Annotated in this window: 58 protein-coding genes (2 of these 58 running past the window's edge); 29 read left to right on the top strand and 29 right to left on the bottom strand. The window is 67.5% G+C overall.

Annotated features, from left to right (window positions below; genetic code table 11):
- The 7 genes in view from H3O04_RS01275 to H3O04_RS01245 are tightly spaced (at most 46 nt apart) and all read left to right on the top strand, a layout consistent with a single transcriptional unit that may run on beyond the window.
- On the top strand, window positions 1-226 hold the end of the coding sequence (locus H3O04_RS01275) for a class I SAM-dependent methyltransferase (protein WP_011549202.1). 437 nt of this gene lie to the left of the window's left edge; the window shows 226 of its 663 coding nt (coding positions 438-663); its start codon lies beyond the left edge, outside the window; its stop codon occupies window positions 224-226.
- 3 nt (window positions 227-229) lie between these two features.
- Complete coding sequence (locus H3O04_RS01270) at window positions 230-1,303, top strand: TauD/TfdA family dioxygenase (protein ID WP_012337016.1); 1,074 nt, start codon at window positions 230-232, stop codon at window positions 1,301-1,303.
- A gap of 11 nt (window positions 1,304-1,314) precedes the next feature.
- Window positions 1,315-2,328 carry an ATP-binding cassette domain-containing protein gene (locus H3O04_RS01265; protein ID WP_202586940.1) on the top strand — a complete coding sequence of 338 codons (1,014 nt, stop codon included), beginning with the start codon at window positions 1,315-1,317 and terminating at the stop codon, window positions 2,326-2,328.
- Window positions 2,321-3,400 carry an ABC transporter permease gene (locus tag H3O04_RS01260; RefSeq protein ID WP_202586939.1) on the top strand — a complete coding sequence of 360 codons (1,080 nt, stop codon included), beginning with the start codon at window positions 2,321-2,323 and terminating at the stop codon, window positions 3,398-3,400. Before H3O04_RS01265 ends, H3O04_RS01260 begins: the two co-directional genes overlap by 8 nt.
- Window positions 3,401-3,446: 46 nt before the next feature.
- On the top strand, window positions 3,447-3,989 hold the full coding sequence (locus H3O04_RS01255) for a hypothetical protein (protein WP_023476706.1): 543 nt from the start codon (window positions 3,447-3,449) through the stop codon (window positions 3,987-3,989).
- A 2-nt stretch (window positions 3,990-3,991) separates the two neighbouring features.
- Window positions 3,992-5,410, top strand: coding sequence for an FAD-binding oxidoreductase (locus tag H3O04_RS01250; RefSeq protein ID WP_202586938.1), 1,419 nt, complete (start codon window positions 3,992-3,994; stop codon window positions 5,408-5,410).
- The gene (locus H3O04_RS01245) at window positions 5,410-5,694 is read left to right on the top strand and encodes a hypothetical protein (protein ID WP_237666127.1); all 285 of its coding nucleotides are present in this window, start codon (window positions 5,410-5,412) and stop codon (window positions 5,692-5,694) included. The genes H3O04_RS01250 and H3O04_RS01245 overlap by 1 nt, the downstream gene beginning before the upstream one ends.
- A 25-nt stretch (window positions 5,695-5,719) precedes the next feature.
- On the opposite strand, the gene H3O04_RS01240 is transcribed toward H3O04_RS01245, so the two are convergent.
- From H3O04_RS01240 to H3O04_RS01225, 4 genes are all read right to left on the bottom strand, one after another.
- Entirely contained in the window at window positions 5,720-6,811 is a 1,092-nt protein-coding gene (locus H3O04_RS01240) for a lactonase family protein (protein WP_043887786.1), read from the bottom strand.
- 99 nt (window positions 6,812-6,910) lie between these two features.
- On the bottom strand, window positions 6,911-8,263 hold the full coding sequence (locus H3O04_RS01235) for a TRAP transporter large permease (protein WP_006481162.1): 1,353 nt from the start codon (window positions 8,261-8,263) through the stop codon (window positions 6,911-6,913).
- A 4-nt stretch (window positions 8,264-8,267) separates the two neighbouring features.
- Window positions 8,268-8,840: a TRAP transporter small permease gene (locus H3O04_RS01230; protein ID WP_006481161.1), complete on the bottom strand. Its 573-nt coding sequence runs from the start codon at window positions 8,838-8,840 to the stop codon at window positions 8,268-8,270.
- Window positions 8,837-9,823, bottom strand: a complete 987-nt coding sequence (locus tag H3O04_RS01225) for a TRAP transporter substrate-binding protein (protein ID WP_034175457.1) — start codon at window positions 9,821-9,823, stop codon at window positions 8,837-8,839. Before H3O04_RS01225 ends, H3O04_RS01230 begins: the two co-directional genes overlap by 4 nt.
- 565 nt (window positions 9,824-10,388) lie before the next feature.
- On the opposite strand from H3O04_RS01225, the gene H3O04_RS35950 reads away from it, so the two are divergent.
- Entirely contained in the window at window positions 10,389-10,583 is a 195-nt protein-coding gene (locus H3O04_RS35950; RefSeq protein WP_237666126.1) for a hypothetical protein, read from the top strand.
- A 35-nt stretch (window positions 10,584-10,618) separates the two neighbouring features.
- Here the strand turns inward: H3O04_RS35950 and H3O04_RS01220 are convergent, their stop codons facing one another.
- Complete coding sequence (locus tag H3O04_RS01220) at window positions 10,619-11,704, bottom strand: helix-turn-helix transcriptional regulator (protein WP_226135477.1); 1,086 nt, start codon at window positions 11,702-11,704, stop codon at window positions 10,619-10,621.
- A gap of 300 nt (window positions 11,705-12,004) precedes the next feature.
- On the bottom strand, window positions 12,005-12,256 hold the full coding sequence (locus tag H3O04_RS01215; protein WP_011549215.1) for a hypothetical protein: 252 nt from the start codon (window positions 12,254-12,256) through the stop codon (window positions 12,005-12,007).
- Between the two features lie 508 nt (window positions 12,257-12,764).
- Here H3O04_RS01215 and H3O04_RS01210 point away from each other — a divergent pair.
- Both H3O04_RS01210 and H3O04_RS01205 read left to right on the top strand, forming a co-directional pair.
- Complete coding sequence (locus H3O04_RS01210; protein WP_202586937.1) at window positions 12,765-13,823, top strand: NAD-dependent epimerase/dehydratase family protein; 1,059 nt, start codon at window positions 12,765-12,767, stop codon at window positions 13,821-13,823.
- A complete protein-coding gene (locus tag H3O04_RS01205) occupies window positions 13,820-14,809 on the top strand; it encodes an AraC family transcriptional regulator (RefSeq protein ID WP_202586936.1) in 990 nt (329 codons plus the stop codon). Before H3O04_RS01210 ends, H3O04_RS01205 begins: the two co-directional genes overlap by 4 nt.
- Window positions 14,810-14,851: 42 nt before the next feature.
- Here H3O04_RS01205 and H3O04_RS01200 read toward each other — a convergent pair whose 3' ends face one another.
- On the bottom strand, window positions 14,852-15,340 hold the full coding sequence (locus H3O04_RS01200) for a RidA family protein (RefSeq protein WP_175833274.1): 489 nt from the start codon (window positions 15,338-15,340) through the stop codon (window positions 14,852-14,854).
- Window positions 15,341-15,567: 227 nt separating this feature from the next.
- On the opposite strand from H3O04_RS01200, the gene H3O04_RS01195 reads away from it, so the two are divergent.
- Window positions 15,568-15,867 carry an H-NS histone family protein gene (locus H3O04_RS01195; protein ID WP_006481154.1) on the top strand — a complete coding sequence of 100 codons (300 nt, stop codon included), beginning with the start codon at window positions 15,568-15,570 and terminating at the stop codon, window positions 15,865-15,867.
- Between the two features lie 172 nt (window positions 15,868-16,039).
- On the opposite strand, the gene H3O04_RS01190 is transcribed toward H3O04_RS01195, so the two are convergent.
- A complete protein-coding gene (locus H3O04_RS01190) occupies window positions 16,040-16,372 on the bottom strand; it encodes a cupin domain-containing protein (RefSeq protein WP_202586935.1) in 333 nt (110 codons plus the stop codon).
- A gap of 434 nt (window positions 16,373-16,806) precedes the next feature.
- A complete protein-coding gene (locus H3O04_RS01185; protein WP_202586934.1) occupies window positions 16,807-17,730 on the bottom strand; it encodes a LysR family transcriptional regulator in 924 nt (307 codons plus the stop codon).
- A 66-nt stretch (window positions 17,731-17,796) separates the two neighbouring features.
- Between H3O04_RS01185 and H3O04_RS01180 the strand changes: the two genes are divergently transcribed.
- A complete protein-coding gene (locus H3O04_RS01180; RefSeq protein WP_053525852.1) occupies window positions 17,797-18,414 on the top strand; it encodes a LysE family translocator in 618 nt (205 codons plus the stop codon).
- A 78-nt stretch (window positions 18,415-18,492) separates the two neighbouring features.
- On the opposite strand, the gene H3O04_RS01175 is transcribed toward H3O04_RS01180, so the two are convergent.
- A complete protein-coding gene (locus tag H3O04_RS01175) occupies window positions 18,493-19,125 on the bottom strand; it encodes an FMN-dependent NADH-azoreductase (RefSeq protein ID WP_023476716.1) in 633 nt (210 codons plus the stop codon).
- A gap of 132 nt (window positions 19,126-19,257) precedes the next feature.
- Between H3O04_RS01175 and H3O04_RS01170 the strand changes: the two genes are divergently transcribed.
- Window positions 19,258-20,136 carry a LysR substrate-binding domain-containing protein gene (locus H3O04_RS01170; protein WP_202586933.1) on the top strand — a complete coding sequence of 293 codons (879 nt, stop codon included), beginning with the start codon at window positions 19,258-19,260 and terminating at the stop codon, window positions 20,134-20,136.
- A gap of 78 nt (window positions 20,137-20,214) precedes the next feature.
- On the opposite strand, the gene H3O04_RS01165 is transcribed toward H3O04_RS01170, so the two are convergent.
- The gene (locus tag H3O04_RS01165) at window positions 20,215-21,465 is read right to left on the bottom strand and encodes a saccharopine dehydrogenase family protein (RefSeq protein WP_202586932.1); all 1,251 of its coding nucleotides are present in this window, start codon (window positions 21,463-21,465) and stop codon (window positions 20,215-20,217) included.
- A gap of 43 nt (window positions 21,466-21,508) precedes the next feature.
- A complete protein-coding gene (locus tag H3O04_RS01160; protein WP_202586931.1) occupies window positions 21,509-22,426 on the bottom strand; it encodes an acetoacetate decarboxylase family protein in 918 nt (305 codons plus the stop codon).
- 250 nt (window positions 22,427-22,676) lie between these two features.
- On the opposite strand from H3O04_RS01160, the gene H3O04_RS01155 reads away from it, so the two are divergent.
- Window positions 22,677-23,084 (top strand): DUF3224 domain-containing protein, encoded by a 408-nt coding sequence (locus tag H3O04_RS01155; protein WP_200161177.1) that lies wholly within the window; start codon window positions 22,677-22,679, stop codon window positions 23,082-23,084.
- Window positions 23,085-23,093: 9 nt separating this feature from the next.
- On the opposite strand, the gene H3O04_RS01150 is transcribed toward H3O04_RS01155, so the two are convergent.
- The 4 genes from H3O04_RS01150 to H3O04_RS01135 all read right to left on the bottom strand — a co-directional run bounded on the left by H3O04_RS01150 (window position 23,094) and on the right by H3O04_RS01135 (window position 26,784).
- Window positions 23,094-24,659: a methyl-accepting chemotaxis protein gene (locus tag H3O04_RS01150; RefSeq protein WP_202586930.1), complete on the bottom strand. Its 1,566-nt coding sequence runs from the start codon at window positions 24,657-24,659 to the stop codon at window positions 23,094-23,096.
- 411 nt (window positions 24,660-25,070) lie between these two features.
- A complete protein-coding gene (locus tag H3O04_RS01145; RefSeq protein ID WP_027805987.1) occupies window positions 25,071-25,916 on the bottom strand; it encodes an MBL fold metallo-hydrolase in 846 nt (281 codons plus the stop codon).
- A gap of 18 nt (window positions 25,917-25,934) precedes the next feature.
- Entirely contained in the window at window positions 25,935-26,261 is a 327-nt protein-coding gene (locus tag H3O04_RS01140; RefSeq protein WP_202586929.1) for a hypothetical protein, read from the bottom strand.
- The gene (locus tag H3O04_RS01135; protein ID WP_202586928.1) at window positions 26,254-26,784 is read right to left on the bottom strand and encodes a sugar ABC transporter; all 531 of its coding nucleotides are present in this window, start codon (window positions 26,782-26,784) and stop codon (window positions 26,254-26,256) included. Before H3O04_RS01135 ends, H3O04_RS01140 begins: the two co-directional genes overlap by 8 nt.
- A 169-nt stretch (window positions 26,785-26,953) precedes the next feature.
- On the opposite strand from H3O04_RS01135, the gene H3O04_RS01130 reads away from it, so the two are divergent.
- Window positions 26,954-27,847, top strand: a complete 894-nt coding sequence (locus tag H3O04_RS01130; protein WP_202586927.1) for a LysR substrate-binding domain-containing protein — start codon at window positions 26,954-26,956, stop codon at window positions 27,845-27,847.
- A 49-nt stretch (window positions 27,848-27,896) separates the two neighbouring features.
- Window positions 27,897-28,805 (top strand): alpha/beta hydrolase, encoded by a 909-nt coding sequence (locus H3O04_RS01125; RefSeq protein ID WP_202586926.1) that lies wholly within the window; start codon window positions 27,897-27,899, stop codon window positions 28,803-28,805.
- Window positions 28,806-28,851: 46 nt separating this feature from the next.
- On the opposite strand, the gene H3O04_RS01120 is transcribed toward H3O04_RS01125, so the two are convergent.
- Window positions 28,852-29,757 carry a LysR family transcriptional regulator gene (locus H3O04_RS01120; RefSeq protein ID WP_202586925.1) on the bottom strand — a complete coding sequence of 302 codons (906 nt, stop codon included), beginning with the start codon at window positions 29,755-29,757 and terminating at the stop codon, window positions 28,852-28,854.
- Window positions 29,758-29,872: 115 nt separating this feature from the next.
- Here H3O04_RS01120 and H3O04_RS01115 point away from each other — a divergent pair, with 115 nt between their 5' ends.
- Window positions 29,873-30,463 carry a flavodoxin family protein gene (locus H3O04_RS01115; protein WP_202586924.1) on the top strand — a complete coding sequence of 197 codons (591 nt, stop codon included), beginning with the start codon at window positions 29,873-29,875 and terminating at the stop codon, window positions 30,461-30,463.
- Window positions 30,464-30,537: 74 nt separating this feature from the next.
- On the top strand, window positions 30,538-31,593 hold the full coding sequence (locus tag H3O04_RS01110) for an aldo/keto reductase (protein ID WP_202586923.1): 1,056 nt from the start codon (window positions 30,538-30,540) through the stop codon (window positions 31,591-31,593).
- 71 nt (window positions 31,594-31,664) lie between these two features.
- On the opposite strand, the gene H3O04_RS01105 is transcribed toward H3O04_RS01110, so the two are convergent.
- The 4 genes from H3O04_RS01105 to H3O04_RS01090 all read right to left on the bottom strand — a co-directional run bounded on the left by H3O04_RS01105 (window position 31,665) and on the right by H3O04_RS01090 (window position 33,332).
- Window positions 31,665-31,892, bottom strand: coding sequence for a tautomerase family protein (locus tag H3O04_RS01105; RefSeq protein ID WP_124476915.1), 228 nt, complete (start codon window positions 31,890-31,892; stop codon window positions 31,665-31,667).
- 42 nt (window positions 31,893-31,934) lie between these two features.
- On the bottom strand, window positions 31,935-32,624 hold the full coding sequence (locus H3O04_RS01100) for a carboxymuconolactone decarboxylase family protein (protein ID WP_404990000.1): 690 nt from the start codon (window positions 32,622-32,624) through the stop codon (window positions 31,935-31,937).
- A gap of 103 nt (window positions 32,625-32,727) precedes the next feature.
- A complete protein-coding gene (locus tag H3O04_RS01095; RefSeq protein ID WP_185642899.1) occupies window positions 32,728-32,925 on the bottom strand; it encodes a hypothetical protein in 198 nt (65 codons plus the stop codon).
- Window positions 32,922-33,332 carry a (R)-mandelonitrile lyase gene (locus H3O04_RS01090; protein WP_023476731.1) on the bottom strand — a complete coding sequence of 137 codons (411 nt, stop codon included), beginning with the start codon at window positions 33,330-33,332 and terminating at the stop codon, window positions 32,922-32,924. Before H3O04_RS01090 ends, H3O04_RS01095 begins: the two co-directional genes overlap by 4 nt.
- Before the next feature lie 130 nt (window positions 33,333-33,462).
- Here H3O04_RS01090 and H3O04_RS01085 point away from each other — a divergent pair, with 130 nt between their 5' ends.
- Window positions 33,463-34,371 carry a LysR family transcriptional regulator gene (locus tag H3O04_RS01085; RefSeq protein WP_202586921.1) on the top strand — a complete coding sequence of 303 codons (909 nt, stop codon included), beginning with the start codon at window positions 33,463-33,465 and terminating at the stop codon, window positions 34,369-34,371.
- 219 nt (window positions 34,372-34,590) lie between these two features.
- On the opposite strand, the gene H3O04_RS01080 is transcribed toward H3O04_RS01085, so the two are convergent.
- Window positions 34,591-35,274, bottom strand: coding sequence for a TetR/AcrR family transcriptional regulator (locus H3O04_RS01080; RefSeq protein WP_202586920.1), 684 nt, complete (start codon window positions 35,272-35,274; stop codon window positions 34,591-34,593).
- A 52-nt stretch (window positions 35,275-35,326) separates the two neighbouring features.
- Here H3O04_RS01080 and shc point away from each other — a divergent pair, with 52 nt between their 5' ends.
- Window positions 35,327-37,381: a squalene--hopene cyclase gene (shc, locus tag H3O04_RS01075; protein WP_202586919.1), complete on the top strand. Its 2,055-nt coding sequence runs from the start codon at window positions 35,327-35,329 to the stop codon at window positions 37,379-37,381.
- A gap of 84 nt (window positions 37,382-37,465) precedes the next feature.
- Here shc and H3O04_RS01070 read toward each other — a convergent pair whose 3' ends face one another.
- Window positions 37,466-38,380 carry a LysR family transcriptional regulator gene (locus tag H3O04_RS01070; RefSeq protein WP_202586918.1) on the bottom strand — a complete coding sequence of 305 codons (915 nt, stop codon included), beginning with the start codon at window positions 38,378-38,380 and terminating at the stop codon, window positions 37,466-37,468.
- A 149-nt stretch (window positions 38,381-38,529) separates the two neighbouring features.
- On the opposite strand from H3O04_RS01070, the gene H3O04_RS01065 reads away from it, so the two are divergent.
- Genes H3O04_RS01065 through H3O04_RS01050 form a run of 4 tightly spaced genes read left to right on the top strand, consistent with a single transcriptional unit; the run spans window position 38,530 to window position 42,202 of the window.
- Window positions 38,530-39,654 carry an NAD(P)/FAD-dependent oxidoreductase gene (locus tag H3O04_RS01065; protein ID WP_202586917.1) on the top strand — a complete coding sequence of 375 codons (1,125 nt, stop codon included), beginning with the start codon at window positions 38,530-38,532 and terminating at the stop codon, window positions 39,652-39,654.
- Window positions 39,647-39,946 (top strand): (2Fe-2S)-binding protein, encoded by a 300-nt coding sequence (locus H3O04_RS01060; protein WP_053525451.1) that lies wholly within the window; start codon window positions 39,647-39,649, stop codon window positions 39,944-39,946. The genes H3O04_RS01065 and H3O04_RS01060 overlap by 8 nt, the downstream gene beginning before the upstream one ends.
- Window positions 39,943-41,379 carry an FAD/NAD(P)-dependent oxidoreductase gene (locus H3O04_RS01055; RefSeq protein WP_202586916.1) on the top strand — a complete coding sequence of 479 codons (1,437 nt, stop codon included), beginning with the start codon at window positions 39,943-39,945 and terminating at the stop codon, window positions 41,377-41,379. The genes H3O04_RS01060 and H3O04_RS01055 overlap by 4 nt, the downstream gene beginning before the upstream one ends.
- Window positions 41,380-41,419: 40 nt before the next feature.
- Complete coding sequence (locus tag H3O04_RS01050) at window positions 41,420-42,202, top strand: ABC transporter substrate-binding protein (protein WP_054928563.1); 783 nt, start codon at window positions 41,420-41,422, stop codon at window positions 42,200-42,202.
- Between the two features lie 33 nt (window positions 42,203-42,235).
- Here the strand turns inward: H3O04_RS01050 and H3O04_RS01045 are convergent, their stop codons facing one another.
- Window positions 42,236-42,394, bottom strand: coding sequence for a hypothetical protein (locus H3O04_RS01045; protein ID WP_202586915.1), 159 nt, complete (start codon window positions 42,392-42,394; stop codon window positions 42,236-42,238).
- 101 nt (window positions 42,395-42,495) lie between these two features.
- Between H3O04_RS01045 and H3O04_RS01040 the strand changes: the two genes are divergently transcribed.
- Window positions 42,496-43,407, top strand: coding sequence for a LysR family transcriptional regulator (locus tag H3O04_RS01040; RefSeq protein WP_011549250.1), 912 nt, complete (start codon window positions 42,496-42,498; stop codon window positions 43,405-43,407).
- A 219-nt stretch (window positions 43,408-43,626) separates the two neighbouring features.
- Here H3O04_RS01040 and H3O04_RS01035 read toward each other — a convergent pair whose 3' ends face one another.
- Both H3O04_RS01035 and H3O04_RS01030 read right to left on the bottom strand, forming a co-directional pair.
- The gene (locus H3O04_RS01035; protein WP_202586914.1) at window positions 43,627-44,043 is read right to left on the bottom strand and encodes an SRPBCC family protein; all 417 of its coding nucleotides are present in this window, start codon (window positions 44,041-44,043) and stop codon (window positions 43,627-43,629) included.
- Between the two features lie 17 nt (window positions 44,044-44,060).
- Window positions 44,061-45,080, bottom strand: a complete 1,020-nt coding sequence (locus tag H3O04_RS01030) for an aldo/keto reductase (RefSeq protein ID WP_202586913.1) — start codon at window positions 45,078-45,080, stop codon at window positions 44,061-44,063.
- A gap of 334 nt (window positions 45,081-45,414) precedes the next feature.
- Between H3O04_RS01030 and H3O04_RS01025 the strand changes: the two genes are divergently transcribed.
- The 4 genes from H3O04_RS01025 (at window position 45,415) to H3O04_RS01010 (ending at window position 51,828) form a co-directional block, all read left to right on the top strand.
- Window positions 45,415-45,756, top strand: a complete 342-nt coding sequence (locus tag H3O04_RS01025) for a DUF4148 domain-containing protein (RefSeq protein WP_202586953.1) — start codon at window positions 45,415-45,417, stop codon at window positions 45,754-45,756.
- A 311-nt stretch (window positions 45,757-46,067) separates the two neighbouring features.
- Window positions 46,068-47,249, top strand: a complete 1,182-nt coding sequence (locus H3O04_RS01020) for an efflux RND transporter periplasmic adaptor subunit (protein WP_237666124.1) — start codon at window positions 46,068-46,070, stop codon at window positions 47,247-47,249.
- A complete protein-coding gene (locus tag H3O04_RS01015; protein WP_023476743.1) occupies window positions 47,246-50,437 on the top strand; it encodes an efflux RND transporter permease subunit in 3,192 nt (1,063 codons plus the stop codon). Before H3O04_RS01020 ends, H3O04_RS01015 begins: the two co-directional genes overlap by 4 nt.
- On the top strand, window positions 50,434-51,828 hold the full coding sequence (locus H3O04_RS01010) for an efflux transporter outer membrane subunit (protein WP_202586911.1): 1,395 nt from the start codon (window positions 50,434-50,436) through the stop codon (window positions 51,826-51,828). Before H3O04_RS01015 ends, H3O04_RS01010 begins: the two co-directional genes overlap by 4 nt.
- A 104-nt stretch (window positions 51,829-51,932) precedes the next feature.
- Here H3O04_RS01010 and H3O04_RS01005 read toward each other — a convergent pair whose 3' ends face one another.
- From H3O04_RS01005 to ampC, 3 genes are all read right to left on the bottom strand, one after another.
- The gene (locus tag H3O04_RS01005; protein WP_011549257.1) at window positions 51,933-52,835 is read right to left on the bottom strand and encodes a LysR substrate-binding domain-containing protein; all 903 of its coding nucleotides are present in this window, start codon (window positions 52,833-52,835) and stop codon (window positions 51,933-51,935) included.
- A 208-nt stretch (window positions 52,836-53,043) separates the two neighbouring features.
- Window positions 53,044-53,955 (bottom strand): NAD-dependent epimerase/dehydratase family protein, encoded by a 912-nt coding sequence (locus H3O04_RS01000; protein WP_202586910.1) that lies wholly within the window; start codon window positions 53,953-53,955, stop codon window positions 53,044-53,046.
- A gap of 343 nt (window positions 53,956-54,298) precedes the next feature.
- Window positions 54,299-54,531, bottom strand: partial view of a class C beta-lactamase gene (gene ampC, locus H3O04_RS00995; protein ID WP_202586909.1) — the final stretch only. It continues 937 nt past the right edge of the window; the window shows 233 of its 1,170 coding nt (coding positions 938-1,170); its start codon lies beyond the right edge, outside the window — the gene reads right to left on this strand; the stop codon is at window positions 54,299-54,301.

Here is a 54,531-nt window from a genome sequence, read left to right as displayed (position 1 = left end):
CGACATGCGCCGCGACGCGCCGCAGCACCTGCTCGACCGCTTCACCGAGATGCGCGCGGCCGCCGACTATCCGCCGACCCACGTCGAGGAAAAGATCACGCTCGACGAAGCGCATGCGCTCGTCGCCGAGGCCGGTCTGGCCGAAGTCGCGTCGATCTACAGCCCGAGCATGGGGCTCGGCGCGCTCGGCTTCGAAATCCTGCTGAAGAAACCGGCGCTGGCCTGAGCGATGACCGATCTCGCCTTCCTCGCCGCGCATGCGGCCGTGCGGCTCGGTGCCGACGACGTGCACTGCGCGCCGGTCGCGCCCGGCGCGACGCTGCCGCTGTGCGTGACGCCGCGCAGCGCCGAACTCGCGACGTCGCCGGAGATGTTCGTCGCATGGTACCGCTCGCGGCTCGACACGATCGACACGCTGCTCGACGCATGCGGCGCGCTGCTGTGGCGCGGATTCGCGGTGCCCGACACCGCCGCGTTCGGCCGCCTCGGCGCGCTGTATCCGGCGCACGCGAACGGCTATACGGCCGGCGCCGCGCCGCGCAAGCAGATCGACGGCCAGGTCTATGAATCGACCCGCATGCCGCCGCCGTTCAGGATCGGGCTGCATCAGGAGATGGCCTACATGCCCGCGTTTCCGCGCCTCGTCGCGTTCTACTGCCGGCAGCCGGCCGACGCGGGCGGCGAAACGCCGATCTGCGACATGCGGCGCGTGACCGCGCGCGTGCCGGCCGCGCTGCGTGAGCGGTTCGCCGAACGCGGCGTGATGTACCTGCGCAATTTCGCGGCGCCGGGCGACCGCGCGGACGGCCTCGCGGCGAACCCGAATCTGCCGTTCGCCGCGTACCACCGGCCGTGGGACGACGCATTCGGCACGACCGAGCGCGACGAGGTCGAGCGGCTGTGCGCGGAACGCGGCGTCGGCTGCCGCTGGCTCGACGACGGCAGCGTGACCGTATCGCACGTCGGCAGCGCGCTGCGCACGCATCCGCGCACCGGCGAGACGGTGTGGTTCAACCAGGCGAGCGCGCAGCACCCGAACCCGCGCTCGATGGGCGAGCTCAGCTATCGCTACCTGCAGCGCATGTACGGCGCGCGCGCCGCGTTCCCGTACGAGATCCGCTACGGCGACGGCGCACCGATGCCGTTCGACGATCTGGTGGCGATCTACGACGCGCTCGACGACGAGGAATGCGCGTTCCCGTGGCAGGCCGGCGACGTGCTCGTCGTCGACAACATGCTGGTCGCGCACGGCCGCAACCCGTACCGGGGCGCGCGCGACACGCAGGTCATGCTGTTCGACTGAGGATGCCGACGATGAGCGTTTCGTTTCTTGCGTCCGTGCGCGCGATGTTCGCCCCGCGCGCCGCGTTCGACCGGCCGCGGCGCGCGGGCACGCCGCCGCTGCCCGACGCACATGCGCCGGGCGCGGCGCTCGGCGCGCGCGCGATCGACGTCGCGGCCGGCGATTTCCGCTTCTCCGCGCGCCACGTGCGGTTCCGGCTCGGCGCGATCACCGCGATCATCGGGCCGAACGGCTCGGGCAAGACCACGCTGCTCGAAACGCTGCTCGGCTTCCGGCGCGGCGGCAGCGACGTGCGCGTGCTCGACGTGCCGGCCGAACGCTTCATGCGCGATTCGCGGTCGCTGCAGCGAATCGGCGCGCAATTGCAGAAGGTCGAGTATCCCGATCATCTGCGTGTATCCGAGATCGTCGCGCTGCACCGCGCGATGTACGCACACACCGATGCGGCGATCACCGACGCGCTCGGCATCGCCGACCTGCTCGACAAGCCGTGCCGCGCGCTGTCGAAGGGGCAGCGCCAGCGCGTGGACCTGTACGTCGCGCTCGCGCACCGGCCCGAACTGGCCGTGCTCGACGAGCCGTTCACGGGCCTCGACCGTCGCTATGCGGGCGTCGTGATCGACCTGCTGCGCCACCGCGCGAGCGGCACGAGCGTCGCGATGATCTGCCATTCCGAGGAGGAACTGAGCGTGGTCGACGATCTCGTCTGGGTGCGCGACGGCGGCGTGCGCTACCAGGGCGACCAGGACACGCTGCGCGCCGAGCTCGTCGGCGATGCGCGCGCGGTCCTGCATTGCCGCGACGCAGCCGATGCACGCGCGCTGCGCAAGCGGCTCGCGGCGCTGCCCGGCGTGACCGGCGTGCGCGTGTCGGCCGCGCACGTGGTCGAGGCGTTCGGCGATGCGACGCTGCATCCGAACGTGCACCGGATCGTCGGCGAACAAGGTATCCAGCATCTCGCGCTCGCGCCGAGCACGCCGGGCGACCTGCTGCGCCTGTGCACCGAGGGCCCGACCCATGACTAAGGTGTTCCTGATCCTCGTGCGCAACGAGCTGCTCGGCTATCTGCGCAGCCGCTCGTCGCTGTTCTGGACGCTCGTGTTTCCAGTGTTCCTGCTGAGCGTGATGCTGTTCGCGTTCGGCGGCTCGGGCTCGCTCGGCACGGCCGACATCGCGTTCGACGTGCCCGGCGGCGCGACGCCGTACAACCAGGCGTGCAAGGCGGAGATCGTCGCCAGCCTGTCGCACAGCGACACGGTGAAGGCGACCTTCGGCGGCCGCGGCACGCCGGCCGAGCGCGTGACCGTCGTGCTCGGCGCCGACGAGCGCACGCCGGCGACGATCCGCTACGACTTCAACGGCTCGCTCGCGGTGAAGGCGGCGTCGCGGGTCGTCGAGATCGCGCTCGCACGCTGCGCCGCGCAGCGGCTCGGACTGCCGGCCGCGCAGGCACGCTTCGAGAATGCCGCGCCCACGCGCCGCCCGTTCGACTATGGCGCGTTCTTCGCGACCGGCATCCTCGTGATGGCGTTCATGGCGATCGGCCTCAACTCGACGACCACCGCGATCGCGGCGCTGCGCGAGCGCAATACGTTCAAGCTGTACGTGTGCTTCCCGGTCTCGCGCGGCGTGTTCCTCGCCGCGCTGATCGTCGCGCGGATGGCGATGATGGCGCTGTCGGCGCTCGTGCTGCTGACGGTCGCGCGCGTCGCGTTCGGCATCGCACTGCCGATCGCGACGCCGGACGGGCTGCGCGCGTTGCCGATCGTGCTGCTCGGCGCGGCGATGGTGCTGAGCATCGGCGTGCTGCTGGCCAGCCGCACCCGCTCGCTCGCGGCCGCCGAACTCGCGTGCAACGTCACCTACTACCCGCTGCTGTTCTTCAGCGACCTGACGATCCCGATGCACGATGCGCCCGCGTGGCTGAAGGCCGGGCTCGCGTTCCTGCCGACCAACCAGTTCGCCGTCGCGCTGCGCGGCGCGCTGGTCGACGGCGCGCCGTACGCGCAGCTCGCGCCGCAACTGCTCGGCATGACCGCGTGCACCGCGCTGTTCCTGTTCGCCTCCGCGCGGCTGTTCCGCTGGCACGACGCTTGACGCATGACGCGTCGTCGCCACGCTGTTTCGACGAAGGAGAGACACGATGAAATCGAACCATCCCATAACCGACTACCTGCTGCACGCGAGCAACTTCCTGCCGGCGATCGTGTTCCTGTTCTACGGCCGGCTCGGCCCCGAACAGCCGGACCTGCGCTGGACCCACGCGTTCCTGATCGGCGGCGTGCTCGCGCTCGTGCACGGCGCGTGGCTGATGCGCCGCGCGGAGCGCAACAGCATCGCGCTCGGCGTCGACCTGTTTCTCGTGATCGGCGCGGTGCTCGCGCTCGTGTCGCCGACAGGTAGCCGTCTGTGGGGCGAGGAACTCGGGCCGGCGGCGATGCTCGTCTGCGTGCTGGTGGTCGGCATCGTGCATACCGCGTGGTCGGACGGCGGCTTCGTCGACGGCACGTTCGTCGACCACGCGCGTACACGGTCGCTGTCGCTCGTGCTGCTCGCCGTCACCGTCGTCGCGCTCGCGGTGTCGATCGCGATGCGCCACAGCCCGCTGTGGGGCGGCGTCGTGCCGCTGATCGCGCTGGTCGTCGTGCGCGGCCGGCTGCGCAAGCAGCTCGCGCGGGCCAGCTGACGATGAACGCGCTGCCCGCCCCCGCGGCATACGCCGCGCAACGGCACGCGCTCGCCGCGGCACTCGGCGACGGCTGGCTCGAAGGCGCGGCCTGCGAGCCGTATGCGACCGACGTCGTGCAGCACGGCGGCGTGCCGCTCGGCGTCGCGCGACCGGCTTCGACCGCCGACGTGCGTGCGCTGGCACGCGTCGCCGTCGCGCACCGGATCGCGCTCGTCGCCCAGGGCGCGCGCACCGGGCTCGTCGGCGCGGCCGTGCCCGATCGCAGCGGCACGCAATGCGTGGTGTCGTTCGAGCGGATGCGCACCGTTCGCGCGTTCGATCCGGCCAATCGCAGCATCACGGTCGAGGCCGGCGTACGGCTGTCCGACATCAACCGTCTGGCGGGCGAAGCGGGGCTCTGCGTGCCGATCGATCTCGGCAGCGATCCGGCCGCCGGCGGCCTCGTCGGCGCGAACGCGGGCGGCAGCCGCCTGATCAAGTACGGCGACGTGCGCCGTCACGTGCTCGGCGTCGAAGTGGTGCTTGCGGATGAAGCCGGCACCGTGATCGACGCGCTCGCGCCGCTGCGCAAGCGCAACGCGGGCTTCGACGTTGCGCAGTGCTTCATCGGCGCGAATGGCGCGAACGGCCTCGTCACCGCCGTGTCGTTCGCGCTCGCGCCGCTCGAACGGTCGTCGTGCGCGGCGTTCGTCGCGTTCGCGTCGTACGATGCGGCGCTCGCCGGCCTGCTCGCGTTCGAGCGCGCATTCGGCGAGTTGCTGTCGGCATTCGAGTTCATGTCGGCGGCGGCGGTCGGCTGTGTCGCCGCCGCGTTTCCGACATTGCGCGTGCCGTTCGAGACCGACGCTGCCGCGTGCTACGCGCTCGTCGAAATCGCGACCGGCATGCCGGGGCTCGATGCGTTGCTCGAGGAACGCACCGTCGCGACGCTCGACGCCCTGGCGAACGAACGCGTCGTGCTCGACGCGGCGTGCGCGCCGGCGGAACGGTTCTGGCGGATTCGCGACGCGCTGCCGGCCGCGGTCGCGCAGGACGGCCTGCCGCTGTCGTTCGACGTGTCGTTTCCGCGCGGCGCGCTGGCCGGATTCGTCGCCGCCGCCGAGCAGTGGCTCGCCGCCGCGCATCCGGCGCTGCGCTGTCATGCGTTCGGCCATTTCGGCGACGGCGGCTGCCATCTCGTCGTGTCGATTCCGCATGCCGAGGCAGCACGCTACGGCGCGCTACAGCAGGTGGCGCTGCGCGGCGCGCTGTACGACCGCGTCGTACAGGCAGGCGGCTGCTTCAGCGCGGAACACGGCGTCGGGCCGGTCAATATCGCGTACTACCGCAAGCATGTGCCGGCCGCGCACCGGCAACTCGCCGGCGCCGTCCAGCACGCGATCGATCCGCTCGGCCTGATCGGGCGGGTCCGTTACTGATGCACCGTTTCGACACCCCACGGAGAATTCGCATGATGTCGCCACGCCCGCCCAGCCCCGCCGTCACCGCCGAGCCGGACGACGATTCATCGCCGGCGGGCATTCCCGCGCTGCCTGACTCCGGCGCGATGATCAACGTGCGCGGCGTCGCGCATGTCATTGAATTGCCGCCGCGTGACCACGCACGGCCGGCGCTGTGGCGCGAGCTTGCGCACTGGCGCAACGATCGGTCGGCTGATGACGCATCGGGCGGCGACGCCGAACCGGACGCGCCGCGGGGTTAGGCGAACGTTCGCGCCGCACGCCGAATCAGTTCGTCCCGTCGTACGTGACGATCTCGATCCAGTTCGCGCCCTTGCCGACCGGATACTTGCCGATCGCGTCGAGATGCCCGGTGTGGCCGTCGATCCGGTACACGGCCAGCGTCGGCGACAGTTGCCCCGCCGCGAGCAGATACTTGCCCGACGGATCGATCGCAAAACCGCGCGGCTGCTGTTCGGTCGCGAACGTGCCGATCCGCACGAGCCTGCCCGATGTCGCGTCGACGCGATACCCGGCGAGCGTGCTCGACGTGCGCTCCGATGCGTACAGGAAACGCCCGTCCGGCGTCAGATGGAGATCGGCGCCCCATGGCTTGTCGCCGTGAAAATCGGGCGGCAGGATCGACACGGTCTGGATCGGCCGCGCATCGGCGCCGCCGTGCGACAGCGCGAGCACGTGCAGCTTGCCGTCGAGTTCGTCGATCAGGTACGCGAAGCGGCCGTTCGACGAGAACACGAAATGGCGCGGGCCCGACTTGTCGGGCAGCCGGTACGCGGGCGTCGTGTCGTCGGTCAGCATTCCCGTCGACGCATCGAACGGCAAGCGCAACCACGCATCCGCGCCGAGCACCGACGCGAACGCGTAGCGGCCGTCCGGCGACTGGCGGATCGCGTGCGCCATCGGGCCGGTCTTCACCGTCTGCCGCACGTCGCCCGCGACGCCGTCCGCGCCGATCCGGTTCACCGCGAGCAGGTTGCCGCCATACGACGCCGAGAACAGGTAGCGGCCCGACGCATCGGTCGACACGTACGCCATGCTGTCCGCGAGCGGCGCGCGGCCCAGCTCGATCAGCCGCCCGTCGAGCGGATTGATCGCGAAGCTGACGACGCGATACGGCGTCGAACGCAATGCCGCGTACAGGCGCCGATGATCGGGCGACAACGCCATCGGCATCACGGTGCCGTCGACCGGCACGGTTTCGATCGCGGTCAGCGCACCGTTCGCCGTGTCGACGCTGAACACCGAGATATCGCGGCTGTCGCTGTTCGACACGTACGCATACGTCGCCGCGTGCGCGAGCGAGGCCGCCATCGTCAACGCAGCAGCCGCCACGGCGCGCCGCAGGAGAGTCGTTTTCATCGAAGTGCCGTGAAGTGAAGAAAGGGAACCGCGCATGCAACCGCGGCGCCGGACCACCTCGGTCGTCCGGCGCCGCGACGGGCGAAACGCGCGACGCAATCAGAACACCGCGTGCCCGCTGATCAGGCTCGGCAGCCACGTCGAGAAGAACGGCATGTACGTGACGATGTTGATCGCACTGAAGATCGCGAGGTAGTACGGCCACGCCATCTTCGTCGTCTCGCCGATCGACACGTTGCCGATCGCGCAGCCGACGAACTGCACCGACCCGATCGGCGGGTGCACGAGGCCGAGCGAGCAGTTCAGCAGCAGCATGATCCCGAACTGCACCGGCCCGACGCCGCACGCCATCGCGATCGGCAGGAACAGCGGCGTCGTGATCAGGATGTGCGCGGCCATGTCGACGAACGTGCCGAGGAACACCTGGATGATGTTGATGTACAGCAGCATCAGCCACGGCGCCGCGGTCGACTGCTTCAGCAGCCCTTCGATCGCATCCGGAATCTCCAGGTACGACATCTGGAAGCGCAGCATGTTGGACACCGCGATCAGCAGCAGCACGACGCCCGTCGTGCGTGCCGCATGCGACAGCGCGCGGCGCAGCTTCTCGGCCGTCAGCGTCCGGTAGACCACCGCGGTCAGCACCAGCGAGTACACGACGGCGATCGCGGCCGCTTCGGTCGCGGTGGCGATGCCCTTCGCGACGCACACCAGGATGATCGCGATCACCATCAGCCCCGGCACCGCGCCGACGAAGCTGCGCAGCACCGCATACCAGCCGGGAAACCGCGGCAGCGCGGACGAGCCGTCCTCGCGGCGCGGATAGCCGTGACGCACGGCCTGCCAGTACGCGGCGGCGAGCACGAAGCCCATCACCCACAGCACCGGCAGGAGCCCCGAGAACAGCAGGTCGCCGATCGACACGCCGCTCACCGGCTGGCCGTGCAGCATCCCGGTGATGCCCTGCGCGGCGAACGCGTAGATGATCATGTTGGTCGACGTCGGCATCAGCGCGCCGGCGAGCGACGCATGCGTCGTCACGTTGACCGCGTACGCGGCGCTGTAGCCTTCGCGCTTCATCAGCGGAATCACCACGCCGCCCATCGCCGACGTATCGGCGGTCGGCGAGCCCGACACGCCGCCGAACAGCGTGCACGCGACGACGTTCGCCATCCCGAGGCCGCCGCGGAAGTGGCCGACGGTCGCCTGCGCGAAGCGCAGGATGCGGTCGGCGATGCCGCCATGCAGCATCAGTTCGCCGGAGAAGATGAAGAACGGCACCGCGAGGAACGAGAACGCGTTCATCCCCGAGATCATCGCCTGCATCGCGGTCGCGATCGGCAGGCCTTCGACCATGTAGGTCAGCACGCACGCAATGCCGAGCGCGAACGACACGGGCACGCCGAGCACGAGAAATATCAGAAAACTGACGGACAGGATCGCGAGTTCCATGGCGTTATTGTCCCGACGAAGAACGACGAAGCGCGAGCAGGTGCTCGAGCGAGAAGAAGACGATCGCGACCGCCGCGGGCATCGTGATCAGGTAGCGCACGCCTTCGGGCAGCCCGATGATCGGGATGCGGTCGCCCATCGTCTCGACGGCCATGCTGCCGCAGCCGATCATGATCATGATCGCGAACGCGATCAGGCTCAGGTGCTGGATCGCGATGACCACCGTGCGCGCCTTCGGCGACAGCCGGCGCACCAGCGAATCGAGGCCGATATGGCCGCCGTCGCGCACCTTCATCGCGGCGCCGAACATCGCGATCACGATCACGAGCAACAGCGCGATCGGCTCGACGAAATCCGGCGCGTTCTCGAACACGTAGCGCATCACGACCGCGTAGAACACCAGCACCGTGAGCACCGCGAGGCACGCGGACGCGATCACGGCCAGCACGCGGAACAGCACGTCGTTCACGCAGCGCAGCAGCGGCGCGGCATGCGGCCGCGCGGGCGGCGTGCCGTCCGGGGCAGCGGCCGACCCGCCCGCGGCCGCCGCGCTGTTCAGGGAAGTGCGACGCGTCACTTGGTGGCCTCGATCTCGTCGACGATCTGCTTCATCTGCGGCGTCTTTTCATACTTGGTCCACAGCGGCTGCATCGCCTTCACGAACGCCGCGCGGTCGATCTGCGCGGCCGGCAGGATCTTCGCGCCGCCCTTCGTCACCAGCTGCTGCGCGGACGCCTCGCGCGCGGTCCACAGCTTCTGGTAGTACGGCACCGAGTCGGCCGCCGCCTTCCGGATCGCCGCCTGCTCCTGCGGCGACAGCGTGTCCCAGATCTTCTTCGAGAACACCAGCACTTCCGGCGTCATCGCGTGCTGCGTCTCCGAGTAATCGGGCGCCACTTCGTAATGCTTGGTTTCCTCGTACGACGGCAGGTTGTTTTCCGCCGCATCGACGAGGCCCGTCTTCAGGCCCGTGTAGACCTCGGCGAACGGCATCGGCGTCGGCGTGCCGCCCATCGCCCGGATCTCGTCGACCATCAGATCGGACGGTTGCACGCGCACCTTCAGCCCCTTCATGTCGGCCGGCGAGCGCACCGGGCGCTTCGCGTAGATCGAGCGCGCGCCGCTCTCGTAGAACGTCAGCGCGATCATCCCCTTCGCGGTGAACGCATCGAGGATCTTCTGGCCGGCGGGGCCGTACATCGCCTTGCGGAAGTGATCGACGTCGCGGAACAGGAACGGGAACGACGGAATCAGCGACTCCGGCACGATCTCGTTGAACGATGCGCCGTTCACGCGCGCCATGTCGATCGCACCGATCCGCACCTGGTCGACGGTGTCCTTCTCGGAGCCCAGCGCGCTGTTGCCGAACACCTTGATCGAATCCTTGCCGCCCGTCTGCTTCGACAGCGCGTCGCCCATGAACTTCACGGCCATGTTGGTCGGGAAGTTGTCGCCGTGCACGTCCGCCGAGCGGAACACGCGCGCCTGCGCGGAGATCGCGAAGCCGGCCATCAAGGCGACGGCCAGGGCGGTACGGGAGCCGGTGAATCGGTGCTTCATGGTGAGTCTCCTTGATGGTCGATCGTTGTTGTGCGGCGATCCGTCGGCAGGCACCTGCTTCATCCAGGCGCGTCCTTGAATCGCAGGGTCATACGTCGTATGACGTGTTGAGCGAATGTACGTCGGTTAACCGTTTAACTCACTTGGTGCATACCCCTATAACCCCTGCCAGAAAGGTTTGTTGGCAGAAATCGAGGAAGTTCATTCTCCATTTTCGCATTTTTTCGCGAAACGTTTTCCGGAAACGGATCAGCATGCGAACTGGACGCCGGCGCGGCAGCTTCCGGACAGCCAGTGGCATTTCCGTCGCTTCGCTTGCAGATGTTGTAGGATGACTGACCAGAAAATTGTCACGCCGCCTTGTTGTCCCATGCGCTTGAACCGGCCAGCGTGCTCGGCTTGCAGCAAGGCGGTCGTCGACTATTTTCCGTATATCGACCAGTGGCAGCCGTTCGGGTCGACGTGGGCGCTGTAGCGCGCGGTCGTTCCGTCGTCATCGCGCGTGCCGCCTGGCAGGCACGTCCGATGCGCGCCGCGACATCATGCAACGCAAAAGGAGCCAGTGATGTCGACCACGAAGCCATCAGCGCCCCCCGGCCCGGCTACCCCGCCGAACGCCGGCGACGAAGGCCCCGCAGGCGCGCCGGGCCTCGGCGAGGACACGTGCCGCGTCTGCCGCGGCACCGGCAGGGTGGAGGGCCAGCCCTGCACCGTCTGCGGCGGGACCGGCAAGATACTGCAGGGAATCGGCGGCGGATAGGTAAAAAAGCCGCCGCGCCGGCGCGCGTCGCGCGCTCAGGTCTGCATGACCAGCGACGTCAGTTGCGCGGCGCGCGCCACGTCCGTCTTCGTGTAGATCGACTTGATCTGCGCGCGGACCGTGCCGATCGACACGCCGCGCAGCGCCGCGCACTCCTGCGGCGAGCGTCCGTCGCAGCACAGCAGCACGGCCAGCTCGGCTTCCGCCGACGACAACCCGTAGAACACCCGCAAGCGTTGCGCGCGCGCCGACGGCGCACGCAGGTCCGCGGCCGTCATCAGCGCCGCGACGCCGGGCCGTTCGCGCGCGAGGCGCGACTGTTCGGGAACGGGGATCAGCGCAAGCGGCAGCGGCTCGCCCGTCGTACGCCGCAGCAATAGCCCGCCGCGCGCGAACGCGTACCGCCATTGCGTGTCATCGACGCAGCCTTCCGGCGCGAATCGGCCGTTGACGATCCGCAGCGCCGGTTCGGCGGCGATCAGCTGATCGGCCGCGCGGTTCGTATAGCGCAGTTCGCGCCGCGGGCCGAGCAGGAACACGGGCACCGGCACCGCATCGAGCGCCGACTCCGCGGCAGCCACGCGCGCTTCGAGTTCGCCAATGCGCGCATGGATGCGCAGCGCGCGACTGATGTGACCGCCCATGATTTCGATGGTGCGGCGCTGCGCGTCGGACAACCCGTGCGATTCCGGGCCGCTCTGTACGCTGAGGAAAGCGCCGGCGCCCTCGCCGCGATGGATGTACAGGCCCGAGATGCCGCCGAGCCCGAACGGATGCATGAATTCCCGATAGAACACGCCATGTGTGCGCTGCCGCACCGACAGGTGCTTGACGTCCTCGAACCAGCGCCCTGCCGGCCAGTCGGCGGCAACCGGCACGACCGGGTCGTACAGGTAGAACTCGGTGTTGTAGCGGTGGTGGCATGCGGCGACCCATGACGGATCGTCGCCGGCTGCCCGCTCGATTGCCGGCATCCGCGCCGCGTCGTCGAACGACAGCAGTGTAGCCATGCGCGTGCCGACCGTCAGACGCAGCCCGTCCAGCACCGCTTCCCATCGTTGATCGCCCAGTGCCGCGGCGTAGACGTCATCGATCCATGCCGAGGGAATCAATCCGTTCATCTGCATCTGGCCACCCCGCGCCGTGCGTTTTTGTCGAACGCCGTTCGGGCATCTTACTCAATCGGTCTGATTGTTCAAATTGCCGATGCGGATTTGGCCGAAATACCACGTTTGTGACCGTTTCTCGTCAGACGTAATGGTGTTTTTTGACACGGCGGGCGTGGAATCGGTGGTGATGCAGACGGCCGATGGCGGCCTGCGGCGCGGGTCGCACGGGACGAAATCTTGTCGCGGGCGGAAGCGTTCGAGGCCGGATGCGATGCAATGGAACGCGGTTCGGTACCCGGCCCGACGATGCACTTACTTCATCGCCACGAACCGCGCTTCCATCTCGTCAATCTTCGCGAGCACGGCTTCGCTCAGCTTTCTGACGTGACGCGGCACGTCGGGCGTGGACAGCAGTTCCTCGATGCGCCCGCGCCAGTAACTCGGATGCCTGACGCGCGCCGCGCCCGACATCGACACGTCGTCGACGTCCGTCTCGCTGTCCAGCAGCGCCACCATGCGCTGGATATGGGAGAGCTCTCGTTCTACGTAGTCTCGTGCGAGCATATTGATTGAAATTCCCCGAAATACGACATCAGGCCTTCCGTCATCAACGCGCCGTCGGCCGCGGCGCCAACGACGCACCGCGGACGTTGCGCGTCAGCGTACGCGACGACCGTGTCAACCGACTGTGCGGACGCTCACGGCGATCGACACGCAACGGCAGGCCTGTTCGATTGTTCTGGTGATATCCGGTCCCCGGCGCCTTGTAGACCATCGTAGGCGTACCGCTCGGCGACGGCATCCCCAAAAGTGGGGATGCCGGCCGATATGGGTCGGGGAATCGTTGCCGGAAACGACGAGGGCGAAAAACGCAAGCGGGCGCGACGGCGCGACGGACCATTGTTGTCCGGCAATACGATGGCGACGATTCCGGCGCTCCGCTCACTTTCACCTCTGACGAATCGGCCGTCGTGCCTGTCGCGCCCTGCATGTCGATTGGCGCGCTTTGCGAGTGAAGTGGCGCGCAAAAGGCGGCATCATGGCGCATCACTTCTGCAATGGAATCCCGCCCATGAATATCGATACCGACCTTCCCGTCATGGTGACCGGCGCGACCGGCTACGTCGCGGGCTGGCTCGTGCAGCGGCTGCTCGAGGCCGGCGTGACGGTCCATGCGGCCGTCCGCGACCCCGACAGCCCCGACAAGCTCGAGCATCTGCAGCGCATCGCGGCCGGCAAGCCCGGCACCCTCCGCTATTTCCGCGCGGACCTGCTCGAACCCGGGTCGTACGCCGACGCGATGGCCGGTTGCGGAACCGTGTTCCATACCGCGTCGCCCTTCACCGTCACCGTCCGCGATCCGCAGAAGGAGCTGGTCGATCCGGCGCTGCTCGGCACGCGCAACGTACTCGAGACGGCCAACCGCACGCCGTCGGTGCGGCGCGTCGTGCTGACCAGCAGTTGCGCGGCGATCTACGGCGACAACGCCGACCTCGCCGCGACGCCCGATGGTGTGTTCACCGAAGCAATCTGGAACACCAGTTCGTCGCTGACCCATCAACCGTATTCGTATTCGAAGACGGTCGCCGAGCGCGAAGCGTGGAAAATCGCCCGCCAGCAGCAACGCTGGGATCTCGTCACCATCAACCCGTCGCTCGTGATCGGGCCCGGCATCAACCCGTACGCGACGTCGGAAAGCTTCGAAATCGTGAGGCAGATGGGCAACGGCACGATGAAGGCCGGCGTGCCGGATCTCGGCCTGGGTGCGGTGGATGTCCGCGACGTGGCCGACGCGCATCTGCGTGCGGCGTTCCTGCCGGCCGCCAACGGCCGCTACATCGTGTCGGCGCACGACACGAACCTGCCGGCGATGGCCGCCACGCTGCTGGAACGGTATGGCGCCGACTACCCGATTCCGCGGCGCATCCTGCCGAAATGGCTGGTATGGCTGATCGGCCCGCTCGCGAACAAGAGCGTGACGCGCCGCGTGGTCGCCCGCAACATCGGGCTGCCCTGGCGCGCCGACAACAGCCGCAGCCGCAACGAGCTCGGGATGCGCTATCGCCCGCTCGCCGAGTCGATGAACGACTTCTTCCAGCAGCTCGTCGAAACCAGACAACTGGGGCGATGAACCGCTTCGCGATCTCGCCCGGCTGGCAGGTCATGATGGTCGACCTTGGCCTGCGCGCCGACGAACTGCTGCGGCGCGCGCAGTTGCCCGCCGATCTGTTCACGCGCCCCGAGAACGGGTTGACGACCCGCGAGTACTTCGGCCTGTGGCGCGCGATGGAAGACATGGCGAATACGCCGGCCGTCGCGCTGCGCATCCTCGATCTGCTCTCCGTCGAAACCTTCGATCCGCCGCTGTTCGCCGCGCTGTGCAGCCCGAATCTGGAGATCGCGATCCGGCGCATCGGCCAGTTCAAGCCGCTGATCGGCCCGATGCGGTTGCGTGTGTCGCACGAGGCCGACGCGCTCACCCTCGCCGTCGACTTCCTGGAACGCGACGTACCGCCGCCCGGCATGCTGGTCGCGGCCGAACTCGGCTTCTTCGTGAAACTCGCGCGGCTGGCGACCCGCACCGAGCTGCCGGCGTGCGCCGTCACGCTGCCGCGCGACGTCTGCCCCCATCCCGGCTATGCGCGTTTTTTCGGCGTGACGCCGCAGTACGGCGATGCGCCTTCCGTGAGCGTGACGCTGCAGGATGCGCGGCGTCCGTTCGTGACCGCGAACCATGCGATGTGGCAGATTTTCGAACCCGACCTGCGCCGCCGCCTCGACGCACTGTCGGCCGAGGCCGGCATCGTCGAGCGCGTGCGCGCGGTGCTGCTCGAATTGATTCCGGGCGGGCTCGCCACCGCGGACGGCGTCGCGCAAACGCTTGCGATCAGCAAACGGACGCTGCAGCGGCGGCTCGGCGACGAAGGCGCGAACTTCAAGACCCTGCTCGCGGAAGTCCGCGAGAAGCTCGCGTGGCATTACCTCGATCGCTCGGATCTGCCCTACAGCCAGATCGCTTTCCTGCTCGGCTACCAGGACCCGAATTCGTTCTTCCGCGCATTCAATGAATGGACCGGAATGACGCCCGAAGCCGCCCGTTCACGCACGGCGCGTTGATCGACGCGAAGCGGCCCGCCCTGTCTATCCGGCCATTCCATATCAGCCGGGCGTGCCGCTGCGCTTCAAGCCGAAAATGAAATCGGCTTCGACCGACGCACCCTTCGGCAATTGCAGCACGCCCACCGACGAACGCGTATGGATGCCGGCGTCGCCGAGCACCGCGACCAACACGTCCGACGCGCCGTCGGCCACTTCGCTCTGCATCGTGAAGCCGGGCGCGCTTCGCACGTACACGGTCATGCGCGGTACCGTCGCGATCGCATCGAGCGTGCCGCAATGCTTGCGGATCAGCGACAACGCGCGCAGCGCCGAGATACCAGCTGCCCGGCGGCCATCGTCCAGCGAAACGGATTCGCCCACGATGCCGACGAAATGCACGACTTCACCGATTCGCGGCACCTGGCCGGCAATGTAAGCCGTGCTTCCGTCGACCAGAACGGGCGTGTACTTTCCGCCGATCCTGATCGTTTCGTCCGGATCGAATCCGAATTCGGCTGCGACCTGTTTCAGTTTGTCATCCCTGTTCATCAGTGAATTCCCCAATCCCTCTGAAAAAAGATAAAGAATAATTGAGTCTCCGAAGCTTGTCCCGCACGAAAAGATCGGTCACGAACGATCCAGTCAAACCACTTCTCAGGTGTTCGAAGCAGTCGCAGATTGCCATATCGGCAATGGAATTCACCGTCTCAGCAATTTTCTTCATCATTTCGGTTGAAACCGCTATCATGTATGGACACAAACCTGAAGAGTGATATATGGCAACTTACAAGGAACTGAAGGCTCAAATGGACGCTTTGGCCGAGAAAGCCGAAGCCGCGCGCGCCGCTGAATTCCAGGCGGTCGTCGACGACATCCGCACCAAAGTCGCGGAATACGGCATTACCGAAAAAGACATTTTCGGTACACGCCGTGGTCGGCCGGCCAAACAAGCGGGCGCCCCCGTGCAGGCAAAGTATCGCGATCCGAAGACCGGGGCGACCTGGTCGGGCCGCGGTCGCGCGCCCGCATGGATCAAGGATGCGAAGAATCGCAATCGATTCCTGATTCAGGAATAAGCATCCCGGCATGGGCCGGCGCGCGATTCAACGCGCCGTCCGGCGATTTGGGCATTGATTGGCGCATCGATACCGGCGGGTTTCCAACGCCGCTCCGGTTGACGAGGTCTTGCCCAATCGGCGTGTCGCGCACTGGCCAATCGGCCAATCGCACCGCACGCCAATCCTTTCTTCAGCGTTCGTAATAGACGGCAAGCCAGACGGTTTGCACTTCGTCATGTGTCCACGCGACACGATGACGGCAATGCGGCTCGATCAGCACGTAATCTCCCGCGCGCATATCGAGCCGCGTTGCATCTTCTTCGAATTCGAGCACGGCCGCGCCGGACAGCAACACGACCCATTCGGCCCGCGCGTCGTCATACCAGAACCCGTCCGGGCTCGCATGGCCCATCGATACGATTCGCTCGACGTTCACGCGCGGGCTCGTCACGAGCAGGTCGATTCGCTCGTCGCCGCCGCGCCGCCCGTCGGCGCTGAATAAATTACCGGCTTGAAGTTGCATGGCTTCGCCTCGTCGTTGATCGTCGGGTAAATGCTGCGGCTTTAAAGACGACGGGAATGGTCGCATCAGCCTGACATTGCGCTGGTCTGCACGGACGTCGTCAAATGTCTGATAAAAAGATGAAGAGCGGGTGCAACTTTACCGACGCTCATTCATTGGCGCGATAAAGTACATCGCGACATTCTTTTAGCGACGCGCGCGCCATAGCGCGCCATTTCGGTAAAAGCCGGCCGACATCCCGCCGGCGTCCGCAGCGTCGGACCAAGCTCTTCACGCGAATAACGGGCTTGCGAGCACGCGTCGATCGACGCATTTTCCGTTCGCAGGCCGGCATGAGCAAGCATCGGCACGGACATTCATTCTTTATTTCGATTCGAGGTTGCGTTTGCCCGATGAGTCGTTGATATCGATGCGAGTGCGGACAAAGTCCCCCGTCAAACCATCTCCCTCAACCACCCCAGCAACGCCGCGTGCGCACTCCCGTCCGCCACCGGCGCCGGCGTCAACAGGTAGTAATCCGATCCATCCTCGACGAACCCCATTGGCGCGACCAGCACACCGCTTTCGATGTCGTCGCGCACCAGATGCCACGGCCCGATCGCGACGCCCAACCCCGCAACGGCCGCCTGCAAACTGAAGTAGAAGTGATCGAACCGCTGCCCGCGCCCGTTCGCGGCCGGCTGATTCGACGCCGCTGCCCACGCGTTCCATGCGTCCGGCCGGGTTCGCGTATGCAGCAGCGCGGCGTCGGGCTTCAACGCGCGGCCGCCGCGCCGCGATGCAAACCACGCGCCGACCTTGTCCGGCCGGCAAACCGGCCCCACCCGCTCGGCGAACAGATGCTCGGCGTGATACCCCGCCGGCCACGCGAAATCGTTGCGACGTATCGCCATGTCGATACCGCTGTCGAACGAGAACGGGCCGCCCGCGGCGGCCAGATGGATATCGACGCCCGCATGCCGCGCCTGGAAATCCGGCCAGCGCGGGATCAGCCAGCGCATCAGCAGCGTCGGCTCGCACGACAGGACCGAACGCCGCGCACGGGCGGCCTCGGTGCGCAACGCGTGGGCGGCGTGACGCATCAGGCCCAGCCCATCATGGACGGCCCGGGCGAGTGCGCGGCCCGCCTCGGTCAGGAACACGCGACGACTGCGCCGCTCGAACAGCGCCACGCCCAGATCGTCCTCGAGCAGACGCACCGCGCGGCTGACCGCGCCGTGGGTCAGGCACAGCTCGTCGGCCGCGCGACCGAAATGCTCGTGACGCGCCGCCGCGTCGAAACAACGCAGCGCCATCAGCGACGGCAGGTTCGTACGAATCGATTGTGATTCGAACTCACCATTCTGGTCAGAAATCATCGTTTTTCCTGGTGAAGCACGATCGATAGGATTGTGCCATCAACCCATCCAGCGCAGGAGAAACGTATGACCGAATGGATAGTCGTAGTCACCATTACGCTGCTGGCCGTCATCAGCCCGGGGCCGGACTTCGCGATGGTCACGCGCAACAGCCTGATGCTGTCGCGTCGTTCCGGCGTGCTCACCGCATGCGGGATCGGGCTCGGCGTAACGGTCCACGTGAGCTACACGCTGCTGGGCGTCGGGCTGCTGATCCGTCAGTCGCCGTGGCTCTTCAATGCCGTCAAGCTGATCGGCGCGATCTATCTGATCTACCTCGGTGCGAAGATGCTCATGACGAAATCCGGCGGCGTGCAAGCCGACAGCCGCGTGGCGGCGCTGTCGGATCTCGCCGCGCTGCGCACGGGCTTCCTGACCAACGCGCTGAATCCCAAGACCACGGTGTTCATCGTCAGCCTGTTCATGCAGGCCGTCCGGCCCGACACGCCGTTGATCGTGCAGCTCGGCTACGGCGCGTTCATCGCGGCCGCACATGCCGGCTGGTTCAGCCTCGTCGCGATGTGTTTCTCGGCCACGGCTGTCCGCGATCGGCTGCTGTCGCTGCGACACTGGATCGATCGCACGTTCGGCTGCCTGCTGGTGGGCTTCGGCGTCGCGCTCGCCATCGCACGCGGCGGGCGCTGACGCTCGACCCGCACGGATGCGCGGCGGCGGGTGCTCTGCGGCGGGGTGCCCTGCGCCGGGTGCCCCGCACCACCAACCTCAGAACGTCCGGGCGATCGTTCGTGCCTCGTCGATCGCCCGACTCCGGTCGACCTTCCCGTCCGGGCCGAACAACGTGCGCTCGACGACGATCCCCGTGATGTCCGTCACGCCCACGAACTTGAGCCACGTTTCCATGTAAGGGCGCTGCAGATCGAACTCGGCGGCCGGCGTAAACGACCCCGGCGACTGATAGGCGAGCCCGCGCGCGTAGACCACCGCCGCCTTTTTACCGGCCAGCTTGCCGGTAAAACCCGTTCCGTCGAACGTGAACAGCACGTCCTTCTGCGAGATCACGTCGATCAGGTGCTTGAGCTTGTACGGAATGCTGAAATTCCACAGCGGCACGCCGAACAGGAACTTGTCCGCTTCGTGGAACGGCGCCGCGAGCCGCTCGATCTGCTGCCACGCAGCCGCCTGCTCCTGCGTCAACGCCGTGCCGCTCAGTCCGGCATATTTCGCGGCCAGCGCGGCGCCATCGAATTCGGGCATCGCCAGATCCCAGATGTCGAGCTTCCGGATCTCGTGATCGGGATGGGCCTGCCGGTACGCGTCGAGAAATGCCTCGCACACCTCGATGGATGCCGAATAGGCCTTGTTGGGTGAGCCTTCGATATAGAGCACGCGTGTCATGGCGCCGATCCTTGTCGAGCGTGACGACGGCGCGCGGGATGCGCGCTCGCCCACTGCCCTTCGCAGCCTAGCGGGTCGGCCTATAATCCGGAAACGATATTAATTGATCAAACTAACCCGGATTGGTGATTAATGAACGCTCCCCTCGACACGGCACTGCTTCATACGTTCGTCGCGGTCGCCGACGTGTGCAGCTTCACCGGCGCCGGGCGCCGGCTGAACCTCAGCCAGTCCGCGGTCAGCGCGCAGATCGTTCGCCTCGAAGAACAGGTCGGCCAGGCGCTGCTCATGCGCAACACGCGCAGCGTCACGCTCACCGCGCATGGCGAGACGCTGCTCGGCTACGCGCGCGCGATGCTCAATCTGAGCGAGGAAGCGCGCGCCAGGCTGGGAACGGGTGACGCGATCGACGTCAAGCTGCGGATCGGTGTATCGGAGGACTTCGCAACTGGCTGGCTGCCGGACCTGATGCGCCGCCATGGCGCCGCGCGGCGCGGCCTGCGGCTGGATCTGGTCGTCGACATCGGCGACAGCCTGTTTCAACGGCACGCCAACGGCGAATTCGATCTCGTGATCGGCAGCCGGTGCTCGCACGCGGGCCACGGCGCGACGTTGTGGCAGGAACCGCTCGTCTGGGCGTTCGCGCGCCACGAGCCGCTTCCGGAAGGCGACGTGCCGCTCGCGTGCTTTCCCGATCCGTGCCCGTACCGCGGCGCCGCCATCAAGGCGCTCGCGCTGGCCGGCATGCGCTACCGGATCGCGTGCGAAAGCCCGAGTGTGACCGGCATCCGCACCTTCGCGCGGGCCGGCATCGCGATCGCGCCGGTGCCGCGCAGCGCGATCGACGACACGCTTCGCGAATTGGGTTTGCCCGAAGGCTTGCCGGAATTGCCGGCGATGGAATTCGTGATGATGCACGACGCGCGGATGCCGGCGGCCGCCGAATTCGCCGCGATGATCGTGGACGAAGCGGCCGCCCGCACGGGCACGGGCACGCGTCGCCGTGCGTAGCGGGTAGAGTCCGCCAGCGTACCGGCGAAGGCATCCACGCCCCCCCGCGGCTGCTCGGATAGCTGACGCGAACTGCGCTCAGATCACCTCGAAACGCAAGCCCGCGTGGCGAACGAGACGATCGACGAAACGCTCGTCGAACATCGTCGCGGGCGTCCAGAAACCGCCGCCGCGCCCGATCTTCATACCGTCACGGCTGCCATCGATCGCGAGGCTGATCGCGGCCTGGCCGAGCATCTTGCCGGTCGAGCCATAGCCGGGATCGCGATCGCCGGTGACTTTCACGCGCAGGGTTCTGCCGTCGTCCGTTCGGCCGGAAAAGCGCAAATCGTAGCGGCCGGCCCGCTGCGCGTCGACGCTCGGCCCCTCGCCGGGCTTCGGCAGCAGGAAGCGCTCCATCAGGCCGCGCACGGGCCCGATGAGAACGCCCACCATGAACGCACCGAGGCCCGCCACCATCGTCAGCGCGCTCACGCGCCCCTTCAGGCCCGTGCCCGTCATCACGGCTTCGTCATAGGTGAAGCGGCTGCCGTACGCATTGCCCGCCAGCGCATTGGAGCGGTGCACGACGCGCTCGTTGATCGCCGCCATCACGAACGGCGCGATCCACGCATCGCAGTCGCGATCGAATTCGGCGGATCGAACCGCATGCTGCCGCACCGTGAAGCCATGTCCAGGCGGGCACAGCGAATAAGGATCGAGCAGTTCCCGGCGCAATGCCGGATCGGCCGCCGCTTCGCGCACGACGTTGATCACGCTGGCCACGGTGCCGCCCGACGCCCCGCCCTTCAGCGTCTTGACGCGCATCTTCACGTGAGTGGCCGGCACACTCCACTGCTGCCGCGCCTGTTGCTGCAGGAAGAACACGCCCATGTCGGACGGCACCGAATCGAAGCCGCAGCAATGCACGATGCGCGCGCCCGATTGCCGGGCCGCAGGCTCGTACTTGTCGATCATCCGCTTGATCCATTGCGTCTCGCCGGTGAGATCGCAATAGTCGGTGCCGGTCTGCGCGCAGACCCGGACCAGCGGCTCGCCGTACAGCGCGTAGGGGCCGACGGTGGACACCACCACCCGCGCTTGCGCGCACAGCGCCCGAAGCTGCGCTTCGTCGGCCGCGTCGGCAACGATGATCGGTACCGACTGCCCGGCCGTGCCGAGCGTATCCCGGACTTGCCTGAGCTTTGCGTCGGACCGGCCCGCGATCGCCCAGCGCAGCATCTCGCCCGCACCCGCGCCGGACAGATAGTCGGACAGATAGCGGGCCAGAATCTGCCCGACGAAACTCGTGGCGCCGAATACGACGAGATCGTAGGTCGGTTGCGGCATGGACGACTCCTTCGGCGCGCGCACGTCGCACGCAGCCGTATCGTTAGCGTGGCTTTCCGGGTTCATCGAAGGCCGTCAACGGCGTCGGCAGATTCAGCACCAGTTGCGCATCCTTGACCACGTCGAGACGCATGATGGTGGATGCGCCGAGCCCGTCGAGCAACTGGCTCAGCGGGCCGCCGTGCCGCACCAGCTCGACGTTGCGCGGCAACAGGCGCTGCGCGAACGACAGCATGTTGGTCTGCACCGACGACTGGTGCCATTCGCCGTCGATGCGATTGACCATCGTCGCGGTGCTCATGTGCGATTGCGACGGAACTTGCGTCAGCGCCGGCAGCGGCACGCTCAGGCTCAGATCCGGCCGGCCGCCCGGGCCGGCGATACGTGCGCGCGCCGTCGCGCCGATGTCCACGTCGATATCCGCGAGCCACTTGGGCAGCTGATAGCCGTGCACGCCGCGCACCCGCGCGATTTCCGTCGTGACCGGCAGCGCCAGCACGTGCGCGAAGAAACTCCGGCGCCGCATCGAGTCGATCAGCTCGAGCGCGTGCGACCCTTTCGCGCCGGGCCGGCGGATCACCACCGCGACGGATACTTCGTCGTACGGATCGTTGTCGCACACCGAATACGAAAAGAACGTCAGCGCGACGAGCCCGTAGCCGGGCAGCGCCCGCAGCGGTTCGATCGGTACGGGAAGCATGGTTCTCAGGCGGTCGAGCGGCGCCAGGAACAGCAGCTGAATGCTGCTGGAGCGATAGTAGAAGTTCGGCGCCCACGTCGGGCCCACGCGCGACATCACCTGACGCTTCGGAATCCGGCGGAAAAAATCGATGTCCCCCGCGGCCGGGTCGCGCGCCACCGCGTCCAGGTCCGGATTCATCCGGAACCGGTCGTAGTAGCCGCCCTCGGGCACGTCGACCGTATGCGGCCCGAATTCGACCTGTGTAAAACGCCTGTCCATGTTCGTTGTCTCCCGTCGATGGTCGATCGGGGCAGGCAACACCCGAAGCCTGCCGATTCACCGTCGTCAGCAGGCACTCTAAGCTTCAAGTCAGCTTCAAGGTCAAGGCGCCGAGTAGAGGAATATGTCGGACTGCGGGGGCGCGATTTGCCGGCGGCGTCGTTTCATCGGCGATTGCGCGCCGCGCTCGGCCCGCCGCCGACAGCATTCGCCTATAGTGCCGATTGCCCATTCAACGAGGAGAACAGTCATGACACTGCAGGCCCGCGGTCCGTTCGAAGTGAAGCTGAATCCGGAACCCTTGAGCAACGTCGCGGAAGGCAGCGGGCTCGGCCGCATGTCGCTGGACAAGCATTTTCACGGCGATCTGGAAGCCGTCAGCCAAGGAGAAATGCTCGCGTTTCGCAGCAGCGTTCAGGGCTCGGCCGGCTACGTGGCGATGGAAACCGTCAAAGGCGTGCTCGGCGGACGCAAGGGCAGCTTCGTGCTGCAGCACAGCTCCACCATGACGTGCGGGCAGCCGACGCAGTCGATCACGGTCGTGCCCGATTCCGGCACGGACGAATTGCTCGGGCTGTCCGGCGCGATGCGCATCGACATCGACGACGGCCAGCATGCGTACCGCTTCGACTACGCATTGCCTGACGCACCGCAATAAGCCCGCCCGTCACGCGAGCGCTGCTTCGCGCAGACGGAACTGCGCGACCGCCGCGCTCAGCCGCGCGCCCTGTTCGTCGAGCGACAGCGCCGCGGCCGCCGCCTCCTCGACCAGCGCGGCATTGCGCTGCATCGTCTGCTCCATCTGGATCACCGCGGCGTTCACCTGCTCGATGCCCGACGACTGCTCGTCGAACGCCTGGCTCGTTTCGCCCATGATCGCGTTGACGCGCTCGACCGCCGCGACGAGCTCGGTCATCGCCGAGCCGGCCAGCGCGACGAGGCCGCTGCCGTCTTCGACGCGTCGCGCGGAATGACCGATCAGGTCGCGAATTTCCTTCGCCGCCGCCGCACAGCGCTGCGCGAGCCCGCGCACCTCGGTGGCGACGACCGCGAACCCGCGCCCCTGCTCGCCCGCGCGCGCGGCTTCGACGGCGGCGTTCAACGCGAGGATGTTGGTCTGGAACGCGATGCTCTCGATCACGCCGACGATGCCGGAAATGCGCGTGGAGCTCGTCGAAATTTCCGACATGGTCGCGACGACGCGCTGCATCGCTTCGCCGCCGCGCGACGCGATGCCGGCCGCGCCCTCGACGTACGTGCGCGCGTCGCGCGCGTTGTCCGCGTTCTGGCGCACGGCCGCCGTCAGTTGCTCGACGCTCGCGGCCGCCTGCTGCAGCGACACGGCCTGCTGCTCGGTGCGTGCGGACAGGTCGACGTTGCCGCTCGCGATCGTGCGCACGTCGCCGACGATCGTCTCGGTGCTCGCACGCACCTGGCTCACGGTATCGACGAGGCCGTCCTGCATCCGCTTCAGCGCATTCAGCAGATACGCCATCTCGTTCTCGCCCGGGACGACGACAGTACCGGTCAGGTCGCCTTTCGAGATTTTCTCGAACTGATCGACCGCGAGATTGATCGGCCCGATGATCGCCTTCGCGAGCACGCGCTGCGCAACGAAGCCGACGACGAGCGCCAGCACCGCAACCGCCCCCATTCCCCACACGATCCGGTGGAAATTCACGCCGGCCGCCTCGTAGCGGGCCTTCTGGCGCGCGACCTGGAACGATTCGAGCGCGTCGATCGCCTCCTGGTAGGCGGCGAACAACGCCGGCGGCGCGGTGCGCTGCGTGTCGAGGAAGTTGAATGCGTCGTCGCCGTCGAGCTGCGACAGCGCCTTCAGGAACACGCGGTCGAGCAGCGCGCGCCGACGGCTTTGCAGCGTGTCGAACAGCGCCTGCTCGCTGGCGTCGCGCGCATGCAGACGCGTGTACGCGTCCAATTCGTCGTTGCTCTGCTTGAGCAATGTGTGAAGTTGCGCGACTTCCTCCTTCGCGGGCTGGCCGGCGCTGATGATCTGCGCGACGTCGCTCATGCGTTCGCGCAGCACGAGCATCCGCTCGGAGCTGGTCTTCAGGTGCAGCAGCGACGCGGTGTCGTCACGGTACATCGCCTCGAGCGAGCCGTTGCCGATGGTGAGGGCCGCGATGCCCGCACCGACCACCAGCACGAGCAGCATGGTATAGCCGGCGATGGTCGCGACGAGGCCACCACGGATAGTGAGTTGTTTTCGCATGACGTTCCCTTGAGCCGGCCGGGCACGGCCAGCGGCGGAGGTGAATTCCGGAACACGAACGGCGCGCGCCATGACGCACTACGCGGCGCGGGGTTGCGAACGAGTTAACGGCGCGGGGAACGGGCGGCTTTTATCCGCACGCGACACGAATCTTGACGATTGCGACAGAGAGGGAAGGCGCAGCGCGGCTACCGGCAATCGTCGAGCCTCGAACGAATTTCGTCGGCCGATGCGCCGCGCTGGTGCGTGGCGATCGGCCAAACGTTTCCGCGCGCGTCCCTCACCATCAGCCGCCGGTCGCCGGACGGCATGTCGGCGGGCGCTTCCAGCGGAATCGATTACGCAGCGAGCGTCCGTCGACAGATCGAATCGGAGTCGTCGACATACACGTACGGAAACGCCTGTATCGCGTCAGGCATCGGTCTCGTAAAACAGCCCGTATTCACCGCTCGCCCGCCTGATTCGCGCGAACCCGGGTTCGCCCAGATGCATGCCGGCGATCAGCAGCCCTTCCGAGCTGACCCGGTCCAGCAGCCGCGAACGCGTCGTCGCTGCCTGCGACGCATCCTGGTCGAACGCAATCGACACGTCCGGCCGCTTGATCTGGATGTGCGGAAAATGCACGATGTCGCCCCACACGAGCAGGCCCTGATCGCCGGATGCGAGCAGGTATCCGGTATGTCCGTCGGTATGCCCCGGTAGCGGAATGGCGGCGATTCCGGGAAGCACCTCGCCTTCCTCGAAGGTCCGGAGCGCGTCGCTGTAAGCGTCGAATACCTGACGTGCAATCCGGAAATTGCCGCGGGCGCGCTCGCTGGCGCGGCTCAGGTTGCCGTCGTCCCGCCAGAATGCAACCTCGCGTCGATGCGCGACCAGCTCCGCATTCGGAAACGCGACGTGTCCATCGGCATGCACCAGCCCGCCGACGTGGTCGGGATGGGCGTGGGTAAGCAGGACTGTGTCGATCGCGGCAGGCTCGATGCCGGCGAGCCGCAAATTGTCCATCAGGCGGCCGCCCCATTGTTTGATGCCGCCGGCCCCGGCGTCGATGAGCACCGTGCGGCCCGCGCCGCGCACCACGTAGCAGTTGATGTGCACGGCGGACGGCGCCTGCTGCCCGGCCGCACGCTGCATCCCGGCGGCGTCGGTCGCGTCGATATTCGACAGGAAATCGAGGCTGGCCGTGAGGTAGCCGTCGCTGATCGCGGTGATCGTGAAATCCCCGACACGCTGGCCGGGAAACGTAACGTTGGACATCGTGCTTCTCCGCGGCGGCTAGTTTCGGGCGTGAAGGTTCGGTGCGGCATGGCCGAAGCAACGGATGCGTGCGGTCAGCCCGGTGCGGCGGACAATGGCGTGATCCAGCGCTTCCATGAATGCGTTCATGACCGCGGGCGGGCGAGACGGCGCGTCGCGATACTGGATTTCCGCGAAAACGGGATGCCCGCAGCCATGCCGAACCGCTATGTAAATGACGTGGACGTTCGTGATTTCTGCCTGAAGGACCCGCGTACAAAGGTCGATGCAGTCGTCGGACAGCTCGGCGAGGCGCGCGTCCGGCGGCATGCGTTCCGCATCGATATGGAAAGTCACGTTAGGCATCGCGGGCCGCCTTCGTCAGTTGTTCGGTCATCGGCGTGTAAAGGTAAAGGCCGGCCGGCACGTTGTCGCCAAGCGGAGCGGCGCGCCGCGGCAGGACCGCGAGCCAGCGGCGCGCCGGAAACTGTTCCAGTGCGACGGCCTGCATGGCCAGCGGCTTCAGGCCCAGTTCGATCAGCAAGTCGGGCCCGCCGGCGCTCAGCACGAGTAGCTCGTCGGCATTGACCGCCGGCGCACGACCGATGTCGCTGTAGAGATTGCGGTGCCAGTCGGTGATGTGCTGCTGCCATCGCGCGAAATTGCCGCCGCCTTTTTGCCGATATTCATCGCCGGTCAGCACGTCGAGGCCGTCGATCGTGTGAACGGCCAGATAGACGGGGCAGCCGTCGTTGATCGCCCTGAAGCGCTGCGACGTATGAAAGCCGGCCACCGAAATGAGGGCCGGCAGCTTGTCGAGGCTGTAGAAGTCGTTCCATTCGGCTTCGCTGGCAGGGTCGGCGAAGCTGCATTCCACGGTGTAGATCATCGGATTTTCCTTCGTGACGGATGCACATCCCGCACGTCGAATGCAGGATATTCAGTGCAGTGACGTAATGCTAATCTGCTGTTTTCCGCGTAGATATCGACTTAAAGTCAGCCTTCAGTGATATTTGTTCAAGCTGACGGCCGAACGCGGTACGACCCACGAGACCCCGATGCGACGCAAGATCCCGAGCAATTCCGCGCTCCTGGCCTTCGAGGCGGCAGCCCGACATGGCAGCTTCGCCCGCGCCGCCGACGAGCTGGCCCGCACCGAGGGCGCCGTCAGTCGCCAGATCGGCCGGCTGGAGGCGTTCCTCGGCGTGACGCTGTTCGAGCGCGTCGGCAACCGGGTGCGGCTTGCCCCCAACGGCACGCGATACGCAGTGCAGGTGCGCGAGATTCTGGATCGGCTCGAACGGGACAGCCTGTATCTGATGGGGCAGCCCGTGGAAGGCGCGAGCATCGACATCGCCGCGATTCCGACCTTCGCGACCCGCTGGCTGATCCCGCGGCTGAAGCGCTTTCAGGATCGCCATCCGAACGTCACCGTGCATATCGCCGAACGGATGGAACCCTTCCTGCTGGCCGGCAGCGGATTCGACGCGGCCATTCACTTCGAGCATCCGGCCTGGGCCGGCATGCATCTGCATCCGCTGCTGGAGGAGGTGCTGGTGCCCGTCTGCAGTCCGGCGCTTCTCGAACGCGTTGGCGCGAACCCGTCGCTGGACGTGCTGCCGCGCCTTCACCGGCGGCAGAATCCGGACGCTTGGCAGCGCTATGCGCAGGAGACCGGCATCGTGCTGACCAATTCGGCGGTCGGCCCGCGATACGATCTTCATTCGATGCTGATCGAGGCCGCGCTGGCCGGCCTGGGCGTCGCGCTGGTGCCGCGCCTTTACATCGGCGCCGAGCTCGAACAGGGGCGTCTGGTCGCGCCCTGGCCCGACGGCACGGCGGTGACGAAAAATTTCTGCCTCGTGCTTCCTGAGCCGATCGAATTGAGCACGGCGCCGGTGCGGGCGTTCGCGGAGTGGGTGCTGGGCGAAGCGCGGGACTCGGCGCGTTGATACCGTGCCCGACGTTCATCGTCCTACGGATCAGGAAATTCCTTCACAGATGATGCAGACCGAAATCGAAATACCGGGGCCTGTCGGCCCGCTGAGCGGCACGCTGTTGTCTCCTGCGACGGGCGATGTTCCGGTGGTGCTGATCGTGCCGGGATCGGGTCCGACTGACCGCAACGGCAACAATCCCTACGGCATTCAGGCATCGACCTATCGTTTGCTTGCCGAAGGCTTGCTCGCTCAAGGCATCGCGTCGGTTCGCATCGACAAGCGCGGCATGTACGGCAGCGCGTCGGCGATCGCCGATGCGGACGACGTCACGATCGACGACTACGCCGCGGACGTCCGCGCGTGGGTGACGGCCATCCGGACGCGGACTGGCGCGCGCCGCGTATGGGTGCTCGGGCATAGCGAGGGAGGATGGGTCGCGTTGTCGGCGGCACGGCAAACCGCCGACATCCGCGGTTTGATCCTCGTCTCCACGCCGGGACGGCCGCTCGGACAGGTATTGGCGCAGCAACTGCGGTCGAACCCCGCGAATGCCGCCGTGCTGGACAACGCGATGTCGATACTGAAATCGCTCGAAGCCGGGAAGACGGTCGATGCGGCCGACATCGATCCCGTACTGATGCCGTTTTTCAGGCCGCAGGTTCAGCGGTTCCTGATGAGCGAACTCGCGATCGATCCGACGGCCCTTCTGACCGGCTATACGGAGCCGGTGCTGATCGTGCAGGGCGCGCGGGATATTCAGGTTGGCGTGCAGGACGCGCAGCGGTTGAAGGACGCGAATCCACGCGCCCGGCTGACGATTGTCGCGAATGCCAATCACGTGCTCAAAACCGTTCACACGGACGCGCTGGACGAAAACCTTGCCGCGTATTCGAACCCGGATCTTCCTTTGGCAAACGGTGTGGTGGAAACCATTTCGGCCCAGATACTCGCCGACCATCGGGCAGCGTGACGCGAAGCGACCGTATTCCCGGCGCTTCGCGCCGCCCCCCAGCTCGCTAATCCAGATACGGCTCCAACACGCCCCCGATCCAGTCCATGAAAGCCCGCACGCGCGGCGAAAGATTGCGCCGATGCGCGACGACGAGCGACGCGGCAAGCGGCTCGGGCCGCAAATCGGGCAACACCTCCACGAGCGCGCCGCTTTCGATGTGATGCGCGAGCGTCGAATAGCCGGCCTGGATCAGTCCGATGCCCGCCAGCCCGGCCGCATGATAGGTCTGCACACTGTTGACCTGCATCGCGCTGGGCAACGGCAGCCACGCATAGCCGTCGCCGTCCGGGTATTCCCAGCCGGGATGCCGCGCGCCGAGCGTCAGCGTGTAGTGAATCATCCTGTGCCCCTGGCTGTGCAGATCGGCGAGCGTACGCGGCACGCCATGCCGCGCCAGATAGTCGGGGCTCGCCGCATTCGTCATGCGCAGCCTGCCGAGCAGTCGCGCAATCAGCGTCTCGTCGGCGATCGGGCCCAGCCGGATCACGCAGTCGAACCCTTCCCGAACCAGATCGACACGCCGGTCGGTACTCGAAAGCTCCAACTCCAGATCCGGATGCGCGGCCATCAGTTGCGGCAGCGCCGGCACCACGACGCTGCGCGCCAGTTCCGTGGGCATGTCTACGCGCAACCTGCCGCGCAGCGATGCGCCACGCCCCGAAAACATCGACTGCAATTCCTGCACTTCCGCGAGCAGGTCGGTTGCGCGCGCATAGAACGCGCGTCCGTCTTCGGTGAGCTGCACGCGCCGCGTGGTCCGATGCAGCAGTGCGACGCCCATGTCCCGTTCGAGCGTGCGGATAACCGTGGACACCCGTCCCTTCTGAATTCCGAGGCTTTCAGCCGCACGCGTGAAGCTCGCCATTTCGGCGACACGGGCAAAAATCAAAAGCGCATCAAGGTTCTGCATTGTTCATCCGGAAAGTAACAGAACGTTCAATCTATCGTCGTTTATCACCCGATCGCGGCTCGCTAGAGTGGTTTCCCTCGTCGTCCGAACGACGCTCCAAACGAAAGGAACCCTCATGTATCAACTCAACCCGCCGGTGAAAACGGCCGTCGTCTACCACTCCGGCTACGGCCATACGCAGCGGATGGCCGCCGCCGTCGCGGACGGCGCCGGCGCCGCACTCGTCGCGATCGATGCCGACGGCAACCTGGCCGACGACGCGTGGAACACATTGGCCGACGCCGATGCAATCCTGTTCGGCTCGCCGACCTACATGGGCGGCCCGAGCTGGCAGTTCAAGAAGTTCGCGGATGCGTCGTCGAAGGTCTGGTTCGAAAGCGGATGGCAAAACAAGATCTTCGGCGGCTTCACCAATAGCGCCAGCATCAACGGCGACAAGCTCAATACGCTCGAATACTTCTTCCTGCTGGCCGGCCAGCACGGCGGCATCTGGGTCAGCATGGACATCAAGCCGGCGAATCTGAAAGCGTCGACGCGCGACGACCTGAACCGCATGGGCGCCTACATCGCGCCGATGGCGCAGACGCCGGCCGATGCGTCGCCCGAAGAGATGTCGCCGGGCGATCTCGAAACGGCCCGCCGCTATGGCGCGCGCGTCGCGGTGATTGCCGGGCAGTTGCGGGCCGGCCATTCACGCTCCAACTAACATTCCGCCGTTCATGCGGGGCGCCACCGGCCGACGCCCCGCATCGTGTCCGGCCGATTCTGAAGGGCGCTGCAATGAAATACAAGCAATTGGGCCGCACCGGCCTGTATGTGTCCGAGCTGTGTCTCGGCACGATGACGATGGGCGGCAACGCGGATGCCGGCATGTGGGCGGCGATCGGCGCGGTCGGCCAGGACGACGCGAACCGCTTGATTGCCCGCGCGCTCGACGCGGGCATCAACTTCATCGACACCGCGGATATTTACTCGTTCGGCCAGGCCGAACGCGTGGTCGGGCAGGCGCTGCGCGATCTCGGCGTCCCGCGCCACGAGATCGTGCTGGCGACGAAGACGGCCGGCGTGATGGGCGCGGGCCCGAACGACCAGGGCGCGTCGCGCGGTCACATCATGGATTCGGTGCGGCGCAGCCTCGAGCGGCTTCAGGTCGACCATATCGATCTGTACCAGATTCACGCGAGCGACCCCGTCACGCCGATCGAGGAGACGCTGCGCGCGCTCGACGATCTCACGCGACAGGGGCTGATCCGTTACGTCGGCGTGTCGAACTGGCGCGCGGGCAAGATCGGTAAAGCGCTGGGCCTGAGTGCCGCGCTGCACGCCACGCGCTTCGAGACGCTGCAGGCCTACTACTCGATCGCCGGGCGCGACGTGGAGCGCGAACTCGTTCCGCTCGCCGTCGACGAGCAGATGGGGCTGCTCGTGTGGTCGCCGCTCGCCGGCGGATTGCTGTCGGGCAAGTTCGGCCCCGGTGCTTCGCCCGAAGCAGGTTCGCGGCGCGGTCATTTCGATTTTCCGCCGGTCGATCTGGATCGGGCCTGGCCGTGCGTCGCGGAAATGCGCGCGATTGCCGGCGCGCATCGCGTGTCGGTCGCGCGGATCGCGCTCGCGTGGTTGCTCGCCAGGCCGGCGGTCACGAGCGTCATCATCGGCGCCAGGCGGATCGACCAGCTCGACGACAATCTCGGCGCGGTCGATGTCGTCCTGACCGACGATGAGCTGGCGCGTCTTGACGCCGTAAGCGCGTTGCCGCCCTGCTATCCCGGCTGGATGATCGCGCGTCAGGAAGCGGGCAGGATTCCCGGGCCGTTTACGCGCACCGCGTCGAAATAGGAGCGGCGGCACTTCATCGGCGGTTCGACGCGGGCAGTGACGATGCTGCCCGTGTTGAACCGGGCGCACGGTTACATCCGGTAGCCCGGCTTCTTGTACAGCGTTCGGGCGCGCGCCTCGATATCCGGACGATAGACCTCTTCCTTCCACCTGTCCGACGGAATCTCCTCGAAACCAACTGAAACGGATTCCTCACCATAACCGAGTATGTCCATCACGTCGCGCGTGATGGCGTCCGCGAGACGTTGCTTCTGTTCCTCGGTCTTCCCGGGCCAGGCTTTGACGATGACGTGGGGCATGACATCCTTCTCCGAAATTCGAAACGACCGCGTGCACGCGCGTCACGCCGCGCGCCGTGAAAACACGTCCTTGAACACGGGCAGCGCCGAAAAGACGTTCGGCCATCCCGCGTAGAACGCCAGTTGCGTCAACGTCTCGGACGCTTCGGCCTGCGTGAGCCCGTTGTCCATCGCACGATTCAGGTGATACGGGATCTGCGCGACCTGGCCGTTGGCGACGAGCGCGCTCACCGTCACCAGGCTGCGGTCGCGCGGCGCGAACCCGGGGCGCAGCCACAAGTCGCGAAACAGCGCATCGGTCGTGTACTCGACCACGCCGGGCGCGACCGCGCCGAAGTTTTCCGAGACCGTCCGCGCACGCTGCGCCTCGGCTGCCTCGTTCAGCGGCAGCGGCGTGACGTCCGCCGGCGCGAGCTGATCGGGCCCGATGCCGCGTTCGTCATAGACGTGCTTGACGATGATCGATGCGGCGCTCGCATTGGCCCATCCCGCGTAAAAAGCCAGATGCGCGATCATTTCCGATATTTCCGCGGGCTTCACGCCGTGATCCAGCGCGAGACGCGCATGCAGCGGCATCTCGACGGTCTGGCCGCGGGCGATCAGCACCGACAGCGTCACGATGCTGCGATCGCGCGGCGACAGGTGCGGCCGCTTCCACAGGCCGTCGAATACGGTATGGCTCGTGTATCGCTCGAAGGCCGGGGCAACCGCCTTCAAGGCGTCAACAGACAAGGGTTCCTGCATGGTGTCGGTCCTTTGCATGGTGGTGCACGCGGCGGCCAGCAGTGCCAGCCCTGTCGCGGCGACGAATCGCGACAGGCGCCGCGTGCGATCGTCAACGCGCGCCGTGCTGCGCATCGGTGACGTGTTCGGGCCGGTTGACGTCGCGCCCATCGAGTGCCTCCCGAAGCGCGACCTGCGTGCCGCTGCGCGCAACCGCGATGCCCGCGCTCGCCGCCGCATCGGCCGATGCGGCCGCTGCGGCGAACGACGCGCGGGCCGGCATCGAATTCAAGGCTGCTGGCGTATTCATCGCGGTCCGCCGCTGCCGAGGTATTGCTCGTCCGTGACCTTCTCCAGCCAACGGACGTTCTTGCCGTCGAGCGCTTCCTGAATCGCGACGTGAGTCATCGCGGTGGTCGACGTCGCACCGTGCCAGTGCCTGTGGCCCGGCGGGCACCAGACCACGTCGCCCGCGCGGATCTCGACGCGCGGTTCGCCGTCGCATTGCGTCCAGCCGCAGCCGGCGGTCACGAGCAGCGTCTGGCCGAGCGGATGCGTATGCCACGCGGTGCGGGCGCCCGGCTCGAACGTCACGCTGGCGCACGATACGCGCGCCGGCGGCGGCGGTGCGTTCAGCGGGTCGATCCGGACCGTGCCGGTGAACCATTCGTCGGGGCCCTTGATCGAGGGCTGCGAGCCCGCGCGCTTCAGTTCCATGATGTCGTCCTCTACCGAAAAGGGTGCCGCATGGATCGCTCCAGCGGCCAGCCATCCCACTTTAATGACTCGCGATTCATGCGACTAGATGGCAAAATCGGCATAGGCCTATGCTGTGATGCATGAATCAATGGAAGACTTCAACGATCTGGTGGCGTTCATGGCGGTCGCGCGCGAACGCAATTTCACGCGGGCGGCCGCGCAGCTCGGCGTGTCTCAATCGGCGTTGAGCCGAACGGTGCGGGCGCTGGAAGCGCGCATGGGCATTCCGTTGCTGACGCGCACGACGCGCAGCGTATCGCCGACCGAGGCCGGCGAGCGCTTGCTGGAATCGATCGCCCCGCGCTTTCAGGAAATCGAGGCGGAGCTGGAGTCGCTGCGTGCGATGACGGATCAGCCGGCCGGCAACGTCCGGATCACCGCGACCGACTACGCGGCGAACGAATACGTGTGGCCGCGGCTGCAACCGCTGCTGCGTCGCTATCCCGCGCTCAAGGTCGAACTGGTGAACGACTATGGCCTGACCGATCTCGTCGCCGGCCGCTACGACATCGGCATACGGCTCGGCGACCAGGTCGCCAGGGACATGGTCGCGCAGCGTATCGCGCCGGACATGACGATGTCGATCGTCGGTTCTCCCGATTACCTGGCGTCCCGACCCGTGACGAAAACGCCTCAGGACCTGACGCAACACAACTGCATCAACCTTCGGCTGCCGACCAGAAACGCGCTGCTATCGTGGGAGTTGAGCAAGGGGCGCCGCGAATTGCAGGTTCGCGTCGAAGGCCAACTGACGTTCAACAACGTCTATCAGATGGTCGACGCGGCGCTTGCCGGCTTCGGGCTCGCCTATGTGCCGAAGGATCTGGTCGCGCATCACGTTGAAGCCGGCCGGCTCGGCTGGGTGCTGGAGGACTGGTTTCCGACGTTCGTCGGGCACCACGTCTATTACCCGAGCCGGCGCAAATCGTCGCGGGCCGTCGAGCTCGTGGTCGATGCGCTCAGGAGCGGCTATCAACGCAATGCGCGGCAAGCTTGAGCCATCACGCCGGCGTGTCGACAGCGGGCAGCGCTGGAAACGCGATGCCCGCATGGACGCGCCGCCGCGGTATTGAACGGAAATCGAGCACCGCCGGCACCACTGCGTCGAATAACGGGCAGACGCGATCGGCAATCCCGGCTTCGATACGCGCGGTACGTCGAACAGCGCCGTCGAGCGACGTGACCTCGCCTGACGACCTCGATCCTGCGTCGCCCATCACTTCGGAAACACGCCTCTGCTCATCGCATCGAGCTGCCGAACGATCTCCGCGCGCAATTCGGCCGATACGTCGACGCTGTCGAGCAATTCCGAAATCCACAACCCGTCGGCCGCGAGCCGGCAGATCATCAGCGTCGCGGCCTGTTCGAGCGGTACCGGATCGGGCCGTGTCCATTCGCGCATCGGCACCGACCAGCGCGCACGCGTGTCCTGCTCGGTGATCATCGACGCGACCAGCACGCGCAGTACCTCGATACTCGCGGCCGGATTGGCCGCGTCGAGCACCGCATGCAGATACGCGCGCGCCGCCGCGCCGTCGCCGCTGGAATCGGCCGCCATCCGCGCGGTCAACTGCGCGCCGAACCGCTCGGTCGCCTGCCCGAACAGCGCATCCAGCAGCCCCTGCTTGTTCGCGAAGTGATATTGCAGCGCGCCTTTCGTCACGCCGGCCCGTTCGGCCACCGCATCGAGCGTCAACGCGGCCACGCCGTGATGCATCGCGATCTCCGACGCGGCCGCCAGCAATTGCGCGCGCACCTGGTCCGGCGCTTTTTTTCGCCGCACGCCGGCCACGGCTGCGGCCGGCGCCGATGATCCTTCGGAGGCCCGTGTATCGGGCGTTCCAGCCGGTTCGACAGGCGCGGACACGTCGCGCGGCGCGGGTTCGAGGCGTTTTTTCATGGTGCGGATGGTAGCACCGCGCGTCTCGATATAAACATTCCGTCTGGATGGTATGATCCGCCGCATGAACCAATCGGCCCCCTCTTCCTGGTCCGCGCTCGACGCTGCCATCGCCCGTGGACGCGACGCACTCGTGCGCCTTCAGCAGCCCGACGGCAGCTGGTGTTTCGAACTCGAATCCGACGCGACGATCACCGCGGAATACATCCTGATGATGCATTTCATGGACAGGATCGACGACGTGCGCCAGGAGAAGATGGCGCGCTACCTGCGCGCGAACCAGCGGCTCGACACGCACGGCGCCTGGGATCTGTACGTCGACGGCGCGCCGGACGTGTCGTGCAGCGTGAAGGCGTACTTCGCGCTGAAGGCGGCCGGCGACAGCGAACACGCGCCGCACATGATCCGCGCGCGCGACGCGATCCTGAAGCTCGGCGGCGCGGCACGCTCGAACGTGTTCACGCGCATCCTGCTCGCGACGTTCGGCCAGGTGCCGTGGCGCGCGGCGCCGTTCATGCCGGTCGAATTCGTGCTGTTCCCGAAGTGGGTGCCGATCTCGATGTACAAGGTCGCGTACTGGGCGCGCACGACGATGGTGCCGCTGCTGGTGCTGTGCTCGCTGAAGGCGCGTGCGCGCAATCCGCGCAACGTGTCGATCCGCGAGCTGTTCGTCACGCCGCCCGAACAGGAGCGCCACTACTTCCCGCCAGCGCGCGGCATGCGCCGGCTGTTCCTCGCGCTCGACCGCACGGTCCGCCCTATCGAGCCGCTGCTGCCGAAGCGCTTGCGGCAGCGCGCGATCCGGCATGCGGAAGCGTGGTGCGCGGAACGGATGAACGGCGAGGACGGGCTCGGCGGCATCTTCCCGCCGATCGTGTACAGCTACCAGATGATGCAGGTGCTCGGCTATCCGGACGACCATCCGCTGCGGCGCGATTGCGAGAACGCACTGGAGAAGCTGCTGGTCACGCGGCCGGACGGCAGCATGTACTGCCAGCCGTGCCTGTCGCCGGTGTGGGACACCGCGTGGAGCACGATGGCGCTCGAGCAGGCGCGCGGTGTCGCGGCGCCGGAAACCGGCGACACGGCGACCGGCGCGCCGCGCGATCTCGACGGGCGCATCGCTCGCGCGTACGACTGGCTGGCCACGCGCCAGGTGAACGACCTGCGCGGCGACTGGATCGAGAACGCCCCGGCCGACGTCGAACCTGGCGGCTGGGCATTCCAGTACGCGAACCCGTACTACCCGGACATCGACGACACGGCGCTCGTCACCGCGATGCTCGATCGCCGCGGCCGCACGCATCGCGCCGCGGACGGCACGCACCCGTACGCGTCGCGCGTCTCACGCGCGCTCGACTGGATGCGCGGGCTGCAATCGCGCAACGGCGGCTTCGCGGCGTTCGACGCGGACTGCGACCGCATGTATCTGAACGCGATTCCGTTCGCCGATCACGGCGCGCTGCTCGACCCGCCGACCGAGGACGTATCGGGCCGCGTGCTGCTGTGCTTCGGCGTGACGAAGCGCGCCGACGACCGTGCGTCGCTCGCCCGCGCGATCGACTACGTGAAGCGCACGCAACAGCCCGACGGCAGCTGGTGGGGCCGCTGGGGCACGAACTACCTCTACGGCACGTGGAGCGTGCTGGCCGGCCTCGCGCTCGCCGGCGAGGACCAGTCGCAGCCCTATATCGCCCGCGCGCTCGACTGGCTGCGCGCGCGGCAGCACGCGGACGGCGGCTGGGGCGAGACGAACGACAGCTACCTCGATCCGAAGCTGGCCGGCACGAACGGCGGCGAGAGCACGTCGAACTGCACCGCGTGGGCGCTGCTCGCGCAGATGGCGTTCGGCGACTGCGAATCCGATTCGGTGAAGCGCGGCATCGCGTATCTGCAGTCGGTGCAGCAGGAAGACGGCTTCTGGTGGCACCGCTCGCACAATGCGCCGGGCTTTCCGCGCATCTTCTATCTGAAGTATCACGGCTATACCGCGTACTTCCCGCTGTGGGCGCTCGCGCGTTATCGGCGGCTGGCAGAGGCGAAGGATGCGGACGCAACCAGGTCGCCTGCATCCACCACACCCGCAACGGACGACGCGCTCGCCTGAACCGGAATCCCGGCCGAAACGGCAACGCGCCGGCACGCCCGACGGCGTCCGGCGCGCTCGAGACGATTTCCCCTCCCCTCCTGCTTACGCGTCGCGCGACGCCCGCATCCTCGCGAACGCGTCGCGCAAATCCACGCAGAACGCATCGCCGATCATCGACAGCGGCTGCGACGCGGACGTCACCAGATAGAAGTGATCGGGCACGGCCGGCTCGAACGGCTTGACGGCCACGCGATGCCCCGCATACGCGGCCGTCACCGGATCGATCAGCGCGACGCCGGCACCGTTCGCGACGAACGCGACGATCGTCTGCGACAGTTGCGCCTCGATCGACAGCACGCGCGACACGCCGGCTTCGACGAATACGCGATCGATCGCGCTGCGCGCCTCGAAACTCGGCGGAAACGAGATGAACGCTTCGTCGCGCAGGTCGGCCGGCCGCACGACGCGCTTGCGCGCGAGCCGATGCCCGCGCGGCACGATGCAGCGCATCGCGCTTTCCGCGAGCCGCTCGCCGCGCACGGCCGGATGCGGGACGGGTTCGGCGATCAGCCCGACATCGCATTGCCCCGACGCGACCTTGTCGACGACGGTGGACGCACTGTGCGCGAGCAACGTGATGTCGACACCCGGATGCGCGTGCGAGAAACGCGTGACGAGCTGCGGCAGCAGGTCGAGCGCGACGGCCGGCGAGCCGGCCACGCGCAGCGTGCCGCGCCGCATCGCGCGGATCTGCTCGGCGGCCTGCGCGACGCGGTCGAGGCCGACGAACGCGCGTTCGACCTCCTCGTACAGCACACGCGCCTGTGCGGTCGGCGTGAAGCGCCCCTGCTGCCGCTCGAACAGCACGAAGCCGACCCGGTCCTCGAGATCGGCGATCAGCCGGCTCACGGCCGGCTGCGAGATATGGAGATCGCGTGCCGCACGCGTGACGGTATGGCGCTGCATCACTGCGCGAAACGCTTCGATCTGACGAATCCTGAGCGAGGGCGTGGTCATAACACTGGATTATGGGTCGTTGATCAAGCTGTATTGGACAGCCCATTTTGCCTGCCCGAACATCGGTTCCGCAACGTATTGAAAGCAAGGAGCCGCGCCGCCATGGGATATAACACGCAACCGCCTCACCCGCGACACCGGAGCCGCGCATGACCGTGCGCCGCTTCGACGTCGTCGTGGCCGGCGGCGGTCTCGTCGGCATGGCCATCGCATGGGGCATCGCGCGTCTCGGCCAGCGCGTCGCGGTGTGCGACGGCGACGACATCGCGTTTCGCGCGGCGCGCGGCAATTTCGGGCTCGTGTGGGTGCAGGGCAAGGGCGGCCGCTGCCTGCCGTATGCGCGCTGGTCGCGCGAATCGTCGGCGCGCTGGCACGCTTTCGCCGCGCAGTTGCAGCGCGAAACGGGCGTGGACTGCGCGTTCGAGCGCCCGGGCGGCATCGAGCTGTTCGAGCAGCGCGCGGAACTCGACAGCGCGACCGACCTGCTCGAATCGCTGCGCCGGCAGGAAGCCGCGCTGTCGTACGAGGTGCTCGATCCGGCGGCGCTGCGCCGGCGCGTTCCCGCGGCGTCGCCGTCGCTGGCCGGCGCGCTGTGGTCGCCGAACGACGGTCACGCGAATCCGCTCACCACGCTGCGCGCGATGCTGCAGGCGTTTCAGCAGTGCGGCGGCGTCTATCTGCCGCGCAGCGAAGTCGCCGAGATTCGGCCGCGCGCCGGGCGCTTCGAGATCGATACGCGCCACGCGCAGCTCGAAGCCGGGCGCGTGGTGCTCGCGGCCGGCCTCGACAACGCGCGGCTCGCGCCGATGGTCGATCTGCGCGCACCGATCTCGCCGCTGCGCGGCCAGATCATGGTCACCGAACGCCTCGCGCCGTTTCTCGACTATCCGACACTCGTCGTCCGGCAGACGCCGGAAGGCTCGGTGCTCCTCGGCGACTCGGCCGAAGACGTCGGCTTCGACGATGGCCAGACACGCCCCGCGATGGTCGACATCGCACGCCGCGCCCGCACCGCGTTCCCGGCGCTTGCCCATGCGCGCATCGTGCGCGCGTGGGGTGCGCTGCGCATCATGACGCCCGACGGCCTGCCCGTCTACGAGGCGTCGGCCACGTACCCCGGCGCGTTCATCGCGATCTGCCACAGCGGCGTGACGCTCGCGGCGACTCACGCCGATCTCGTCGCGCCGTGGATCGCCGGCGGCGCCGCGCCGGCCGACCTGTCCGCCTTTACCACCGCGCGCTTCGCCGCGCCCACGGAAGCCCGGCATGTTTGAACCGCTCATTCCCTCTACCGCGCTGCTCGAACGCGTGCGCATCCATATCGACGGCACGCCGCACGACGTACCCGCGCATTACAGCGTCGCGGCCGCGATGCTCGCCGCCGGCTCGGCCGCGTGCCGCACGAGCGCCGTGAGCGGCGCGCCGCGCGGCCCGTTCTGCATGATGGGCGTGTGCTTCGACTGCCTCGTCGAAATCGACGGCGTGCCGAACGTGCAAGGCTGCATGACGCCCGTCGCCGACGGCATGCAGGTGCGCGCGATGCACGGCAAGGCGAGGCTCGCATGACGCGCCGCCAGTGCGACCTGCTGATCGTCGGCGCCGGGCCGGCCGGCATGGCGGCGGCGACTGCCGCGCGTGCGGCCGGCTTGTCGGTCGTCGTCGCGGACGAAGGCCGCGCGCCCGGCGGCCAGATCTACCGCAACGTGGCCGATGCGCCGGCGCCGCTCGCGCAATGGCTCGGCGCCGACTATACGGCGGGCCGCCCGCTCGTCGACGGCCTGCTCGCCAGCGGCGCGCATTACCTGCCGCGCAGCGTCGTGTGGCAAATCGCGTTCGAGCCGGAACCCGTCGCGATGCTCACGCAAGGCGGCCCGTCGCGCGGCACGCTCGAAATCGGCGCGCGCGCTGTGCTGATCGCGACCGGCGCGCAGGAGCGGCCGTGGCCGGTACCCGGCTGGACGTTGCCCGGCGTGATGGGTGTCGGCGCCGCGCAGACGCTGCTGAAGGCGTCCGGCCTCGCGCCGTCCGCCGACGCCGTGCTCGCCGGCAGCGGCCCGCTGCTGTGGCTGTTCGCCGCGCAATTGCTGAATGCCGGCCGGCGCGTGCGCGCGCTGGTCGACACGACACCGCGCGACGCGTGGCGCCGCGCGCTCCCGCATGCGCTGCCGGCGCTGCGCGGCGCCGACTATCTACTCAAGGGCTGGCGCATGTTGCGCGCGGTGCGCCACGCCGGGATTCCGGTGTATCGCGGCGCGACCGACGTCCGCATCGACGGCGAAAGCCGCGCCGAACGCATCCGCTTTCGCGACGCAGACGGCATCGTGCAAACACTCGACACGTCGCTCGTGCTGCTGCATCAGGGCGTCATTCCGTCGACGCAGCTTGCGCGTTCGCTCGGCTGCGCACACGAATGGGACGAATCGTCGGCATGCTGGCGGCCTCAGTGCGACGCGCGCGGCCGCAGCAGCGTGCCGCACGTGTGGATCGCAGGCGACGGCGCGGGCATCGGCGGCGCGCGGGCGGCGGCACTCGCCGGCGAAGTGTCGGCGCTCGACATCGCCGCGCAACTCGGCGCGCTCGACACGCAACGGCAGGCCGCACGCGAACGCCCGGTGCTGCGCGCGTTGCACCGCCACCTCGCGGTGCGCCCGCTGCTCGACGCGCTGTACACACCGCCCGCCGCGCTGCGCCGCCCCGACGACGACACGATCGTGTGCCGCTGCGAGGAAGTCACGGCCGGCGAGATCCGCCGGCTCGCGGCGCTCGGCTGCCAGGGGCCGAACCAGATGAAGGCGTTTACGCGCTGCGGCATGGGCCCGTGCCAGGGACGCTGGTGCGGCACGACGGTCGGCGAGCTGATCGCCGACGTGCAGCAGCGCGGCGTCGGCGACGTCGGCCACTACCGAATCCGCGCGCCGATCAAGCCCGTCACCGTCGGCGAGATGGCCGACGCACTCGAACTGTCGAACGATTTTCAGCGCGGCGAATTTCCGAGCTGACGTGCACGCCCACTCTTCCCCACACGAACGGAGCCTGACCATGAAGACGCGCCTCACGATTCTCCTGTCCGCCGCCGCGATGGCCTTCGCGTCGCTGGCGTCGGCGAAGGAATGGACGACCATCCGCATCGGCGTCGACCCGACCTACCCGCCGTTCGAATCGACCGCGACCGACGGCAGCGTGAAGGGCTTCGACATCGATCTCGGCAACGCGCTGTGCGCGAAGCTGAAGGCGAAATGCGTGTGGGTGTCGAGCAGTTTCGACGGGCTGATTCCCGGGCTGCAGGCGCGCAAGTTCGACGTGATCCTGTCGTCGATGGCCGCGACCGAACAGCGGCGCCAGCAGATCGACTTCACCGATCGCCTGTACCGCAACCAGACGCGGCTGATCGCGCGCACCGGGTCGGGGCTGCTGCCGGACGCGGCGAAGCTCGCCGGCAAGCGCGTCGCGGTCGAACAGGGCACGGTCCAGGAAACCTATGCGCGCGAGAAGTGGGCGCCCGCGAAGGTCGAGGTCGTGCCGTATCCGAGCTACGACCAGGCGTATGCGGACCTCGTCACGGGGCGCGTCGACGGCGTGCTGATGGACGCCGTGCAAGGCCAGCTCGGGTTCCTCGCGACGCCGCGCGGCAAGGGCTTCTCGTTCGCGGGCGGCGTGGTGTACGACGCGAAGATCATGGGCAACGGCGATGCGGCCGGCGTGCGCAAGGCCGACACCGACCTGCGCGACGCGCTGAATCGCGCCATCGCGCAGATTCGCGGCGACGGCACCTACAACACGATCCAGGCGAAATATTTCGACTTCGACATGTACGGGAACTGACGGCATGCGCGGGCTCGGTTTCGCTCGTGTGACTCATGCGAGCGCGACGTCGAGCCGTCGCACCGCAGCCGGTTCGCGCGGGCCAGGCGTGAACATCCCGCGCTTTTCTCCGTCGATGGACGTCTTCGCCGACTTTCGTGCTGACGCAGCTTTCGCGGCGGCGATGGTCGGCGGCATATCGTCGAGGCTCATGCGTTTCTCCTGGTGCGGCAGGAAAGTGAATGGGGCCAGAGTTGCACGAATAAGTCCGAATGGGACATAATTCATCAATATTGAGTCCCACAAGGTCTGACATGCTCGACATCCGCCAGCTTCAATATTTCATCGCGGTCGCGGAAGAGGAACACGTCGGCCGGGCGGCCGAACGCCTGCACATCTCGCAGTCGCCGCTCAGCCGCCAGATCGCGCAGCTCGAGGAAAAGCTCGGCCTGACGCTGTTCGAACGCAGCCAGCAGCGCATTCGTCTGACGCGTGACGGACGCACGTTCCTCAGCGAAGCGCATGCGTTCCTGCGCCATGCGAACCGGCTCGAATCGCTCGCGCGCCGGCTCGGCCGCGGCGACGAAGGCGGCCTGTGCATCGGCTACCTGGAAACGGCCACCCACTCGGGCGTGCTGCCGCGTGCGCTGAAAACGCTGCGCGCCGAGCGCCCGTCGGTGCATATCGCGCTGTACAACTATCCATCCGCCGCGCAGCTCGAAGGCCTGCGCGAACGCAGCCTCGACATCGCGCTCGTGACCGAGCCGCCTGCGCCGGACGATCCCGAACTCGATTCGACGATGGTGCTGAACGATCCGATGCTGCTCGCGCTGCCCGACGGACACCCGCTCGCGAAGAAGAAGACGCTGAGCGCCGACGATCTCGCCGCGCAAGCGTGGATCGGCGTCACGCAGCAGGAAAGCGCGCCGCGGCACGGTGCATTCGTCGCGGCCTGTGCGAAGGCCGGTTTTTCGCCGGACATTTCGGTGGAGGCGACCGAGCCGCTCGCGGCGCTCGGCCTCGTCGCCGCCGGGCTCGGCGTGACGATGATCCAGCAAAGCCTGCGTCACCAGGTACCGGAAGGCGTCGTGCTGCGCGAGCTGCCGTGGTTCAGCTACCGCACGCCGCTGTGGGCTGCGTGGCACAAGGTCAACCTGCGGCCGCTGGTCGGCATCTTCCGCGAGATCCTGACCGGCGAGGAGGTCGTCGCGGCAGCTGGAAAATGAATCCATGAGCGCGCGAAGCGTCGTTGCATCACGGCGCATTGCGCACCCGTAGCGAGTGTGCCGATTGCTTCGCAACCCTGATCTTCATTACGGTGTGCGATTTCCGATCGACGCGCGCCACGGGTGCGCCAACGCCTTCGCAACAGGTCGAAACCCGCGGCGAAGGCGTGGCCGGAGCCGGAAAGCCCGATTCCCATCGCCCGATGCGACGTGCCGCCGTCAGGCCGCCGCGAAGCGCTTCGCGAGTTCCGCGAGGCCGTCTTCATAAATCCCGCGGAACAGCCGGACGGTTTCGTCGTCGGTCGCGCCGTGCGGCGTGAACGTGCCCGACCACTCGACCTTCGATGCGTTCGAGCCGTTCTCGCGCACGCGCAGCGTGGAGCGATAGTTCACGACCGGGAACGGTGCGTCGAGAATCGCGTACGTATAGCTGCGTTCCGCTTCGTCGAACGCGACCAGCCGCTCGACGATCGCGTCGCCCGCCGGGTTCGCGAGACGCCGCACGCGCCCGCCTTCGCTCAGTTCGCTGGCCGGAATGTACGACAGCCAGTCGGGCAGTGCGCCGAAGCCGCCGATCAGTTGCCAGACCGTGTCGGCCGAAGCCGCGATCTCGATACCTGCATGGGCCTGTGCCATGTCATCACCTTTCAGGATCAACGATCGGTCGGCAGCGGCGCATTGGCCGCAATCAGACCTTGTTCACGCATCTCGCGCCAGAAGTCGGCCGGAATCGCCACGTTCAGCGCCGCCTGGTCTTCCGCGATCCGCTCCGGACGGCTCGCGCCCGGAATCACCGCGACGGTGGCCGGATGCGACATCGAGAACTGCAGCGCGGCGGCCTTGATCGGCACGTCGTAACGCGCGGCGATCGCCTTGATCCGGTCGACCTTCGCGAGAATGTCCGGCGACGCCTTCTGGTATTCGAAGTGCGTGCCGCCCGCGAGCACGCCCGAGCTGTACGGGCCGCCGACGACGATCCCGACGTTCTGCGCGGCCGCCGCCGGCATCACGCGCTGCAGCGCGCGTTCGTGATCGAGCAGCGTGTAGCGGCCGGCCAGCAGCATGCCGTCCGGTTGCGGTTCGGCGAGGTCGAGCACCAGTTCGATCGGCTCGACGCGGTTCACGCCGAGGCCCCATGCATTGATCACGCCTTCCTCGCGCAGCTTGCTCAGCACGCGAAACGCGCCCTTGCGCGCCACTTCGAATTGCGCGAGCCATTCGTCGCCGTAGAAATCCTGCGCGATGTCGTGCACCCACACGATATCGAGGCGGTCGGTGCGCAGGCGCTTCAGGCTGTCCTCGATCGAGCGCAGCGTCGCGTCGGCCGAGTAATCGTTGACGATGCGGTTCGGCCGGCCGTGTTCGAACAGGCCGCCCTTTTCACCGAGATCGCGCGCCGACACGTCTTCGATTTCGTCGAGGATCACGCGGCCGACTTTCGTGCTCAGCACGTATTCGTCACGCGGATGGTGCGCCAGCGCGTCGCCGAGGCGGATTTCCGCGAGGCCTGCGCCGTAGAACGGGGCCGAGTCGAAATAACGGATGCCGTGTTGCCATGCCGCTTCAACGGTGGCCGCGGCTTCCGCGTCGGGGATGTTGCGGAACATGTTGCCGAGCGGGGCCGTACCGAAACCGAGGATCTTGTTGCCGGGCAGCTTGTCTTTGAGACTCATGATTTTCTCCAGGAAGTAAAGGAAAGCGAATTCAGTCTAGGGAGACGGGTTAAGTCTGTCCAAGACGGAATTCGACACACTTGAGTCCCGCGAGGTCTGATACAGGGATTTGCGGCCTGTTTCGATCACCGGCTCCGGCGCTGTGTTCGGCCGAGACGCCCGGCCGGCAAGGCTGCCGACCGAATCCACGTTCGATTCGTGACGCAGGATCAAAAATGATTTGGCGCGGCGGCCGTTTTTCCCGAGTGCCGGCGTACCTATATTGGCTGCACTCGCAACGACATCGACGTGGTCGACGGTGGTTGCGGCTCACTCAACCAGACAGGTACCCACGATGAAAACGCTCGTTTCTTCCACCCTTGCCGCACTGATCCTTTCCGCACCGGCGCTGTCGTTCGCGCAACAAGCCGACCATCCGCTGACCCGCGCCGAAGTGAAGGCCGAGATGGCCCGTCTCGCGGCCGTCGGCTACACCCCGGCGCTGGATCACAACCAGTACCCGGCCGCAATCCTCGCCGCCGAACAGCGTGTGCGTGAAAACGCCGTCGCGCAATCCGCGCCGAACGCCGCCCCGACCGCGGACAACACCGGTTACGGCAGCGAAGCCCGCACGGTCGGCGAATCCGGCCGTGCGATGATGATCAACGGCCGCAACTCGATCTATCGCGGTCATTGAGTCGCGTCGGCGTGCAAGCAAGCACGCCTTTCGATACGCGCAACCGCTCGTCCATCCCCTCCGCATGGCCGGCCCGAATCGCCTGAACAGGCATTCGGGCCGCGCGTCGTCGCTGCCCTTGCGCTCCGTCGCCCTGCTCCGCGAAACCGGCTCGCGCGTGGCCGCCGCAGGCAGCGATTCGTGACTGCGCAGTACAAGTTCTTATGCCGCTTCATCCGTTTATCCGGCGCGCGCCGCGCACGATACTTCGCACCGTCAGGCGCCACGCGCCCCACTCGCCATCTCGTACGCATATGAACCGATATCCAGGATTGAAGCGCATCGCGCGATCGGCCGCGCTGGCCGCCGTTCCGCTGGCCGCGCTCGTCGCGTTGTCCGGCTGCCAGTCGGACGACAAGGCCCCGGCCACGACGCCGAGCGTGATCGTCAGCGCGCCCGTCGCGCGCGACGTCAACGACGTCGACGTCTACACCGGCCGCTTCGAGGCGGTCGACACCGTCGACGTGCGCCCGCGCGTGAGCGGCTATCTCGACAAGGTCGCGTTCCAGGACGGCGCGACCGTCCGCAAGGGCGACCTGCTGTTCGTCATCGACCCGCGCCCGTACCAGGCGGCCGTCACCGCCGCGCAGGGCGCGCTCGAACGCGCGCAGTCGCAACTGAAGCTGAGCCGGCAGGATTTCGAGCGCGCGAGCATCCTGATCAAGACCGACACGATCGCGCAGAGCCTCTACGACCAGCGCAGGCAGGCGGTGCAAAGCGCGCAGGCCGAGGTGACCAGCGCGCAAGGCGCACTCGAACGCGCGCGGCTCGACCTGTCGTTCACGCGCATCGTCGCGCCGATGTCCGGCCGCATCAGCCGCAAACTCGTGAGCGAGGGCAATCTCGTGAAAGGCGGCGACAGCGACGCGACCGTGCTGACGACGATCGTGTCGCAGGACCCGATCGACATCTACTTCGACGTCGACGAGGAAAGCTACCTGCGCTATACGCGCGAAGCACGGAAAAACGGCGGCAACGCGTCGTCGCGGCAGGTCGCGATCGCGCTGCCGGGCGACGTGCAGCCGTCGCTGACGGGGACGATGGATTTCGTCGACAACCGTCTCGACGACTCGACCGGCACCCTGCGCCAGCGTGCGCGCGTCGCGAATCCGGACCGGCGCCTGAGCCCTGGCCAGTTCGGCCGCGTGTATCTGTCGAGCCGCGTCGCGCACCCTGCGCTGCTCGTGCCGGATGCGGCGGTCGCGACCGATGCGACGCGCCGCGTGCTGTACTTCGTCGACGCGAACGGCACCGTCGCGATCCGCCCGGTGACGCCCGGCCGCCTGTACGGCAACCTGCGCGAGATCGATGCGGGGCTGAACGCGGGCGATACCGTGATCGTCGACGGCTTCCAGCGCGTGCAGGCCGGCGACAAGGTCAAGGCCGTGCCGCGCGCGATCGAAGCGGCCGCGGTGGCCCGCGCGGCGAGCGGCACGACCGGGAGCGCGCAATGAACCTCGGCCGCCTGTCCGTCCAGCAGCCGGTGCTCGCGATCGTCCTGTCGATCGTGCTGACGATCGCGGGCGCGCTGGCCTATTTCTCGCTCGCGGTATCCGAGTATCCGGACATCGCGCCGCCGACCGTCGTGATCCAGGCGACCTATCCGGGCGCCTCCGCGGAAACGGTCTCGCAAACGGTGTCGACGCCGATCGAACTGGAAGTGAACGGCGTGGAAGACATGCTGTACATGTACAGCCAGGCGACGTCCGACGGCAGCCTGAACATCACCGTGACGTTCAAGCCCGGCACCGACGTCGACAAGGCGCAGGTGCTCGTGCAGAACCGCGTCGCGCTCGCGACGCCGCGCCTGCCCGAGCCCGTGCAGCGCAGCGGCGTGTCGGTACGCAAGTCGTCGCCGACGCAGCTCGGCACGATCTTCCTGTACTCGCCGGACCAGCGCTACGATCCGCTGTACGTATCGAACTATGCGATCCGCAACGTCGCCGACGTGCTCAAGCGGATCGAAGGCGTCGGCGACATCAACGCGCTCGGCGCGCGCGAATACTCGATGCGCATCTGGCTCGACCCCGAGCGCGTCGCGTCGTTCGGCCTGAGCCCGGCCGACCTGATCGCCGCGGTACGCGCGCAGAATACGCAGCTCGCGGGCGGCGTGGTCGCGCAGGCGCCGATCACGAACCAGGCGTTCCAGCCGAACCTGGTCTTCGAGGGGCGGCTCAAGCGCCCCGAGGATTTCAGCGACATCGTCGTCAAGCAGGGCAAGGACGGCAGGCTCGTGCGGCTGAAGGACGTGGCTCGCGTCGAAGTCGGCGCGCTCGCGTATGCGACCGACAGCTACATGCTGCGCCATCCGACGATCGCGCTGCAGGTGCTGCAGCAACCCGGCGCGAACGCGGTCGCGACGATGGCCGCGGTCGAGAAGAAGATGGCCGAACTGTCCCGCGACTTCCCGAAGGGCATCGTCTACAACATCGGCTACAACCCGACCGCGTTCATCGGCGACAGCATCCACGAACTCGTCAAGACGATCTACGAAGCCGTCGTGCTCGTCGTGTTCGTCGTGCTGCTGTTCCTGCAGGGCTGGCGGCCGTCGATCATCCCGATCCTGTCGATTCCGGTATCGCTCGTCGGCACGTTCGCGGCGATGGCCGTGCTCGGCTACTCGATCAACAACCTGACGCTGTTCGGCCTCGTGCTCGCGGTGGGGATCGTCGTCGACAACGCGATCGTCGTGGTCGAGAACGTCGAGCGGCACCTGGCGGCCGGCGCCGGGCCACGCGACGCGACGCTGCTGACGATGAAGGAAGTCGGCGGCGCGCTGTTCGCGATCACGCTCGTGCTGTGCGCGGTGTTCGTGCCGACCTCGTTCATTCCCGGCATCTCGGGCCAGTTCTTCCGCCAGTTCGGCGTGACGATCGCCGTGTCGACCGCGATCTCGTTCTTCACGTCGGTGACGCTCGCGCCCGCGCTGTCCGCGATGATGCTGAAAGCGCACGCCGGCGACCATGACGCACCCGCGCCGACCTCACGCATCGCCATGCTGTTCGCGCCGGCGATGCGCGTCGCGCGACGCTTCTCGAACGCGTTCAACCGCCTGTTCCAGCGCCTGTCCGATGCGTATGGCCGGCTGGTCCGGAAAGTCGTCCGGATCATCCCCGCCATGACCGCACTGTACGTGGTACTGATTGCCGCGACCGGCTACCTGCTCGTATCGAGCCCGAAGGGCTTCATTCCCGCGCAGGATCGCGGCTACCTCGTCGTGCTCGTGCGGATGCCCGACGGCGCGACGCTCGAACGCACCAGCGCGGTCGCGCGCAAGATCGAGGACATCGCGCTGTCGGTGCCCGGGGTCGCGCGCGTACCGGTGTTCTCCGGCGTCAACGCGGCGACCGGCACGAACTCGGCGAACAGCGCCGGCCTGTTCCCGGTGTTCCAGCCCTGGCCGGAACGCAAGGCGCGCGGCCTGACGATCGACACGATCGCCGCCGAGATGCGCAAGCGGCTCGCGACCATCACCGAAGCGTCGATCGTCGTCGCGATGCCGCCGCCGGTGCAGGGGCTCGGCAGCACGGGGGGCTTCGCGATGCGGCTCGAAGACCGCAACGGCCTCGGCACCGCCGCGCTCGCGAAGGCGACGCAGGATCTCGTCGCGGCCGCGAACCGCACGCCCGGCATGGTCGGCGTCTACACGCCCTACTCCGCGACGAGCCCGCAGGTGCACGTCGAACTCGACCGCGAGAAGGCCGAGATGCTCGGCGTGCCGAGCCAGGCGATCAACGATGCAGTCGAGACGTATTTCGGTTCGACCTACATCAACGACTTCAACATCGTCGGGCGCACCTATCGCGTAACCGCGCAGGCGGACCTGCCGTTCCGCGTCGGCGCGTCGGATCTCGCGCGACTGAAGGTGCGCAACCGCGACGGCGAGATGGTGCCGATCGGCAGCGTGACGCGCATCGACGACATGCTCGGCGTCGACCGCGCACCGCGCTACAACCTGTATCCGGCCACCGAAATCAACGGCGATACCGCGCCGGGCCTCGGCTCGGGCTTCGCGATCAAGACAATGGAGACGCTGGCGAAGCAGGTGCTGCCGCCCGGCATTTCGTTCGAGTGGACCGATCTGTCGTATCAGCAGACCACGGCCGGCAACACGGGGCTGCTCGTGTTCCCGCTGTGCGTGCTGCTCGTCTACCTGGTGCTCGCCGCGCAGTACGGCAGCTGGAGCCTGCCGGTATCGATCCTGCTGATCGTGCCGATGTGCCTGCTGGCCGCGTCGCTCGGCGTGCGCGCGCTCGGCCAGGACGTGAACATCCTCACGCAGATCGGCTTCATCGTGCTGGTCGGGCTCGCCGCGAAGAACGCGATCCTGATCGTCGAGGTCGCCAGGCAGCTGGAGGCCGACGGCGCCGAGCTCGTCGAGGCCGTCGTCGAGGCATGCGTGCAGCGGCTGCGCCCGATCGTGATGACGTCGCTCGCGTTCATCCTCGGCGTGCTGCCCCTCGTGATCTCCGAAGGCGCGGGTGCGGAAATGCGCCAGGCCGTCGGCGCGGCGGTGTTCTTCGGGATGATCGGCGTGACGTTCTTCGGGTTGCTGTTTACGCCCGTGTTCTATGTGATGGTTCGCCGGCTCGCGATGCGCAAGACCGCTGTCGCAGCCGTCGCGACGGAGGCTGTGCAATGAAGTTCGTTCGACTCGTGGCCGCGCTGTCCGCGGCGGCCGTCCTGACCGCGTGCACGAGCGCGCCGGTCGCCACCGTCACCCCGCCGCCGCTGGCCGCGACCTATGCGAACGCGGATCTCGCGGCCGGCGGCCCGGCCGCCGACACCGGTGCGTGGTGGCATGGCTTCCGCGATCCGATCCTCGACCGGCTGGTCGACACCGCGCTCGCGAACAACCTCGACCTGCAGGCGGCCGTCGCTCGCATCGACGCGGCCCGCGCGGTACGGATCGGCGCGGCGTCGCAATGGTTCCCGTCCGTCGACCTGAATGCCGGCGCCGGCCGTCAGCGGCAGTCCGCATCGCAGGCGTTCCCGACCGATACGCCGACGACCGGCAACGCGTTCGACCTGAATGCGAGCCTCGCATGGGAAATCGACATCTTCGGCCGCATCCGCCAGGGGGTGTCGGCAGCCGACGCGGATATCGCATCCGCGCAAAACGATGCGGCGGCCGTGCGGATCGCGACGATCGACGAAACCGTGCGCACCTACGTGACGGTGCGCGGCCTCGAACAGCGGCTCGCGCTGGTCGAGGCCAACGCGTCGAGCCAGCGCGGCACCGAGGAATCGACACGGCGCCTGTTCGACGCGGGTGTCGTGCCGATCGCCGACGTCGACCGCGCCGCCGCGCAGACGGAAACGACGCTGGCCGAGCTGCCCGCGCTGCAACTGCAGCGGCAGGCCGCGATTCACCGGCTGTCGATCATTACCGCATCGACGCCGCAGGATATCTATGCGCGGCTCGACCCGCCCGCGCCCGAGCCGGTGTGGACCGCCGGCGCGCCGGGCATCGGCACGCCGGCCGACCTGCTGCGCCGGCGGCCCGACGTGCGCGCGGCCGAGGCGCGCGTCGTCGCGGCCTATGCGCGCATCGGCGTCGCCGAGGCCGACCTGAAGCCGCACCTGCAACTGATCGGCGTGATCGGCGCGGCGATCGACGGTTTCTCGGGCGCGTCGCTCGCGCGTTCGCTCGCGTGGATGGCCGGCGCCGGCGCGAGCGCGCCGCTGATCGACGGCGGCCGGCGCCGCAGCGTCGTCGCGTTGCGGCGCGCGCAGGCCGACCAGGCGCTCGCCGCCTATCGCACGGCCGTGCTGACGGCCGTCGGCGACGTCGAGACATCGGTGGCCGCGACCGCCCGAAATCACGGCCGGACCGAACGCCTCGAGCGCGCGGTATCGAATGCACGGGGTGCGTATACGCAGATCAACCGGTCATGGCGCAGCGGCGAATCGGCGTTCATCGATACGCTGGAAGTGCAGCGTGCGCTGCTCGCGGCCGAGGATTCGCTCGCACGGGCGCGCACCGAGGAAACGCTGAGCCGGGTCAGGCTGATGAGTGCGCTGGGGCAGTAAGCGCGCGGTTCGGGTTCGATCGATGCGCAAAGGGCGACGGGTTCGATGTCATGCGAACCCGTCGCCCTTTTTACGTGGCGTGACCCCGTGCGCGCCGCATCGACTCAATCGATGTCGCCGCCTGCCTTCAACTGCGCGCTCACATAGTCGAGAAAGCTGACGATGCGCGACGACAGCGTCGTGTTGCGATAGAACACCGCGTGAATCGGCTGGCGGAACTCGAGGGTGTCGTCGACGAGCAGTTCGACGAGGCTGCCATCGCGGCGATGCGTGCCCGTCATGTAGTCGGCGAGACATACGACGCCCGCGCCATTGAGCGCGAGCGTCAGCAGCGTCTCGCCGCTTGACGCCTGCAGCGCCGGATGAATGCGGTACACGCCATCGTCCGCGGTGCGCAGCGGCCAGTGGTTCAGCGTTTCCGGCTGCACGAAGCCGAGCAGCGTGTGGTTCGCGAGATCGGCGACGCTCGCCGGCACGCCGGCTTTCTCCAGATAGGCCGGGCTCGCCAGAATGCGCAGCCGGCTGCTGCCGAGCCGGCGCGCATGCAGCGTCGAATCGCGCAGCTCGCCGATCCGGATCGCGACGTCGGTGCGCTGTTCGAGCAGGTCGATGATTTCGTCGCTCGTATGAAGTTCGGCCTCGATCGCCGGATACGCGTCGCGAAAGCCCGGCATCATCGGCGCGATCACATGCTGCATGAACGGCATCGCCGCGTTGATCCGCAACCGCCCGGCCGGCGCCTCGCGCTGGCTGACGATCTGTTCCTCGGCGAATTCGACCGACGCGATGATCTCGCGCGCGTAGTCGAGAAAGAGCTTGCCCTCCTCGGTCATTTCGAGGCGGCGTGTCGTGCGGCGGATCAGCGTGGTGTCGAGTTTCTCCTCGAGGCGCCGCAGAATCCGGCTCATCACCGAGGTCGGCTGATGCAGTTTGTCCGCCGCGCCCGTCAATGAACCGGTATCGGCGATGGTCACGAACGCGAGCATCTCGTCGAGGGTCGTCTTCATGGTCGGCAGTCGTCAGCGGTGTCAGGGACCGTCACGATAGTGCCGCCGCGCCGCTTTGATAAGCGGGTTCGCGCGCGAATCATAGTTGATTTCGATTCAATAATGCGCGGCGAATATTGTCGGAATATTCGGGCGTGAAACGGGCAGCCGGGCCTGCAAGCACGTGCGGATCGACGCGCGTTTCATCAGGCAACGCGGTACGGCAGCGTCACACCGCGACGGGCATCTCGTGGCGAATCCAGTCGAGCATCGCGCCGTGCCGCGGCGCCCACCCGAGTTCCCGTCGCGCCCGCAGCGCCTTCACGCGGCTGTTCGAGGCGAGCGAGAAATGCGCACGCGAGTGACCGAGCACCTCGGCGGCATCGGCGACGTCCCATTCGACGATCGAGCGCAAACCGAGCCGCGCGGCGAGCGCACGACCGATTTCCGCGAACGACGCTTCGCCGTTTTCCGCGAAGTAGAACGCGCCCGGCGGCGCGGCATGGACCGCGCGCAGATAGAGATCGGCGACATCGTCGACATGCACGTTCGACCAGCGGTTCAGCCCCTTGCCGATCACGCGCACCGCGCCGGCGTCGCGCGCGATGGCCGCGAGCAGCGGCAGTTGCGCACTGTCGCGACGCAGCCCGAGGCCGTCGCCGTAGATCATGCTGTTGCAGATCACGGCCGAGCGGATGCCGAGGGTGGCGGCCGACATCACGAGCCGGTCGATCGCGCGGCGCTCGGCCTTCGCGGGGTGGACGATCGGCGTCGTTTCGTCGAACACGATCGCATCGCCGTGCGCGCCCTGCGCATCGTCCGCGATCACGCTCGTGCCGCTCGTGTGCAGGAACGCCTTGCCCGAGCCGCTCAGCGCCGCGATGATCGTCTCGACGGCCTCGCGGTGATCGCTGCTCGCCGCGTTGACGACGCAATCCGCGTCGCGCGCGAACGCATGCAGCAGCGCCGTATCGTCGAGCGTGCCGACGACCGGCATGATGCCGGCCGCCGCGAGTTTCGCGGCGTTGTCGCCATCGCGCGTCAAGCCGGTGACGACGTGCCCGGCCGCGACGAGCCGCGCGGCCACCGATCCGCCGATGTAGCCGGTCGCGCCCGTCACGAATATCCTGCTGCCTTTCATCCGCTGCTCCGGGAAGCGAGGCGGGCCATGTGGCCCACGTCTCGCGAAATGTCGTGCGTCGCAGTATCGATGGCCGGTGCCGTCGGCGGAAGAGGTGAATCGCTAAAACAGTTTTGCGCGCGGCGGGATGATGGGTCGTGTCGGACGAAACCCGCTTCGATGGGCGTGCAGTCGTTCGCTGTGATCTCGCGCCGCCGGCCGCGCGTCGTCGAGCGCGGCCCCGCCCGTGATTCCGCCCCATGCGATGCTCGATCGGTCCGCCTCCGTCGACCGGTGTCGCGCTCGCCGCGCACCGGCTTGCCCGCCCATCACGGGCATTTCCCGACGGGTGGGCATGGCGACGTCACCGCCCGTCGCCGAGCGACCCGAGAATCCGGTAGGCGACCTTCACGCGGTCCTCGATCGGCACGTTGCCGTTCGCGAGCATCACGATCCCGATCCGCTTCGCGGGAACGAACGCGACGTACGTGCTGAAGCCACCGGTCGAGCCCGTCTTGTTGATCCAGGTCGCGGGGTTCGGCGCGAGCGGCGGCTGGATCGCGCTGGCCGGCACCGCGTCGAACAGCATCTTCGGCG

The sequence above is a fragment of the Burkholderia sp. KCJ3K979 genome (genome assembly GCF_016759955.1).
Classification (GTDB): domain Bacteria; phylum Pseudomonadota; class Gammaproteobacteria; order Burkholderiales; family Burkholderiaceae; genus Burkholderia; species Burkholderia orbicola.
This window is presented reverse-complemented; position numbering and strand designations above follow the sequence as displayed.

Bases quoted from the DNA above. Each gene is read 5' to 3' on its own strand.
- H3O04_RS01245 (WP_237666127.1), top strand. From the start codon at position 5,410: ATGCACCGTTTCGACACCCCACGGAGAATTCGCATGATGTCGCCACGC.
- H3O04_RS01130 (WP_202586927.1), top strand. From the start codon at position 26,954: ATGCGACGCAAGATCCCGAGCAATTCCGCGCTCCTGGCCTTCGAGGCG.
- H3O04_RS01210 (WP_202586937.1), top strand. From the start codon at position 12,765: ATGAATATCGATACCGACCTTCCCGTCATGGTGACCGGCGCGACCGGC.
- H3O04_RS01240 (WP_043887786.1), bottom strand. From the start codon at position 6,811: ATGAAAACGACTCTCCTGCGGCGCGCCGTGGCGGCTGCTGCGTTGACG.
- H3O04_RS01155 (WP_200161177.1), top strand. From the start codon at position 22,677: ATGACACTGCAGGCCCGCGGTCCGTTCGAAGTGAAGCTGAATCCGGAA.
- H3O04_RS01110 (WP_202586923.1), top strand. From the start codon at position 30,538: ATGAAATACAAGCAATTGGGCCGCACCGGCCTGTATGTGTCCGAGCTG.
- H3O04_RS01225 (WP_034175457.1), bottom strand. From the start codon at position 9,823: ATGAAGCACCGATTCACCGGCTCCCGTACCGCCCTGGCCGTCGCCTTG.
- H3O04_RS01235 (WP_006481162.1), bottom strand. From the start codon at position 8,263: ATGGAACTCGCGATCCTGTCCGTCAGTTTTCTGATATTTCTCGTGCTC.
- H3O04_RS01220 (WP_226135477.1), bottom strand. From the start codon at position 11,704: ATGAACGGATTGATTCCCTCGGCATGGATCGATGACGTCTACGCCGCG.
- H3O04_RS01050 (WP_054928563.1), top strand. From the start codon at position 41,420: ATGAAGACGCGCCTCACGATTCTCCTGTCCGCCGCCGCGATGGCCTTC.
- H3O04_RS01135 (WP_202586928.1), bottom strand. From the start codon at position 26,784: ATGATCTACACCGTGGAATGCAGCTTCGCCGACCCTGCCAGCGAAGCC.
- H3O04_RS01065 (WP_202586917.1), top strand. From the start codon at position 38,530: ATGACCGTGCGCCGCTTCGACGTCGTCGTGGCCGGCGGCGGTCTCGTC.
- H3O04_RS01090 (WP_023476731.1), bottom strand. From the start codon at position 33,332: ATGGAACTGAAGCGCGCGGGCTCGCAGCCCTCGATCAAGGGCCCCGAC.
- H3O04_RS01015 (WP_023476743.1), top strand. From the start codon at position 47,246: ATGAACCTCGGCCGCCTGTCCGTCCAGCAGCCGGTGCTCGCGATCGTC.
- H3O04_RS01070 (WP_202586918.1), bottom strand. From the start codon at position 38,380: ATGACCACGCCCTCGCTCAGGATTCGTCAGATCGAAGCGTTTCGCGCA.
- H3O04_RS01085 (WP_202586921.1), top strand. From the start codon at position 33,463: ATGGAAGACTTCAACGATCTGGTGGCGTTCATGGCGGTCGCGCGCGAA.
- H3O04_RS01095 (WP_185642899.1), bottom strand. From the start codon at position 32,925: ATGAATACGCCAGCAGCCTTGAATTCGATGCCGGCCCGCGCGTCGTTC.
- H3O04_RS01025 (WP_202586953.1), top strand. From the start codon at position 45,415: ATGAAAACGCTCGTTTCTTCCACCCTTGCCGCACTGATCCTTTCCGCA.
- H3O04_RS01140 (WP_202586929.1), bottom strand. From the start codon at position 26,261: ATGCCTAACGTGACTTTCCATATCGATGCGGAACGCATGCCGCCGGAC.
- H3O04_RS01010 (WP_202586911.1), top strand. From the start codon at position 50,434: ATGAAGTTCGTTCGACTCGTGGCCGCGCTGTCCGCGGCGGCCGTCCTG.
- shc (WP_202586919.1), top strand. From the start codon at position 35,327: ATGATCCGCCGCATGAACCAATCGGCCCCCTCTTCCTGGTCCGCGCTC.
- H3O04_RS01005 (WP_011549257.1), bottom strand. From the start codon at position 52,835: ATGAAGACGACCCTCGACGAGATGCTCGCGTTCGTGACCATCGCCGAT.
- H3O04_RS01185 (WP_202586934.1), bottom strand. From the start codon at position 17,730: ATGATTTCTGACCAGAATGGTGAGTTCGAATCACAATCGATTCGTACG.
- H3O04_RS01215 (WP_011549215.1), bottom strand. From the start codon at position 12,256: ATGCTCGCACGAGACTACGTAGAACGAGAGCTCTCCCATATCCAGCGC.
- H3O04_RS01055 (WP_202586916.1), top strand. From the start codon at position 39,943: ATGACGCGCCGCCAGTGCGACCTGCTGATCGTCGGCGCCGGGCCGGCC.
- H3O04_RS01200 (WP_175833274.1), bottom strand. From the start codon at position 15,340: ATGAACAGGGATGACAAACTGAAACAGGTCGCAGCCGAATTCGGATTC.
- H3O04_RS01205 (WP_202586936.1), top strand. From the start codon at position 13,820: ATGAACCGCTTCGCGATCTCGCCCGGCTGGCAGGTCATGATGGTCGAC.
- H3O04_RS01120 (WP_202586925.1), bottom strand. From the start codon at position 29,757: ATGCAGAACCTTGATGCGCTTTTGATTTTTGCCCGTGTCGCCGAAATG.
- H3O04_RS01150 (WP_202586930.1), bottom strand. From the start codon at position 24,659: ATGCGAAAACAACTCACTATCCGTGGTGGCCTCGTCGCGACCATCGCC.
- H3O04_RS01260 (WP_202586939.1), top strand. From the start codon at position 2,321: ATGACTAAGGTGTTCCTGATCCTCGTGCGCAACGAGCTGCTCGGCTAT.
- H3O04_RS01160 (WP_202586931.1), bottom strand. From the start codon at position 22,426: ATGGACAGGCGTTTTACACAGGTCGAATTCGGGCCGCATACGGTCGAC.
- H3O04_RS01190 (WP_202586935.1), bottom strand. From the start codon at position 16,372: ATGCAACTTCAAGCCGGTAATTTATTCAGCGCCGACGGGCGGCGCGGC.
- H3O04_RS01265 (WP_202586940.1), top strand. From the start codon at position 1,315: ATGAGCGTTTCGTTTCTTGCGTCCGTGCGCGCGATGTTCGCCCCGCGC.
- H3O04_RS01250 (WP_202586938.1), top strand. From the start codon at position 3,992: ATGAACGCGCTGCCCGCCCCCGCGGCATACGCCGCGCAACGGCACGCG.
- H3O04_RS01035 (WP_202586914.1), bottom strand. From the start codon at position 44,043: ATGGCACAGGCCCATGCAGGTATCGAGATCGCGGCTTCGGCCGACACG.
- H3O04_RS01000 (WP_202586910.1), bottom strand. From the start codon at position 53,955: ATGAAAGGCAGCAGGATATTCGTGACGGGCGCGACCGGCTACATCGGC.
- H3O04_RS01175 (WP_023476716.1), bottom strand. From the start codon at position 19,125: ATGACACGCGTGCTCTATATCGAAGGCTCACCCAACAAGGCCTATTCG.
- H3O04_RS01045 (WP_202586915.1), bottom strand. From the start codon at position 42,394: ATGAGCCTCGACGATATGCCGCCGACCATCGCCGCCGCGAAAGCTGCG.
- H3O04_RS01145 (WP_027805987.1), bottom strand. From the start codon at position 25,916: ATGTCCAACGTTACGTTTCCCGGCCAGCGTGTCGGGGATTTCACGATC.
- H3O04_RS01195 (WP_006481154.1), top strand. From the start codon at position 15,568: ATGGCAACTTACAAGGAACTGAAGGCTCAAATGGACGCTTTGGCCGAG.
- H3O04_RS01105 (WP_124476915.1), bottom strand. From the start codon at position 31,892: ATGCCCCACGTCATCGTCAAAGCCTGGCCCGGGAAGACCGAGGAACAG.
- H3O04_RS01125 (WP_202586926.1), top strand. From the start codon at position 27,897: ATGATGCAGACCGAAATCGAAATACCGGGGCCTGTCGGCCCGCTGAGC.
- H3O04_RS01270 (WP_012337016.1), top strand. From the start codon at position 230: ATGACCGATCTCGCCTTCCTCGCCGCGCATGCGGCCGTGCGGCTCGGT.
- H3O04_RS01255 (WP_023476706.1), top strand. From the start codon at position 3,447: ATGAAATCGAACCATCCCATAACCGACTACCTGCTGCACGCGAGCAAC.
- H3O04_RS01180 (WP_053525852.1), top strand. From the start codon at position 17,797: ATGACCGAATGGATAGTCGTAGTCACCATTACGCTGCTGGCCGTCATC.
- H3O04_RS01060 (WP_053525451.1), top strand. From the start codon at position 39,647: ATGTTTGAACCGCTCATTCCCTCTACCGCGCTGCTCGAACGCGTGCGC.
- H3O04_RS01080 (WP_202586920.1), bottom strand. From the start codon at position 35,274: ATGAAAAAACGCCTCGAACCCGCGCCGCGCGACGTGTCCGCGCCTGTC.
- H3O04_RS01170 (WP_202586933.1), top strand. From the start codon at position 19,258: ATGAACGCTCCCCTCGACACGGCACTGCTTCATACGTTCGTCGCGGTC.
- H3O04_RS01030 (WP_202586913.1), bottom strand. From the start codon at position 45,080: ATGAGTCTCAAAGACAAGCTGCCCGGCAACAAGATCCTCGGTTTCGGT.
- H3O04_RS01165 (WP_202586932.1), bottom strand. From the start codon at position 21,465: ATGCCGCAACCGACCTACGATCTCGTCGTATTCGGCGCCACGAGTTTC.
- H3O04_RS01115 (WP_202586924.1), top strand. From the start codon at position 29,873: ATGTATCAACTCAACCCGCCGGTGAAAACGGCCGTCGTCTACCACTCC.
- H3O04_RS01040 (WP_011549250.1), top strand. From the start codon at position 42,496: ATGCTCGACATCCGCCAGCTTCAATATTTCATCGCGGTCGCGGAAGAG.
- H3O04_RS35950 (WP_237666126.1), top strand. From the start codon at position 10,389: ATGTCGACCACGAAGCCATCAGCGCCCCCCGGCCCGGCTACCCCGCCG.